Raw genomic sequence first — 57,671 nt, forward strand, 5'->3', positions numbered from 1 at the left:
ACCATTTTGGCGTAGGCTGTTTCCAGCTCATCCAAGGTGATCACACCATTGCCATCAAGATCAACATACGAGAAATGACGGGCGACTTGCGGCAGGCACATGGTGGCCTCTTCACGGTCGAGTGAGTCATCATTATCGCGGTTACACTCATTGAAACGCTGCGCGATGCTGTCATGCATGGCCTTGCGTTTTTGTTGCATCAACTGGTGATCGGGGTCGGTATTACGGGCATAATCAGACAGCGCCTTGCGCAGACGGGCACGGTCCTCAGGGCTAAAATTATGCTCCAGGGTCTTGGAGAGGCCTGTATCATCATTATCTGCCAGACGGTTTTCTGTCAGGCGTACCGGCAATTTAAGATCAGCCAATACAGGGAATGCCAGCAACATGGTGGTTGTCAGCAACACAATTCGTTTCAAATGTTTAATCGCTCTACACATCCAAACGCAATACCTTTATTCCTGTTCCATTGAAAGCACTTGTATTTAAGCTATTGTGAGTGCTTTCAAGCATGACTCTCATGGCAAACGAGGGACTGATTTTAAAATCAGGTCGATCACATTAACGCAATTGCAACTTTAGCAGCAACTTATTTAACAAAAAATAGCGTTTTTACCTGCCTCGTGCCAACAGCAGACGGTCATCATGCAACACGATTGTAACTGCAATATTTCATTGCTCACGCTATTTGTAACCAAGTTGTAACTGGTGCACTTCATGCCTACAATGGCTTGGAGTATAATTATGGCGGATAAGTTTTTGGCCTTGCCGTTTTATCTTCCTGCGGTCATCCTGATCGCAACAAAATGCGTTAAGCAAATACTTGCTTCAAATAACAAAGGTCCGTATGTCAGAACAGTTAAAAAAAATCTTGATGGTCGATGATGATTTACGTATGCGCGAACTTTTACAGCGCTACCTGACTGAACAAGGTTTTAACATCAAGTCCGTGTCGGATGGCAAGGAAATGGACAAAACCCTGGCCAATGAACATTTTGACCTGCTGATTCTGGACCTGATGCTACCGGGCGAGGATGGCCTGGCCATTTGCCGCCGACTGCGCGGTGCCAACCACATGACCCCCATCATTATGCTGACGGCACGTGGTGATGAAGTGGACCGTATTGTCGGCCTGGAAATGGGGGCCGATGACTACTTGCCTAAACCCTTCAACCCACGTGAACTGCTGGCCAGAATCAATGCGGTACTGCGCCGTCACGAGATTTCGCCTAAACAGACCGCTGAAGAAAAATCTGCCGCGTTCCAATTTGGTGAGTTTGTGTTTGATACCAGTACCCGCAGTTTGAGTAAAAACGGAGTGCCCATCACCATTACCAGTGGTGAATTCACCTTGCTCAAAGTATTCACCGAGCACCCGCGCCAACCGCTGTCACGTGACCGCCTGATGCAACTGGCCCGCGGCCGTGAGCTGGATGTATTTGATCGCAGCATAGACGTGCAGGTTTCCCGCCTGCGCCGCATTATCGAACCGGACCCAGCGCATCCACGCTACCTGCAAACCATGTGGGGCTTTGGCTATGTATTTATTCCAGATGGTGAAGCACCGCAATAATCAGGCCATGCTCTAATCCCCGTGCGCTTACTGCCCCGCCGACTGCTGTCCCGCATCATGTTGCTGATCGCCATTTTACTGGCGGTCAGCATCTATGCATCGCTCAAGATTTTTGATTATTTTGACCGCGAACCCCGGGCGACCGCCGCTGCACTGCAGGCCGTCACCATCGTCAACTACACCCGTGCCTCACTGATCGCCTCGCATGAAAACCGCCGCCTGGCCTTGTTATCTGAATTATCAGGCCGTGAAGGCGTACGCGTTTATGCGGCGGATTTTCTGGAAGATATCGAGCCCTTACCAGCCGACCCTTTCATTAACCTGGTGGCGCTCAAAATCCGCGAACGGCTGGGTGAAGAAACCATTATCACCGTCAACCATTACGATATCCCAGGCTTGTGGATCAGCTTTAATGTCGGCCAGGATGACTTTTGGGTGGTCATTCCCAAAATCCAGGTAGACCGCCCCTTTCCCTGGCACTGGCTAGGTTGGGCGGCCGTGGTCGGCTTGCTTTCACTGGTGGGTGGCTATTTACTGACGGCCCGCATCAACCGGCCGCTGACCATGCTGGTGCATGCCGCAGAACGGCTGCGTAATGGCGAGCCGGCGCCCAAGCTGCCGGTGGATAGCGTGGAAGAGCTGCGCGAAGTGACGCAAACCTTTAACGAGATGGCGGAATCGCTGGCACGCCTGGATGCAGAACGTACATTGCTGCTGGCAGGCGTATCACACGACATCCGTACGCCGCTGGCGCGCTTGCGGCTGGCGGTAGAAATGCTGCCGCAAGAGGCCGACTACATGAAACAGGGCATGATTGAAGATATTTCCGATATGGACAATATCATCCACCAGTTTCTGGACTTTGTGCGCGGGGTGGAAGGCGAACCGACACGCATGATGGACATTAACGACTTACTCAATGCCCTGGCAGAACGCCAACGCCGCGCCGGACGTGAGCTGAAAATCTCACTGGGACCCAAATACTTTATCCCGATCCGCCCGCTGGCCATGCAACGCCTGCTCGACAACCTGGTTGGCAACGCTTACAACTACGGTAAAGGCAAGGTAGAGGTACGTAGTCAGGTGATGGCCGACAAGATCGTCATCAGTGTGCTGGATAATGGCCCTGGCATCCCGCCCGAACATGCGGACCGCTTGCTGCGCCCATTTGAACGCATGGATAGTGCCCGCAATAAATACGAAGGTGGTAGCGGCCTGGGCCTGGCGATTTGTAACCGGATTGCGGCCCTGCATAGCGGTCAACTGACGCTGCTTAACCGTCCTGAAGGTGGCTTGGAAGCCAGGCTCTCTCTGCCCATTTTGCCAAATACTTAATTCATTTCCTCTGGCGGCGTAAACCAGTTCAAACGCGAGCGCAGCTTGACCACTTCGCCAATAATGGTCAGGCTAGGCGGCTTCAACCCGGCGGCGGCCACATCGGCCGCCAGATGCTGCAACGTAGATTCCACCACCCGCTGCTTCTGCGTCGTGCCCTGCTGGATCACTGCCGCCGGCATCTCTGGCGACACACCTTGTGCAATGAGCTTGCTGCAAATCTGCTCCAGGCCAACCAGCCCCATATAAATCACCACAGTTTGCTTTGGCCGCGCCATGGCTTGCCAATCCAGGTCTATGGTGCCCTCTTTAAGATGGCCGGTAATAAACAAACAGGCCTGGGCATAGTCCCGGTGCGTGAGCGGAATCCCCGCATAACTCGAAACGCCATTCGCCGCCGTGATGCCTGGCACCACCTGGAACGGCACACAATGCTGCATCAGCGTCTCAATCTCTTCGCCACCCCGGCCAAAAATAAACGGGTCGCCACCTTTTAAGCGCAACACCCGCTTGCCTTCCAGCGCCAGCTTGGCCAGTAAGGCATTAATCTCTTCTTGCGGCAAAGTGTGCTGGTCACGTGACTTGCCGACATACACCAGCTCCGCATCCCGCCGCACCAACTCCATCACCTCTTTGCTTACCAGCTTATCATACACGCACACATCGCATTGCTGCATAAGCCGCAAGGCTCTAAAGGTGAGTAAATCCGGGTCGCCGGGACCGCCGCCCACCAGGTACACCTCGCCGCGCGTCGGGGCATCCTGTTGCTGACTGAGCAACTCCGCCAACAATTCGCGCGCCGCCTGCTCCTGTCCAGACAACACGCGCTCCACCAGCGGACCATTCAACACATCCTCCCAGAATCGGCGCCGGGCGGGCAGATTGGAAAATTTGGCTTTCACCTGATCGCGGAACTCACCCGCAATGGCGGCAATGCGGCCATAAGCCGCGGGCAGCATGGTTTCGATTTTGCTGCGGATATGCCGCGCCAACACCGGCGCATTGCCTTCACTCGAAATCGCAATCACCACCGGGCTACGGTCGATCACCGAGCCCATGGTAAACGTACATAACGCAGGTGCATCGACGACGTTCACCGGGATATTCAGTCGTTTGGCCGCCACTGACACCGCTTCATTGACGGCTTCATCATCCGTGGCCGCAATCACCAAGCAAGCACTGGTCAGCTGTTCGGCATGAAACTCGGCGGGCACATAGTCAATCTCGCCCTGCGCATGCATCTCGCGTAACTCATCGCACAATTCGGGCGAGATCACGGTGACCTGCCCTTGCGCCTTGCGTAGCATGATCACCTTGCGCGTCGCGACATCGCCACCGCCGATGACGATACAAGGCCGTTGTGCAATATTGAAAAAAATCGGTAAAGCTTGCATGCAGAGGAGACTTCAACAAGAAAATCGTATTTTACCGTAGTCCCCAGTGTTAGCTGGGGTTTCCCCTGCAAATACGCTAAAATACTGTTTTTGTGAGAAATTTAGCGTTCAATGAAGCACGAAAGCGGAAAAAAGATATTCATTAAATCGTTTGGTTGCCAAATGAACGAATACGACGCGTCACGCATGATAGACCTGATGCGCGAGCATGAAGGCATGACGCAAACCGAGAACATGGAAGAAGCAGACGTGATCTTGCTCAACACCTGTTCAGTCCGTGAAAAAGCCGAAGAAAAAGTATTCAGCCACCTAGGCCGCATGATTCCGCTTAAAGAAAAAAATCCCAACCTGGTGATTGGTGTCGGCGGTTGTGTGGCCAGCCAGGAAGGCGAAGCCATCATCGCGCGAGCCCCTTATGTCGATGTGGTGTTCGGTCCGCAAACCCTGCACCGCCTACCCGAGCTGATCAAAGCCAAACAAGCGGCAGACAAGCCACAGGTAGACATTGCCTTCCCCGAGATTGAAAAGTTTGACCATTTGCCGCCCCCTCGCGTCGAAGGGGCCACCGCCTTCTTAAGCATTATGGAAGGCTGCAGCAAGTATTGCAGCTTCTGCGTGGTACCCTACACCCGCGGCGAAGAGTTCTCGCGCCCGTTTGAAGACATTATTACCGAGGCGATCCAGTTAGCCGAGCAAGGTGTGAAAGAAATTACGCTACTCGGCCAAAACGTGAATGCTTACCGCGTGCCCTATCAGGGCATAGAAGCCGACCTGGCGTTCTTGATTGAGACGATTGCAGAACTGCCGCAAATTGAGCGTATCCGCTACACCACCAGTCACCCGAATGAAATGAGCGAGCGTCTGATTGCCTGCCACGCCAATATCCCTAAACTGGCGAATCAATTGCACTTACCGGTGCAGGCAGGCAGCGACCGCATTTTGATGGCGATGAAACGCAACTACACCGCGCTGCAATACAAAGGCCTGATCCGCAAACTGAAAGCCGCCAATCCAGCCCTGACCATCACCAGTGACATCATTGTCGGCTTTCCGGGTGAAACAGAAAAAGACTTTCAGGCTACGCTCAAACTCATGCGCGATGTAGGTTTTGATTACAGCTTTAGCTTTTTATATAGCCCACGCCCCGGCACGCCAGCTAGTTACTTACCGGATGAAACCCCGCAAGCAGACAAAGCTGCCTGGCTCAAGCAATTGCAAACCGAAAACGAAGCCAACGGCGATGCGATCAGCCGCGCTATGCTTGGGACCGTACAACGCGTGCTGATTGATGGTCCCTCCTGGAAAGATCCTAACTTGCTAGCGGGCAAAACCGATAACGGCCGCGTGGTGGATATCGTTGCCGACGCAAGTTATATCCACCAGATGGTGCAAGTCAAAATTACCGACGTCTACAACCCCAAACGCCTGGTCGGCGAAATTGTGAATTAAGCATGGAAATTACCCTCAGCCCCGAAGACAACCTGATGCTGGCCAACCTGTGTGGCCCGCTTGATGAAAATATCCGTCAACTGGCCAATGGCCTCGATATCGACATCAACCGCCGTGGCAGCACGTTTTACTTGAGCGGCAGCCAGACCAATATGCGTCTGGGTGCACAAATGCTGGAAAACTTCTATGCGCGCTCAAAAAAACCGATTGATCTCGAAGACATTCAACTCGGCCTGGTAGAAATCGACAAGCTCAAACCAGAAGAAGTTAGCAGCAGCGCCATGCCTACGCTAATGACGCGTCGCGGTGACTTGCACGGCCGTACCCCGCGCCAGGTCAGTTATTTACAACAGATACAAGACCACGACATCACCTTTGGCATCGGCCCGGCGGGTACCGGTAAAACCTACCTGGCGGTTGCCAGTGCAGTGGATGCCATGACACGTGACCGCGTCAAACGCATCGTATTGGTTCGCCCGGCGGTTGAAGCAGGTGAACGCCTAGGCTTCTTGCCAGGCGATTTAAATCAAAAGGTTGACCCTTACCTGCGCCCCTTGTATGACGCCTTGTACGACTTAGCCGGTTACGACACCGTCAATAAAATGTTTGAACGTGGCGCCATCGAAGTCGCCCCGCTCGCCTATATGCGTGGCCGCACGCTCAACCAGAGTTTTATTATTCTGGACGAAGCACAAAACACCACGCCCGAGCAAATGAAAATGTTCTTAACACGCATCGGCTTTGGCACCAAAGCCGTGATTACCGGCGACGTCACACAGATTGACCTACAACGTCACCAGAAGAGTGGCTTAGTCGAAGCGCAAAAGATTCTCAAAGAAGTGAAAGGTATTGCCTTTACCCAGTTTATGTCTCAAGACGTGGTACGGCATCCACTGGTACAGAAGATTATTAATGCGTATGAAAAGTTTGAGCAGAATACAGCTAAAGATGAATGACAATCTCAACCAAAGTTAAAGCGTAGATAAACCCTCACCCCGGCCTCTAACGATAAATGGATAACAAGAGCGACTAATCGGCATTGAAAATCTATCGAAACCTATCCCATAGATTTGCGTTCGCAGTTTCAGCAAAATAACCGTTCACAAAAAATTATTTATAATCTCGACTTTTCAAAAAACAACAATGTCGCTAGAAGACTATTCAGAATCTCGGCAGCAAGTTGACTTGTTTGAATATTAAGATCAGCATCCTTGTAAGCATGATGCGCAAAGTAGTTTCGTGCTGTAATAAATTTCAATATCGCTCGCAAAAAGAAAAGCTTTTGTTTTGACCAATTTCTGGGGGCCAAGTTATCAATTTCTTTAAATAACTGATCTGGTCTATTATTTAATTTTGTTCTTGTCTTAATTTCACTACAGCATGTTTCCAAAACCGTTTTTTCAAAGCAATCTAACTCTGGTTTTAGCTTCTTTAAAAAATCGACAATCGGCTCATCACTTTGACCTTGCAATTTGGGCCTAAACATTTCACGCAGCACAACTTCCGTCCTCACAGACATGACAATCAGCATATCAACAATCCGGTTTTGCTTGAAAGTAGCCGATTGCGTATCTGTGTTATTAAGTGATTGATGCAAATCGTGAAAAGATCTAATCCAGGCATCAAAACCCTTTACTTGATACAGCTTGTCATAAATATCTTCGGAACAATCATAGCCCCAGCATTTAATTTCAGCACAATAAAAGTTACCGTAAGAAACAAATGATTGCTTGAAGCTGTAGTATTCAACATTAAGCAACTCATGCAATGGCGTTAAGCTAGGGCTTCCAACATTATATTCAGGGTTTTCAAATATAGATTTCGCTGGCCTGTCAAACAAGCGCAGTTGTTCGTAAATAAGATAAATATCTTTGGTCAGATTATTACGCGCCTTTTGCAGAACTACGCAACCATCCTTGCTAATTTGGTTCGCCCATTCTGCATCTAATTCAAGTAAGCACTTCAAATCTCGCTCTAACAACTCGACATTCACTCCAGAGAACCTTTGTACAAGGCTAAAAATTTCACCATGTGTAAAGTTTATTGTGCTGAAATGCCAGCCTGATACAACAGTTTTATACCAAGAAAGGCGCTCAAATGCCTTTTCATAACGCTCACAAAACCTTACAGCTTTTTTCCTTAAATTCTCCAATATTTTATTTCTTGCTTCCTTAGATGAGAAAAGTGAGGCTGTATGTCGATACAAATAGAAACTATCCGCTAATAAATAAGTATGCCAATAAGGGAGATAAGCCTCTGCCGCTATGAAATTACGGCCATTATTATGAATGTGCTTTACAAAATCACTTGGAACTTCAGCATGATGGTTTTCTACAAAGCTTTGTTTAAGTCCCCCATCGTATGGATGAATAACATCAGATAGTTCTTTGAATGTTTGCGGGACAATTTCCAAATGATACATACCGACTTCATTATCAAAATTGTCAGAACTTATCTCTGGAAGCTCTGGAAAGTTTTGCCATAACTCAAAATAAGATTGTGGTAATTCAACATAAAGAGCAGGCTTAAGTATGCCGCTAGAGACTAACTCAGCGGCTGTTATTCCGAATGGGTAACTTACTATTCCAATATTTTTAAGCTCAGCACCAAATCGACCACTATTAGTTGTACTTGATGCAGAAAGTGGCAGATTAATATTTAGATAACGACAATCTAACTCCGTGGTGCTGTATTTAACTTTCCTTGCCTCTAAAAACGCTGCCATATAATTATCAGAATATAGAAATTGATGGGCAGTATCTATTGACTTCCAAATCACCATAGCTACCAAAACCATTCCACATATCATCTTGCATGAAAGATTCAAGCGATGTTTGATATTTTGAAAAGATAATTGACGAGAGCACTTGCTCGCCCCATTAAATCATTCCAGCTTTTTGTCAATCCCAACTTGATTAAACAAGCCGATTTTTCAGCCTCTGCAAAACATCCATTCGTTCATGCAATATTGCCAAAATAATGGCGGGCGAATTGTGTTGTGGCAAGCAAAATATGAAGTGTTTGCCAGATAGCGCTACGCGCAAATTAGGGAGGAGTGTGTGCATTTCTTTAAAATGTCCGCGCCCATTAGCAACAGCCTCAGCATTGCGCTCAATCTCTGCAATGTAGTTGCGGCATTGCGTTACGCCAAATTGCGCTTTTGTGTAGGCAATAATTTCTTTAAGGTCAGCTTCTGCGCTGTTGGTGAGAACGTATGCGCGACTCACGCCACGCCACCATTTTGGATGGCTTCCTCTGCAATCTCAGAAATACTTCTTGTGGAAACTTCACCACGGCTTGCCTCTGCTACACGTGCAGTCAGCAGTTCTTGGAGCGCGATCATCGCCTGCTCTTCCTTGTCTGTGTTGGGGTCAATATTGGGAAAGAGGCGCTCAACAGCATACTGTTTGATCGATTTTCCTTGAAGCGCAGCCATTGCTTTCAGGGTTTGATGTTGCTGATCTGTAATGTCTATCGTGAGCCTACTCATTTTAAATCCTCATGTGAATACAAACCCACATTACCACAAATGTGGGTTTGTGGTAATCCACCGATGAATCGTCTTGGGTATCAGAATTTTGTGTGGTGGTGACCATAGAAATCACTTTCTATAGAAACTATAACGCAATACTATTTCATCAGAAATATTTACTGCGTATAAGTCGGAAACTTTTGCATCACTTCTGCAAATAGCGGGCTTTGCAACCACCCTTCTAACCAGACACGCAATTTTGGGTATGCGCTGCTGGCAAACCACTCCGCATCAACCGCTGCAAACTGGCGGATAAACGGGAAAATGGCGACATCAGCCATGCTATGTTTGTCCCCAAGCAAATAGTCATGTTGCTCTAATGCAGCTTCCAGCCTCTGTAAAAATTGCTCACCTTGTTCACGGTAAACCTGCTGCGCATGCTCGGGGTAGCGGTCAGGGTATTTATAGCGGTCCAGCGCTTTTTTAAAGTCACCGTCGTTGATCGTAATCAGCGCGTTGACTGCTTCAGGGTCTGCATTCAGCCAGCCTTGCGGATCGCTCTGGGCCAGTGCCCACTGCATGATATCCAGGCTTTGCTCCAGCACGGTGCCGTCTTGGAGTTGTAATACCGGCACGGTACCTTTGGGGGAAATCTGCAATAAATGTGCAGGTTTTTCGCGCAACGAAATCTCGCGCACTTCTACCTGAATATTTGCCACCCAGATCGCCATACGAGCACGCATGGCGTAGGGGCAGCGGCGGTATGAGTAAAGGATAGGCAATGCCATTAGAGCAAGGCTTGGCGGCAGTCTTTAATCAACTGCGGCCCTTTATAGATGAGTCCGCTATAAAGCTGAACCAGGCTGGCACCGGCCGCCATTTTCTCTTTGGCATCGTCGCCATTGAGAATACCGCCCACCCCGATAATCGGCAGGCTGCCTTGCAAGCTGGCCGCCAGGGTTTGAATGACACGTGTAGAACCTGCTTTCACCGGTGCGCCAGACAATCCGCCAGCTTCTTCTGCATGCGGCAATCCAGCCACGGTATCGCGTGACAAGGTGGTGTTAGTGGCAATCACGCCGTCCATGCGGTGCTGCATCAGCAGTTCAGCGATTTCTTGTACTTGCTCGGTGGTTAAATCGGGGGCGATTTTGAGCACGACGGGCACATATTTACCATGCAGCTGCGAGAGGATTTTTTGCTCGGCTTTGAGTGTCGCCAGGAGCTGTCCCAGCGCTTCTTTTTCTTGCAGCGCACGCAGGTTTTTGGTGTTGGGTGAGGAGATATTCACCGTGATATAACTGGCATAGTTATATACTTTGCGCATGCAGGTCAGGTAGTCTTCAGCGGCGCGGTCGTTAGGGGTGTCAAAATTTTTACCGATATTGATACCCAAGATGCCTTTGAATTTAGCTGCTTTCACATTCTGGATCAGCTGATCAACACCGAGGTTATTAAACCCAAAACGGTTAATAATGGCCTGTGCCTGAGGCAGGCGAAACAAACGCGGTTGCGGGTTGCCCGGCTGCGGACGCGGGGTGACGGTACCGACTTCAATAAAGCCGAAGCCGAGTGCTGCCATGCCATCGATCACGGCAGCGTTTTTATCCAGCCCGGCGGCCAGGCCTACCGGGTTGGGAAAGGTGAGGCCCATGACTTGCGTCGGTTGAGCGGGTAAGCGGCAAGCGGCAAGTTTAAGCAGTCCGAGCTTTTCTGCGCGCTTGAGCGATTGCAAAGTGATATCGTGTGCCTGCTCTGCATCCAGTTGAAACAGCAGAGGTTTAAGCAGCGAGTAGACATTCATCCGTTTTATTCCTGAATTTTTTATTCCAAAACAATCGCGTCGTATTTTGCCAGCAGCGACAAGTCGATGATACGGCCATCAAGTGTCGCTCACATGACTTTTGCGTTACATCAAAAACCATGTTGCTATTAGGGTTCAAAATCCTCTTCAGATTCATTGCGTGCAACATCATTCGCTTACCGGAGGAAACCCATGAAAATTTTGATTGATTTGTTATCGACTGACTATGGTTTAATGAGTTTTATCGTGATTGCTGTGATTTTAGTGGTCATGGTCTGGGCGGGGATTTATGTCTATGTCAAAGCGCGACAGCCATAAATCGACCGGGCAGACACGATACATATCCCACTTGAACAAACCCCGCTTGCGCGGGGTTTGTGTCTTTACAGCAGTACTTTTTCGATGCCGCCGTTATTGGCTTTCTCGATGTAATTTTCCATCCAGTTTTCACCCAGCACGTGTTTGGCCATTTCCACCACAATGTAGTCAGCTTCAATGCCGGTGTCATCACCATACCGTGACAAACCTTGCAGGCAGCTTGGGCAAGAGGTGAGGATTTTCACCGGCTGCTCAGGCGCACCCACGGTCAGGCCCATCTTGGCCATGCCTTTTTCCAGTTCTTCCTGCTTGCGGAATTTGACCTGGGTGGCAATGTCAGGACGCGCTGCGGCAAACGTACCGGACTCACCGCAGCAACGGTCATTGAGCGCGACATCGGTGCCCATCAGCTTGTTGGTGACTTCCAGCGGTTTGTAAGTCTTCATTGGCGTATGGCAAGGGTCATGGTACATATAGCGCGTACCAGTAACGCCTTGCAGGCGCATGTCTTTTTCCATCAGGTATTCGTGGATATCGAGCAGGCGGCAGCCTGGGAAAATCTTCTCAAACTCGTATTTCTGCAACTGATCCATACACGTACCGCAAGAGACGATCACGGTCTTGATGTCCAGGTAATTCAACGTATTAGCCACGCGGTGGAACAACACTCGGTTATCCGCCGTGATTTCCTGGCCTTTGTCATGATTACCGGCGGCCGTTTGCGGATAGCCGCAGCACAGGTAGCCAGGCGGCAAGACGGTAATCGCACCGACTTCGTACAGCATGGCTTGTGTCGCCAGGCCTACGTTAGAGAACAGGCGCTCGGAACCACACCCTGGGAAGTAGAACACGGCTTCGGAATCTTCGTTCACCTTTTGCGGGTTACGGATGACCGGAATCATGGTGTCATCTTCCAGACCCATCATGGCACGCGAAGTTTTAGATTGCATTTTCTTCGGCATAGGCCTGTTAATGAAGTGAATCACCTGTGCCTTGATTTCTGCCCTGCCCACCGTCGCTGGCGGTGCTTTTTTATCCTTGAGTAGGCCAAACTTCTTGGCCAGGCTATTGGCGATATTAATGGCTTTGTAGCCCATTTGTATCATGGTGCCACGCAGCAGTTTGATGGTCGCCGGGTCTTTGACATTGAGGAACATCATGCCCGCTGCGGTGCCAGGATTGAATTTCTTCTTGCCTTGCTCGCGCAGGAAGTTACGCATCTTGACCGATACGTCACCAAAGTCGATATTCACCGGGCAGGGTTTTTCGCAACGGTGGCAGACCGTACAATGGTCAGCGACGTCGTTAAACTCATCAAAATGTTTGAGTGAGATCCCGCGGCGCGTCTGCTCTTCGTACAAGAAGGCTTCAATCAGCAATGAGGTGCCCAGAATCTTGTTACGGGGCGAGTAAAGCAGGTTGGCGCGTGGCACGTGGGTAGAACACACAGGCTTACATTTGCCGCAGCGCAAGCAGTCAGAAATATCATCGGCGATTTCGCCAATGGCTGACTGTTCCATGATGATGGACTCTTGCTCCAACAGGCCAAAGCTTGGAGTGTAGGCATTTTCAAGGCCTGAGCCAGCCAGCAGCTTACCCTTGTTAAAACGGCCTTCTGGGTCAACCTTGTTCTTGTAGGCAGCAAAGGTATCAATGGTCGCCTGGTCCAGGAACTCCATTTTGGTAATGCCGATACCGTGTTCACCCGAGATTACCCCATTGAGGCCGCGCGCCAGATCCATCACGCGCGCCACGGCGGCGTGTGCATCCTGCATCATGCCGTAGTCATCGGAGTTGACTGGGATATTGGTGTGCACGTTACCGTCACCGGCGTGCATGTGCAGCGCAATAAACACGCGGCTCTTCAACACGGTTTTCTGGATTTCGTCCAGCTTGTCGAGAATCTTCTGGTATTCGCGGCCAGCAAAAATATCAGCCATCGGGCGCTTGAGCTCGCGCTTCCAGGACACGCGTAAATCATACGACTGCACGGCGCGGAACACATTGTCATACTGTGCGAATGGTTTACCCATTTCACCCAGTACAGACACGGGTTCATCCAGCGTATTGAGGATCAGACGCCATCTGGCGCGCACATCGCGCAACAACTGCAAGGCAATGTTCTGTTTGGACTTGACGCCTTCAGGATCAGCATTGCCATCTTCATCTGGTTGCAAAGGCAAATCGCCAGAGACAAAGGCTTCCAGCTCGTCTACCAGGCGAAGTTTATTGTTGATAGACAGCTCAATATTAATACGCTCAATGCCGTCTGAGTATTCACCCAGACGCGGCAGCGGAATCACCACATCTTCGTTAATTTTAAAGGCGTTGGTATGACGGGCAATCGCGGCCGTGCGTGAACGGTCCAGCCAGAATTTTTTACGCGCCTCAGCCGAGACGGCAATAAAGCCTTCGCCATTGCGGGCATTACACATACGCACCACGGCAGAAGCCACTTCGCCGACGGCATTTTCGTCATCAGACGCGATATCACACAACAACACCATTTTTGGGCGTTGCTGGCGTGCAGCCTTGGTGGCGTAACCCACCGCTTTCACATAGCGTTCGTCCATGTGCTCAAGGCCGGCCATAATCACGGCTGGGTCGTTTTTAGCTGTGGCGTCCAGATAGTCTTTAATCTCGACAATGGCGGGCACCGCGTGCGACACATTGCCAAAGAACTCCAGCGCAATGGTGCGCACATGCTTGGGCATGCGGTGCAAAATAAAGGTCGCAGAGGTAATCAGGCCATCGCAACCTTCTTTCTGCACCCCGGGCAGACCAGACAGGAACTTGTCGGTCACGTCTTTACCCAGGCCGACCTTACGGAAGCTAGGGCCTGGAATTTCAAGAATCTCAGGCTCGGACAGCAGGTTTTTATGGTCGATGTCGTAGCGGCTGATTTTAAAGCGCGCCATGTCAATATCGTGGATCTTGCCGAGGTTATGATCCAGGCGTTCCACTTCCAACCAAGTCGCATCTGGTGTCACCATGCGCCAAGAGGCCAGGTTATCTAGCGCAGTGCCCCACAGCACCGCTTTTTTACCCCCAGCGTTCATGGCGACGTTACCACCGATACAGCAGGCATCAGCAGAGGTCGGGTCGCAGGCAAACTCCAGCCCTGCCGCAGTGGCCGCATCCATCGCACGGCGCGTCACTACACCCGCGCCACACTCAATCGTCGCCACCTGGCGGGAAACGCCAGGCAAGGTGCGCATTTGTACGCCAGTGTGTTGATCCAGTTTTTCGGTGTTGATGACGGCAGATAAGGGCGTCAACGGCACGGCGCCACCAGTATAACCGGTACCACCGCCGCGCGGGATAATGGTCAAACCAAGCTCAATACAAGCACGGACCAGGTAAGAAATTTCAGCTTCGGTATCCGGGTTGATCACCACAAACGGATACTCAACGCGCCAGTCGGTCGCGTCGGTCACATGTGACACACGCGCCAAGCCATCGAACTGTACATTATCCTTGCGCGTGTACTTGGTGAGTTTGGCTAAAGCCTTTTTACGCAAGTCAGCGGTTTGCTTGAAATCATCAGCAAATTTTTCTACCGCCTTCGTGGCAGCAGAGACCAGTTTTTGTACTTTATCATTGCCACCGCTGCGCTCCTGGATAGCAGAAATACGGTGATACAGTGCCTCAATCAAGGCTTTGCGGCGCTTGGGGTTTTCCAGTAAGTCATCTTGCAGATAAGGGTTGCGTGACACCACCCACAAATCGCCCAACACCTCAAACAGCATGCGTGCGCTGCGGCCCGTTTTGCGCTCAGCGCGCAACACATTGAGGATTTCCCAAATTTCTTCGCCGAGAAACCGGATGACGATTTCGCGGTCAGAGAAGGAGGTATAGTTGTACGGAATTTCGCGTAATCGTGCGAGAGGGGTAGAATTGCGCTTTAACAAATCTGCGTTGACAGGTGCGTTCATTGATAATTTATCAAAAACAAAAGTCAATTATACCATGTCGTATACAGCACAAACACGTTACACGGCCTATGGTTTTTAGCGTGGATTTTGAGTCATCCGTTTTTTTAAGAGGCTAAGTTGAAATCAATATTCAGAACATGGGGCGTAGCAATCGTTGCATTGGCGCTCATCGCAGGCCTGGTCTTTGCCGTCATGCAAAAACCACAGGCACCACAAGTCACTTTTACCACACTGGATGGCCAAAAAATCAATATGCAAGACCTGCGCGGAAAAACGGTGCTGGTCAACTTCTGGGCGACAGATTGCCCTGGCTGCATCAAGGAAATGCCTGACCTCATCCACACTTACCAGCAATACAAAGACAAAAACCTGGTAGTGATTGCGGTAGCCATGCCCTATGACCCGCCTGCACAAGTGCTCAACTACACCAAGGAGAAAGCGCTGCCGTTTGCCGTCATGCATGATGGCTACGGCGAGATGGTGAAGGCGTTTGGCAATGTTAACCTCACGCCAACCACATTTGTTTTTGATGGCAATGGCAACCGCATCCAGAAAACCATCGGCGAACTTAACTTTGCCGAATTACGCAAACTCCTGAACCAGAAAGCCAGCTAAATGTTGTGGGTTAAAGCATTTCATATTATTTTTGTCACCAGCTGGTTTGCCGGCTTGTTTTATCTACCACGCATTTACGTGAATCTGGCGATGGAAACCGAACCCCACGCCTATGCCCGCTTGCTGCTGATGGCGCAAAAACTTTATCGCTTTATGCAGCCGCTTATGTTGCTGGCGCTGGCGCTAGGCCTGTGGTTATGGCTGGGCTATGGCGTCACTGGCGGCTGGATGCATGCCAAACTGACGCTGGTGATTTTGCTGATTGGTTACCACCACTACTGCGGCAAACTGCTCAAACAGTTTAATGCCCAGCAAAACAAGCGTAGTCATATGTGGTTTCGCTGGTTCAATGAAATTCCGGTACTGCTTCTGTTTGCCGTGGTGATTTTGGTGGTCGTGAAGCCGTTTTAAATTGGCATGCTGCAGGCGTTACTTCAATCTGACTGGCTGATCAGCATGCTGGATAAATCCGGCAAGCAAGCCTCACACAAACTGCTTGGGTTGTTTAACATCCTCGACGATTTGCTTTCCAGCCCGCTAGCCGATACGCAGCCCACCCGTCCGTCAGCACCGCCACAACCAGAACGGCTGCAACGCTACCTGACCCAGCAAGCACAATTGGCCGGCGCACGGTTGCCTGACATGCTGGCCAACCAACTCTACTTTATGGCGCTCAGTGCCTGCCAGGAAAAATTGGCACATAAACAATCCAGTGCGCTGCAACATGCCAAACAAGCGGCGCAAGCGCTTATCGACGAGCAAACCAAGTTGCAAATTAACTGGCTGGCGATCCGCAATTATGGCGTAGTCATGGTCGCGCTGGTGACGGGTGTCATGGGCGGTTTTTACTGGCACATGCAGTTCGAAACACATCTCCCAGCACAAGTTGTAGACGCACATCACCCCCCTCCTCATCCATTATCGCTTGAGGCCAGCCCCACTGAGACCGCGGCTATTTACAGCCGCCTGGAAACCATGAAGCACGGTGACTGCCGCCTGATCGAGGCGATACAACTGCCGGAGCGGCTGAAAAGCGTTTATATTGAAAATATTATCAACGGTCGTGTCAGCACCAACCGTGATGAGCAGGTGCTAGTCAACCAATTGCTAGATCAAGTGCAGTGTAACTACACCCCCAAACTCATGGCCAACTCCAAACAATAAGCGCCCCCCAGGCCAGACCTGCAAGCGTTTCACCCATAAAAAAGCCGCCACTGACAGTGACGGCTTTGTGCTTTTTTAAAGCAGAACTTCGTTATTGAAACAGCGTTTTAAGCTGATTCAAACCACCATCGTAAACACCTTTGATGGTATCTGAGGCTGCTTTTTCATCCGCAGGCGCTTTGGGCAAGAAGTGGCTCTCCCAAACGACCACAGACTTGCCATCGCCGTTACTGTGCACACTCACAATGGAGGAATAGTCATTAACGGGCAAGACGCCGTCAGTAATTTTATAGGTATAGCTTTTTTGCTTTGGATTGTAAGCGGTCAAAGTTTCATTCACTTTGCCGCCATCTTTCAGTGTCAGCACCCGCTTGGCGCCTACGCTGTTGTTTTTACCCGCGACGATCTCGGTTTTAGCCACGGCAGGATGCCAAGCACCCAAATCCCCAAAGTCAGAGACTTTTTTCCAGACCACTTCTGCAGGCTGATTTAACTCTACCGATTTAACCACATACAATGGCTCGGCCGCGAATGCGGAACCTGCAACGGCGAACAGGGTTGCTAATAATAATTGACGCATGATTTTCTCCTTGTTGTAAATTGAACGGCCACAAAAATATACTATACTGTATAGTATATTTAACATGATAAGCAAAGTCAAACAATAGGATTAATTCCCTCACTGAAAGTTCCAGGGGTATACAAACTTGTATAGAGTGTTATAATTTTAGGCATGAATGCGCTTAAGCAAAAAATTTTGCAGGTATCGACCGACCTGTTTCAGACCCGCGGAATCAACTCCACGGGTGTGGATACGATTGTGGCGGTCGCCGGTACTACAAAAATGACGCTTTATAAGTATTTTGAAAACAAGGAAGAACTGATCCTTGCCGTGCTGCAAAAAAGCCATCAGGACTTTCAAGACTGGATGAATGAAAAACTGGGCGGCCTAGGCGGCAGCCCTAACGAGAAGATCCAGAAACTATTTGAGTTTATTGAGGAATGGGTCACTTCGCCGTCGTTTACCGGCATTGCGTTTATTAAAGCCTCGGCCGAATTCCCCAATGAAGAAAACCGTATCCACCAACTCTCCTCACAGCAGTCGCGCGAGTTTCGTCAGTTTATTACCAAGCTGGCACTAGATGCCAACATCAAAGATGCGGAAGGCTTGGCACTGCAATTGTCTATCCTGTTTGAAGGCGCCGTGCAGGCCGAGCAAATCAAACGCGGGTCAGGAGCCATCAAGTCGGCAAAAAAAGCCGCTAAAACCCTGATCGACTTGGCGATCAAGCAGTCTTAAGCTACTTAATACCCGCATACCACTTGCCACTGTGCTGGCACACGGCAATAATAGCCGTACTTTTATTCATCCCTAATTATTATTCATGAAAATTCTTATTTGCGGCTCTTTAGCCTATGACACCATCATGGTGTTCCCCGACCAGTTCAAAAACCACATCTTGGCTGACAAAATACACAAACTGAGTGTGGCGTTTCTGGTCCCGGAAATGCGCCGCGAATTTGGCGGCACTGCTGGTAATATTGCCTACAACCTGCAGTTGCTGGAAGGCCAGCCGCAGATTATGGCTACCACAGGCGATGACTTTAGCCCCTACGAAAGCTGGCTAAACCAGCATCATATTGATACACAGCATATCAAGACCATTGCCGGCACCTATACCGCACAGGCATTTATCACCACGGACATGGATGATAACCAGATTACGGCCTTTCACCCTGGCGCCATGCAATATGCGCACGCGAACAGCGTGAATGATGCCAAAGACATTGCCTTAGCCATTATTGCCCCAGATGGCCGCGATGCCATGTTCCAACATGCAAAAGAGTGCCATGAAGCGGGCATCCCTTTCATGTTTGACCCTGGCCAGGGCTTACCTATGTTTAATGGTGAAGAGCTCATGCATTTTATTGAAATGGCCGACTATCTGGCAGTGAACGATTATGAGTCGCAAGTCATCCAAGACAAGACAGGACTCAGCCTGGAGCAACTGGCCGCCAAGGTGAAAGCCTTGATTGTGACCCTGGGCAGTGAAGGTTCACATATCTATGCCGATGGTCAACGCCATGACATTCCATGCGTTAGAGCAGATAATGTGGTAGACCCCACCGGTTGCGGTGATGCCTACCGCGCAGGCCTGCTCTATGGCATTGTGCGTGGCTGGGACTGGAAAGCCTGTGGCCGGTTAGCCTCAACCATGGGTGCGATTAAAATCGCCAGCCGGGGGGGGCAAAACCATCATCCGACCCGTGCGGAGATTGAAAATATTTACAGTCACGCCCTGGTTCAGGATGCGCTGAAAGAAGACCCTAGCTTAGGGCAACCGACGCATTAAAAAGAAGCTTGTTCAATATTGGAGAAAAAAATGAACACACGTGTATTGCAATGGCTCGCTGTCGCTTTGGTGACAAGCATGCTGGCGGCTTGCGCCAGCTCAAACTCAGGCAATGTGTATTCCCGCGATGAAGCGCGCAGGGCACAAACAGTCAAAACCGGCGTGGTGGAAAGCGTGCGTGCCGTGAAACTGGAAGGGACTAAATCCCCGGTCGGCACCATTGCTGGCGGTGCAGTGGGTGGGATTGCAGGTAGCTCTATCGGTGGCGGCAGAGGCAGTATGATTGGGGCCGTGCTGGGTGCAGTGGCGGGTGGCTTGGCGGGTTCAGCTGCCGAGGAAGCCATTACGCGCAAGAATGCCCTGGAAATCACGGTTAAACTAGATGGCGGTGGCTTGGTTGCCATTGTGCAGGAAGCCGATGAACAGTTTAATGCGGGCGACCGTGTGCGCATCGTTGAAAACGGCGGCACCTCTCGCGTTTCACACTAACCCACTGCAGACGCCTGGATCAAAAGCGGCCAATGGCCGCTTTTTTATTGCCCCTAGGAAGACGTCACATAAGTGTCACGCCAACGTCACCAATCATTCATGTGACACTTTTACTATCTCGCTAACCCTCAATCAAGGAGTCGCGAGATGTTAGAACGTCATTTACAGGAACATGGCCTATATCAAGCCGAGATTCAACCAACGGCCGATGCCAACCGTAAACCAAGTTCAACCCTGAGTGTCGCATTGGCAACCACTGCCGAAGAAATTATGGAAGCACAACGCTTGCGCTATCAAGTGTTTGCCGAAGAAATGGGCGCACAGATCAAAAGCCAGAACGGCTTGGACGTAGATGGCTTTGATGCCTATTGCGACCACCTGCTGGTGCGGGATGATGCCACGCAGCAAGTCGTGGGCACCTACCGCATCCTGAACCCGATGCAGGCCATGCTGGCAGGCGGTTATTATTCCGCCGGAGAGTTTGATTTAAGCCGTTTGGCACCGCTGTCTGACCGTACGGTAGAAGTGGGCCGTGCCTGTGTGCATGCCGATTACCGCACCGGCGGCACCATCACCATGCTCTGGGCTGGGCTGGCCAAATACATGATGGCCCGCCAGTATGAATACATGATTGGTTGCGCCAGCATCTCTATGCATGACGGTGGCCACACTGCAGCATCGTTGTTTAACAGCCTGCGCGAAGACTATTTGTCCCCTGCGGAATACCGTGTATTTCCGCACCATCCATTGCCGATTGAAGCACTGGACCAGTCACTCGAAGTCACTTGCCCGCCTTTGGTGAAAGGCTATTTGCGCCTGGGGGCTTATATTTGCGGCGAACCGGCCTGGGATCCAGCTTTTAATACTGCCGATATGCTGGTATTGTTACCGTTATCCAGAATCAATCCCAGATATGCTGCGCATTTCTTGAAATAATTTGCCAAAAACACACTTTCTTACCCGCTATTGGCGCATCGCCCGCATTTTCCTCCACACACTGACCGGACTCACATTGGCAACACTCGTGTTGCCTGTGTGCGGCCGTGGTCGCCGCGAGCAAATCATCCGCTGGTGGTGTGCAAAACTGTTGCGCTGCTTTAACTTACAATTATCGGTGAGTGGTCAACGCCCGTCACCGCAAACACAGCATGTGCTGTTTGTGGCCAACCATATTTCCTGGTCAGATATCCATGCCCTGAACAGCCTGATTCCAGTGCGTTTTGTGGCAAAACTTGAAATCAAGGATTGGCCGGTGTTTGGCTATCTAGTGAAAAAATCAGGGACTATTTTTATCAACCGGACACGTCAACGCGATGCGGCGCGTGTGCTTAAAGTCGTCACGCAGGCGATGAAACTGGGGGACAATTTGTGCGTGTTTCCCGAAGGGACGACCACAGATGGGCAGCAAGTATTGCCTTTTAAAAGCAGCCTCATCCAGGCCTCTATTGACGCAGAGGCGACGGTGATCCCGATTGCAATCCACTACCCGTTGCCGGACGGCAGCCCTAACCTGGCGGCCGCTTATGCCGGGGAAACAACCATGATCGAGTCCATGCTGTCTTTTTTAAACATGCAGTCTCCCCGTGTACATTTACATTTTTGTGCGCCAATTGAGGCGCGCCTGCTGGATAGGCAAGCGCTGGCCAGCCAGGCAAGAAGTGAAATTATTGCGCACTTACCCTGGGCGTCGGCCTCCGAGGTCGTCAGCCAGCCATCACACCAAAGACAACAAGCGTAAGCGTGATTGACGAAATTACTTTTAGAAATCAGCCCGCTGCTAGAAATAAGCCTGCCAGGCCGTTTTAACCAGCAAGAGCATTACCACCGCAACAAATACCTGGCGCACCAGCGTTGCCCCATGCCTGAGGGCCAACGCACTCCCCACTAGGCTCCCCATAATATTGGCGGCAGCCATTGCCAAGCCTAGTTGCCACCAGACGGCCCCGTTCCAGCCCAACACAACCAAGGTCGCCAGATTAGTGCTGGCATTTAACAGCTTGGCGGAGGCAGAAGCATGCAAGAAATCCTGCCCAAGAAAACGCACCAGCATAAAAATAAAAAAAATGCCGGTACCTGGGCCAAAAAAACCGTCATACCAACCAATGCAGCCCCCAATGGCCAGCGCAAGCAGCAAGCGCCGCCGCAGGCTGTAGCCACGGGCCAGGGGCACGAGCCCAAACTGTGGGGATTTGAGGGTATAAACCAACACCAGCAATAACACCGCAGGCAGCAGCTTGCGCAAAAAATCTGGCGCCACGCAGGTTAAAGTCCATGCCCCCAGACTGGCGCCCGAAAAAGCCGCCAACATTGCAGGGAAGAGCCAGCCCCAATCCAAACGCACATGCCGGCTGTAGCGCCAGGCAGCGACACTGGTGCCAAATACACTGGAACACTTATTGGTGCCGAGCAACAGCACAGGGGAGGTGTTCGGATAGCTGGTCAGCAAGGCCGGAACAGTGACCAAGCCCCCACCACCGACCATGGCATCGACCACGCCTGCCCCAAAGGCGGCCACCATGACCCACCAGAGTTCCATCGCCAGCCCCGGTACTAATCCCCACCCAGGCCAGGCGGTTGGTCACGCACATCCAGCGCCACTTGTGTCACCTCGCCCGTGTCCAGAGAATAAGCAGTCAGTTGCCGTCCCCATAAACAGCCGGTATCGAGGGCGATCACCCCATGTGCTTGATACAGGCCCAATGCCGACCAGTGGCCGCATAAAATCCGCTGTTTAGCCTGGGCGGACTGGCGCCCAGCGGCCTGGAACCATGGCAAATAGCCCGCCGGCAACTCAGATAGCTCGCCTTTAAAAGAAAACTCCATCGCTCCGGCTTCATCAACGACACGCATGCGGGTCAGCGCATTCGTGATCGCACGCAGGCGCTCCACCCCCGCCAGATCAGCTTGCCAGGCTGCGGGCTGATTACCATACATCTGTTGTAAAAAGCTCAGATAATCGGGCGATTGCAAAACCGCCTCGACCTCGGCCGCCAGCATTCGCGCTTGTGGCAATGACCATTGCGGATACAGCCCGGCATGCAGCATGGCAAAATCCTCTTCCAACACCATTAAGGGTTGATGGCGCAACCAATGCAATAATGCTTCACCATCTTCGGCCGCCAACAAGTCGTGCAAGGTATCAAAGCGATGCGGTGGCCGCACGGCGTGCGCCACGGCAATCGCATGTAAATCGTGGTTACCCAGCACCACCTTGATTGCGTGACGATGTTCGTATAGCCAGCGCAATACCGGCAAGGACCCGGTGCCCCGGTTAATTAAATCGCCAACCAGCCATAATTGGTCGCGGCCGGGCTCAAAGTTGACCCTGGCCAGCAACCGCATAAAAGAATGATAGCAACCTTGCAGGTCACCAATTGCGTATCTCGCCATGGCTATGCGCCTATCTGAAATAGATTCACCAATAAAAAAGCCGCTTGAGAATCAAGCGGCTGATCGCGATATTGCGGTTTATTTTTTCAAGCTAGCAGGATCAAATTTAGCGCCTGCCTGGTTTGCCATGTAAGCCACGGCATCTGCCACTTCGTGGTCGCTCAACTCGGCGTTACCACCACGGGCTGGCATGCTACGGATGCCTTCAATCGCATGTTTCACCAGGGTTTCATAACCCTGTGCAATACGAGGACCCCAGTCACCGGCATTACCGATTTTTGGCGCGCCCAATGCCCCCACACCATGGCAAGCGATACACACACCTTTGACGATCTCTTCGCCGCTCTTCTCAACGTGCGCACCAGCTGCCTCTGCCACTTCAACCGTCGCCACCGGCGCAATATTGGCAACTACTTTTTGTTCTGCTGCTTCAGCTGCTTCTTTGCTAGGGGTGGCTTTTTCAGCACCAAACACGCCAAAAAGATACGCCAGTACCGAAACCAGCAATGTGAAAGCAATAATGGCGCCTGGAATGGCAATAATTAATTCTTTAATGCTTGAACCCTGATTGTTACCCGACATATCTGCATCCCGTTGCGTTAGAAAAAATAACCACGCGATTATAGCGCAGAACGCGCAGACAGGAAACGCACGGGAATGCTTTTAAGCGTATTGTAAGCAAGCGCTCCCTACGCCTTAACATGATGGATCAAAGCCGCGCATAAGCGTAGTTTTGCGGGTACACCACTTTTTCCCGTGCATCGGTCCAGATAATGTCGCAGCTATCATCATCCATATGTACCATGCGGCCATTACGGTCTACGCAATACTCGCCGCAGACAATGCGCTCAACAATTTCATAACCCTGCGCAATACGGGTGTAATCAAATAAAATCGACCGGATGACGGTACTGTCGCGCTGGATATGGCAACCCGAGTTAATCCAGGTCGGGCCAACAATGCGGGTATTTTTATCAATGCGCGAGCCCGAGCCGATATACACCGGCCCTTCAATCTGCGTGTGCTCCCAGTCAATATGCACATTCAACCCCACCCACACCCCAGGCTTTACCTGCTTGCCCGGAATCGGCATCGACGGGAAGAAGCCTTGCATCATCTGCTGCATGACCAGCCAGTAATCGGTCACCACGCCGATATCAATCCAGTTAAACGGATGCTGGATCGCGTAAAACGGCAAGCCTTTTTGCACCAATAAAGGAAACAAGTCCGAACCAATATCAAACTCACTGCCAGAAGGGATCAAGTCCAGCACTTCCGGCTCAAAAATATAAATGCCGGTGCTCGCCCAGTTAGAGCGCGCCTCCAATTGGCTGGGCTTCTCCTGAAACGAGATAATGCGCCCTTCATTGTTGGTCACCACCACGCCATAGCCTGAGACCTTGTCCATGGGCACCTGCATGGTCACCAGGCTCGCCAGCGCGCCTTTTTCCTTGTGCTCTTTCACCGCACGGGTGATGTCCAGGTCAATAATCGCATCCCCGCACAGCACAATGGTTGTTTCATCAAAAAAGCCACTAAAGTCCTGAATCTTGCGCATGCCACCGGCAGAGCCCACCGCGTGTGGCACCACCTGTCCATCGACAATATCGCCCTCAAACGAGTAGCCGATATTCACGCCAAAGCGGTGACCATCTTCAAAATAATCCTGAATTTTTTTATGCAGATAACTGACATTGACCATAATATCGGCCACGCCATGCAAGGCCAGGTGCTCTACCAGATACGCCATCACCGGCTTACCCAGCACCGGAATCATCGGCTTAGGCAAGTCATAAGTCAGTGGCCGGACGCGAGTGCCTTTGCCCGCGGCTAAAATCATGGCTTTCATTGTGCAATATCCTCATATGGTTAGATTTATCAGCCAAGCATAGTCACGCTCTATGACACGATTATTGCAACCTTTAGTACCCTCACACAGTCACTCTCCAAGAGAATAGATTATCCTACAGCGTAAAATGCGTTTTTCTGTTTACATCCGCGCACAAAAAAACCACGCGTTTAGGGTAATGATTTGCGCGTTTTCACTGGCCACCATGGGCGTTAAAGCCACTTCCGCACACACATGATTTATTTAAGTATTTTCCTGATTGCGTTTATCGCGTTTGCATTAAGCATGGTATGTGGGGGTGGCGCAGGTTTGTTACTTATTCCGCTGTTAGGCCATGCGCTGCCAGCGGCACAAGTGCCCGCTGCACTCTCGGTAGGCACCTCAGTCAGCTCATTGACCAAGCTTTATTTGTTCTTCCAGCAAATCAACTGGCGTATCGTGAAACACTTTTTGCCGCTTGCTTTGCTGGGGGTATTGGCTGGCGCCTGGTTGCTCAGCTACCTGGCCCCTATGTATATCGAGTTGTGCATGGCCATCTTCCTGGTCTTCAACCTGCCCTACCTGTTCAAAAAAGTAGTCCCCAATACTGAAAAGCCCACGTTATCCGACCATTTCCTTAAACTCATCGGCTTTCTCGCAGGCTTTATCTCCGCCCTCACCGGCGCAGTCGGCGTCTTGTTCAACGGTGTTTACCTCAGATACGGGCTCAGTAAAGAAGAAATCGTCGCCACCCGCGCAGCCAACGAGATTTGCCTGCATATCGTCAAACTCGGCTTATATGCCTATTTCGGCTTATTTACGCTAAAAGCACTCACCATTGGCCTGCTTGTTGCCGTTGCCGCCGTCGCAGCCACCTACCTGATGAAATACGTGTTGCCTAAAATCTCGATTCACCTCTTCAGCAAAATTGGCTACGGCGCCATGGTCTTGTCCGGCGTCTTGTTGCTAAACAGCGCCATTCTCCGCATTCAAGAAGCTCACGACCCTAACGTACACATCGTCCGCGTCTCCAAGGGCTACGACGCCACCGTAAACTGGGATGATTTAATCTATACCATTGAGTTCAAATACGGCGAAGGCTTTGAATTTGAAAGGATTATTCCATTCACAGCGCTGGACGCACCAAGACAAGCTTATGTAAACGCGCAAAATATAGGGGCTGACAAAATTGTCATCGAAAAAGTCTATTCCCTCAAAGAAATCGCATACGAAGCCTATTACTACAGAGGCGAAAGCAACTTGATCAAAAAGATCCAGTTTAAATAGCAGTGAGCAACGCTTTGAATCAAACACCCCTAAAAATTGAGCGGCGACAAGCGAAGCCAGCCGCACTTAATTTGCTATAATGGCAGGATTGCGCCCGTAGCTCAGCTGGATAGAGTATTGGTTTCCGAAGCCAAGGGTCGTGGGTTCGACTCCCGCCGGGCGCACCATTCACGAACTAAGCCCTTCTCCTTTATGGGCTTATCAATAGATCCAAACACTTAGAACCTCAAACTTTAAAACATACCTATATCCCGCTACACTTTTATGCGTGGCCTGCGAGCAACTTAAGGGGATGCAATGAATAAATGGTATATACCTGTTCTAAAAAGATATTGGGACTTCGATGGAAGGGCGACGCGAAAAGAATTCTGGATGTTTGTTCTTATCAGTGGATTGGTTCAGATTTCAATTTATATTACAGTAAGAGTGATTTCTGGTAGTGCTGAAACCGCATCCTTATTCGAAAATCTTTATGTTTTAGCAGTACTACTGCCTGCAATTGGCCTAGCTATGCGAAGAATGCATGACATTGGTAGAAATGGAACTTGGGTTTTCTTCCCAATAGTAAACTTTATTTTCTACTGCTTAAAAGGTCAGCCGCATGACAATCAGTATCGCCCCAATCCTAAAGCATCAGCACTTTCTGAAACATTGTAAGGATAGGACCTTAAGAATAGTTTGAGATTGTCAGTAAATTCAGATATCACCGATTATTGACAATCTTTGAGAGGTGACTTGGTAGCTATCCAAGGTGTACCCTAAGTGGACACTCAGAAAAGTGCCATGTTTTGTATTACTTTATTTCAATTACCTTTACAATAAACTTGGAATTAAACTAATTCAGTTCTAATAATCAATGGAGAATACAATTGTCTTTTCAAGATGAAATGATACGCTGGCAAGATTATGCAAGGGAAAGCAGAACAGCGATTAATAACCATTTCATGGCTTATTCAGCAGCAATACTGGCTTTACAAACCACAATTCTTTCAGATAAAGATGTAACTAATATTCATAACTATTGGTTATTTTTAGTTGCCGGAGGATTTGCATTAATTTCTATATCCTGTGGTAGTGCCATTGTTTTAATGAGACTTTCTGATGCAAGATATATGGCGAAAGAAGCGAGATACAAAGATGAAGGTAAACCACCTAAAGAAATTAAGGAAATGAGGGATAGGGCTGATAAGTACAGTGAGCACGTGGAAAAGCTACTGAAATATCAAATTCCCACATTCACCATCTCGGCTGTTGTATTTGTCTTCTGGCTCTTACTCCAATTTAAAGACAAATTTCAATGATGCAGGTCTTGCCTAAAGCTACAGCTCGAAGGGTGGCACGGGGGAATTAATCTGAGCCTAAATCTATTAATGACCTCAAAGAAATTTGCTGTGAAATTTTTTATTGAATAGCTGCTTAGACTAGATATTTCCCAGTCTTCCTAAACTCAACTAACCGTGTCATTAGAATCTCTTTTACATGAGCATATTTAAGAGAGTTGGACGGGATACTTTCTACCATGAAGTATTGCTCAAAATGCTCATTGATTAACTTTTTTCTGTTGGCCTGCTTCAAAGTGCCTTTTATGTAGCCAAGACTCATTGGCTTGTTGTTTAAGGTTATCTGCTCAGCTTTCAGAATAGCATGCATATCTTGAACCCTTTTGCGGCATTGACTCTTCGTACAGTGGTGTTTTATGTAGGCAGTCACAATTTCAAGATACCAAGTATCTGCAAACTCAATAAACCAACTCCCATTTTGCAATCTCTCACTATGCAACGCTTTAACTGCCTCCAATACATTCAAGGTATCAAAAAGTTTGTTATAGAATGCGCGTAACCCTCGCAAAAGTTCATCAGGATATATTTCGTCATTTGAGGCTACCATTAATGCGAATGGTGCTGGAGAAAGTGCATCTACAGAGCTGATAAAATGTGCCCCAAAGCAAGCAGAGAAGACTGCTATTAAATTGAATTCTGTAGCCCTATTAAGTTGTGTCAGACTTTCCGATATGACTGCCCATGAAAGTATGCTGCCATCTGAGAAAACCAGACCATCAAACATGTCGCCATGACAGTCAACGTTGACCAAAGGCTTGAGGCCTTTCTCAGCCGCTTCGATAAGTTCACTAATAGCTTCTAAAAACTCATCCGCGTTGCTAACACGGCGTTCAATTATCATTAGTGATTTATTATTTGCATCAAGATGGCCTTGAATACTCTCTTGTAAAATTGCAGTAGTATCTGCTTCAGTATTCTCTAATGATTTAATCATCACTAGACTATCGAACGTCACACCAACTATTGGCTTATGTGCTTTCATTTCTTAACCCAACGCAGGGAGCGGATAGGACACCTTCTCCAAGGCCTCCCGCTTAATCACGTGCTTATGGACTACATCTTAGACTTTAAGTAATTAACAAAAGATGTGCAGGCCAATAAGAAATACTTTGCGTCCGCCGCTGATACATTCGGGTCATCCAACATACCATGACGAATCCCTCCTTCTTCGGATGTATATCCGTAGAGTTTAATAAAGCCCAAACTTAATGACTCATGCAGTTTGCCTTGCTTTGCTATCTCTTTGAGAGCATCTCCTAAAGTTGCTTTAGGTTTACCTGCAATGATTTTCGCCATGCTCTCGACAGCAGATATGGACTCCTTCATTGAATTCCGATAATCAGGTTTTTCCTTGTTAGAATATAGCGTTAATGCAGTTTCTATATGTTTATTAACCCCCGAAAACTGGGTGTCTTGTAATGCCTCTTTCAAAGCTTCTATTTCTTGTGGGCTAGTAATGTCGATAAGCTTACGTTCAATAAAGCGATACCCGCCCAGCTCTCGTTCAAACACCGCATTCAGGTCGTGATAAATTGACTCACCATAAAGATGAGCAATGTAGGCTGCTACAAACTCCGTGAAATCATAGACCTCATACCATACTGACTGAAATACATACTCTCTGACTACGGCTAATATTTTCGGAGGATAATCCGGTATGGTGTCAACTGGCCGTTTAAAGTAATCAGCCCAAAGTGCTTTAGAAAATGGATATATTGAAGGGATAGCTCCATAACGAATGGGCGTTATAAAGTTTGAACGCGACCACAAATGTTTATCAAAAGTATTCCAGATAGCTGCTAGAAGTTCATCACTTATTGCATCTGCCTGAATTACAGTTGGGACAGCCTTAAATCCCTTTCTTTCGCTGAAAGACATTCCCACCGAACACCCCTTCAAAAACTATTGCGTTGTAATAACAAATATTATATTTCCCGCAATTAAAACAGAATTTGAATTAAGGTCAAATTTTAACTTGTTGAATTGAGATATGTTCGCTAGACTGCAAGACTTAACTGTAACACGCAGTTAATCAACGAGGCCTATAACTCATTGATTTTATTGAGTGAAATTCCTGATGACCCGACTCCCGCCGGGCGCACCAAATCATAAATAGTTATACATCTTGTTGTTTATGTATAACCGCACTAAAGCTATTGCTTTAAAACAAACTCGGCGAGTGTTCTCAAATCATCCTCTGATAACGACTCAAATGCTGGCATTGGAATATTGCCCCATTTACCCACCCCTCCAGACCGAATATTTGCCATGACGGTATTGAGTGCCTGAGGACGATCACGATAACGCTCAGCAACATCATGATAAGCGGGCCCAACAATTTTTTGATTTAGGGCATGGCATGATAAGCAGGCATTATTGGCAAGAATTGTTCTTGCATCAGATTTATTTTGGCTGACCGGCGTTGTAGTCGTATGCGCGGATACTTCGCTCAATTTTGCGCTGCCATAGGTGGTGGCCAAATACTCACTAATTAACTTTATATCCTCCTCGTTGATGGGTGCTCCGTAGGCGTGTTGCATTTTGCCAACTTCAGCAGCCCATTGTTTAAGGCTCATTCCAGGGGGTTGCAGGTTGATGTAATCTGCAGAATGGCAAATAGAACATTTCTGCTGTGCCACTTTATATCCAGGTAGTGAAGAGGATTTAAAAATAGCCGTTTCAGCAGGTAAGGTGATGCTTTGAATCTTTAGAGGCTGCTGATGAGAGGGCTGATCCTGCGCAGCATGCAGAGGCGAACTCATGGTCAAAAGCATGAGCATATATGTAAATTTCCGCATTTTCATAACCCCTTTAAATCACATTCACCTGGAATGTTTCGACGACATTACGCGCATATCCACCCGGATTCCAAGTCGCAACCATGGGTTGCTGCTCTCCGCTATTGGCTGTGGCACGTACCATGAGTGAGAGCGCACCTGTCACTGATGGCTTCAATAAAATGCTCCACGCTCTAAATGAAAAACGGCCCAGGTCTTTCCCTAATTTGGCTTTTACCCAATGTTGACCGCCATCAGAAGAGACTTCCACTTCACGGATACCGCTTCCTCCATCAAAGGCGATACCTCTCAGGCTGAGCGTCTCATTTACCTTGATTTGCTGCTGATTGTTTAAATTAGTAATAAAAGAGCGTACTTTGAGTTTGCCAATGGGCCTGGTCTTATCTGCAGTCGTAGCAGGTTCTACACATGCGCAATCATTATCTGGCAAGCGGTAGGCCGTATTCATAAAAAAACTATCGTGGACATCAAATGCCTTATCGAGCAAAGTAATCTCACTTAAGTGTTTGACCCAGTAAGTACCAAAATACCCTGGCACTATCAACTTAATGGGATATCCATTTAAAAAAGGCAACTCTTCTCCATTCATTTCCCAAGCAATCAAAGGCTCCCCATTCAGCGCATGATCAATTTCCAGCGTCTTTACAAAATCCGGAGTAGAGGGAAGGACCGGTTTATCCAGGCCATTAAACGCGACCTGGACAGTCCCTGCTTTTACGCCTGCTTTTTCTAATACGGTTTTGACAGGAACACCGACCCAGCGCGCGTTACCCATGGAGCCATTGCCGAGCTGTGCCCCAAAGACTCGCGGAACACTATATCCACGACTATTGCCCGAGCATTGATTCACAGCGACGACTTCCTCTGTAGGCATCGCTTTTAAATCGGCCAGCGAGAGGGAAAGTGGTGTGTTCACGTTTCCTCCAACCTTCAGCTGGTAGGTCTCTGGATTGATGGATAAGGGAAAGTTAGCCAAGTGATAACGTACAAAAAAAGCATCATTGGGTGTAATCACGCCTTCGTCAAACACCTCAAATGGGGTTTCCAAATGTGGGGGGCGTGTTGTAATGCGCATGAGTTTGCGCTTTTGCGGATAGGCTATCAGTTCACGTTCCCCATTGCCAAAAGAAAGCGTCTCCATGGCAGCGGCCCAGCTTTTGCTTGACTGGCTCATCAAGCCGATTAAACCTGCCCCTGCCGCCTGCAGGAACAGCCGGCGACGCCTGATTATTTCTTCTTTGCTTTGTTTCATATGGATACTCCTTGATTAAATCCCTATTCAATTCCTCAAAAAAATAAGCCTAAGAGGGAGCAAGCTTATGCAAGTAAAGTCATTACGCAGTAGTTGATGACCGTGCCACCAACAATGAGCCAGGCAAATAAAAGCCCGCCGAGTAAAATAGGTTTGACACCCGCCTGTTTAAGTGCAGATAAATGTGTACACAACCCCAGCGCAGCCATCGCCATAGTTAGCAGCAATGTATCCAATTCATTCGCTTGCCTTACCCAGTCACTCGGCAAGAGGGCAAGCGAATTTAAGCCTGCAACCAAGATAAAAATGACTGCAAACCATGGAATGGTCACTTTAGTTTTTTTCTTATCCTGCTTTAATGGCTTATCTTGATTCGCACACTCGGTTTTTGTTGGTTGACGGTTGGCCAGGTAGACCGAAAGCAACATAAGAAAAGGCGCTAGCATCATGACGCGCACCATTTTCGTAATGACTGCGGTATCGGCAATTGTGTCTCCCAGCGTTTCTCCTGTTGCAACGACCTGCGCAACCTCATGTATGGTCGAGCCGGTAAATAACCCGAATGCTTGATGACTTGCGGGCAACCAATGCCACGTTTGGTTAAGGGTGTACAAGGCCGGATAAATGAACATTGCAAGCGTGCCAAAGATGAGGACCGTAGAGACGGCAACAGAGACGTGTTCAGCGCGTCCACGTACAATCGGTTCTGTCGCCATGACCGCAGCAGCACCGCAAATTGCACTTCCCGCACCAATTAAAACCACCGTATGGGAATTCAGTCTTAAAAGTTTATGTCCCGCAATCCACGCTAATGCGAAGGTGCTTGTCAGCACTAGCGCATCGATCAGCACTCCTTGCAATCCCACATTTGCAATGTCTGAAAAAGTCAGTCGAAAGCCGTACAGGATAATGCCTAACTGCAACAACCATTGCCGTGAAAACGTAACACCTGAGGCGCATACCTGGGCGATTTTTGGGTGAATCGTGTTACCCAAACCAATTCCAATCAAAATCGCCAGTGTCAGTGGGCTAAATACATGTAACTTCAACAAGCTTGTATCACTTAGCACCAATGCAACACTTGCAATGGCAAGGCTGAGTGCCACCCCAGGTAAAACAATCTGAAAGTTCAGCTTTTGGCCCATGTCAATCCTTAGTAGGGTATGAAGACGATGGGTAATTTACAAGAGAACGACTTACAATAAAAACAGATTATTTTTATAATATCTATCGATTAAACTGGTAATTTGAATTTGGGCTTCTTGATATGCGTATCACATTAAGACAATTGCAAATATTCATTTCAATTGCGAAGTGCGGCTCAACCACGGCTGCGGGAGAAGAAATAGCCCTCTCACAATCAGCCATTAGTGCCTCCATTGCCGAATTGGAGAAGATTGTGAATACGCAGTTGTTTGACCGGGTGGGAAGGCGCCTGCAGCTCAATGATCATGGCAGAGCCATGATGCCTCACGCGCTTGCTTTAGTAGACCGAGCCGAAAATCTCGAAAAGTTATATGCTAGCGACAATGCGCCTAGCACCTTAATTGTTGGAGCAAGCTTAACGATTGGCAACTATCTTTTGCCCCGCCTGCTTTCCGCCTATTGGCGGCAACAAGGCCTTAGCCTGAGCGATGCATTACCACCTTTACAGATAGCAGTTGCCAATACAGCTGACATTATCCATAAAGTTGCAAACTTTGAGGTGGATATAGGGTTAGTCGAAGGCGCTTGCCATCACCCTAATATCACTGTGAAACCGTGGTTAAAAGATGAGCTACTGTTGGTAGCTTCGTCTGATCATCCATTGGTACGCCAATACGATAACCGCATCATTCCAACAGAGCAGCTAGCCGATGCCAATTGGCTACTGCGCGAACCTGGATCAGGAACCCGTGAAGCCCTTGAACAGGCATTGTCACCAGATATTTCGCATATGAGGAGTACGTTAGAATTCAGTGATCATGAAGCTATCAAACATAGTGCTGCAGAAGGTTTAGGCATTGCCTGTCTCTCACGATTAGTGGTATCCGATATGCTCACCTCTGGAAAGCTTGCGCAGCTTAATACCAAGTTCAGCGGCTTACATCGAAGATTTAGCTTACTATTGCATCATCAAAAACAGGTGACCCCTGGGATGCAGCATTTTATTGAGCATGCATTGCGTGAAAATCGCCCCTCCTAATTAAGCTTGATGCTTGGCTTGCAAAGAGAAAACTCACACAAGCTCTACCTCTACCAGATTATCGCTAAACGTATTTGAGTGGCCCATGTCACCATACTCGGCAGAACTGATACAGTTCACCGTCCCTTTGTTGAGTTGGCGCCAATAGCCCAAGGTGGCGACGACGATGCCAGGATTCACATCAGTAGTGACACGGGCGACCGCTTCAAAAGCGCCTCTTTCGTTATAGGTTTTGACCATCATGCCATCCTGCACATCGCGTGCGAGTGCATCTACCGGGTTAATCATGAGGTATTGCTCGCCTTGCACACGAATTTTGGATTCCATATTCGCGTAAGAGGAATTGATAAAGCCATGGCTTTTTGGGGAGATGATGTTTAATGGAAACCTGGCCGCCAGCGCTGCGTTGGTATCAGGCGCTTCCCGACTGGGCACATAGGCCGGCAATGGGTCTAAATCTTCGTCCGGTTGAAAACCGTCATACATCTGCCTGAAAGGGCCGGCGACAAAATTCTTGGCGCCTTCAACCATGAACATACATTTACCGGTCGGGGTGGGGAAATTGCCCTCACGATGCGGGGCGCGGTCGTCTTTTGTACCGACATTCAGTCTTGCAAACCCGTGCTCACGCATGTAGTTAAGGTCTATGCCTTTGCAAGCGGGTGAACTCCAGTCTACATAGTTTTCAAGACATTCGCTGTCACTCCATTTGAAATTATCTTCTTCGAAGCCCAAACGCTGGGCCAAGCGGCGGAATATTTCATTATTGGGTAAGGCTTCTCCAGGTGGGTCTATACATTTGGTGTTGTAGGTGAGGTATAAATGGCCCCAGGATAAGATCATGTCTTCCTGCTCTGCACCCATGGCGGCGGGCAAGACAATATCTGCATAAGAGGCGGTATCAGAGATGAAATGGTCAGCAACGATGGTAAACAGGTCTTCGCGCTTGAGGCCTTCGATGACCTTGTCAGTTTCAGGCGATTGGGTCACCGGGTTGGTATTCCACACCATGACAGATTGAATCGGCACTTCTAACGGCGTTTCGCCAAGCAGCGCCCGGCCTAATTGCAGGATGTTGACGACGGGCGTGCCTTCGGGAATGAGGTCCGGCCTGCAAATCACATCAAACTTGTAAGGATGCTCCCAGACCGGGAATTGCAGCGCACCGCCGCCGACATGACGCCAGGCACCAATGAGGGCGGGTAAAGAGGTCACGGCGCGAATGGCCTGACTGCCGCCATAACTGCGTTCCAGCGCGACGCCAATGCGGATGGCGGCTGGCGGCGTGGTCGCATATTCGCGGGCAAACAACCGAATCTGGTCGGCGGGGATGCCTGTGATGTCAGCCGCCCATTCCGGCGTGCAGGGTTTAGCTCTTTCCGCCAGCTCGGCATAACCGACGGTATATTTCTCAACATAGTCATGGTCGACCAAGTCTTCTGCAATGATCACGTGCATCATCGCCATCGCCAGCGCGCCATCGGTGCCAGGTTTGGGGGCAATATGCCAATCGGCTTCTTTTGCGGTTTTGGAGGCGAACGAATCCACCACCACGACTTTGGCCCCTCTTTTTTGGGCGTCTTTAATAATGTGCCAGTGATGCAGATTGGTGGAGACAGAGTTACAGGCCCAGATGACGATAAAATTGGCATGGATAAAACTTTCTGGGTCCACACCTGCGGTCGGCCCGACCGTGAGTAACCAGGCCGTGCAAGACCCTTCACCACAAAAGGTTCTTTCACAAACGGTGGCGCCCAGCCGGTTGAAAAAGGCATCACCGCCGTTGAGGCCATGCACCAATCCCTGATTACCTAAATAACTCACAGGCAATATGGCGCGTGGACCATCTTCTTTAATCAATGCTTGCCATCGATCCACAATGGTATCCAGGGCTTCATCCCAGGTGATGCGCTCAAACTGGTTGGTTCCTTTGGGCCCTACCCGCTTCATGGGATACAGCAAACGGTTGGGGTGATAATGGCGCTTTTCGTAATCTTTTAATTTGACGCATAACCCGCCTCGCGTCATCGGATGATCAGGGTTTCCTGATACCGAAACCAGCTCGCCGTTTTTGACATGAAACTGCATGGCGCAAGTATCGGGACAATCATGCGGACAACCGCCATGAAAGGTTTGGACTACATCTGCAACATCATTCATATTTCACTCCAAGCGCACGATTACATACTGTCATGTTTAAAAAAGAATCAATGCAAGACAGGTCTGTCTATTCCGAATACTATACCCCTTACCTGAGAAATACAATGCTACTGGATAGGCTTTATTTTTCTTGTTATATTCATTGTTTCATCTACGGTAAAAAGCATGTGGAAATCAGTTATCGCCATCAGCATGGGGGCATCGCTAGGGGCGTTACTCCGCTGGCAGCTCGGCCTTAAACTCAACAGTCTGTTACCGGACTTGCCGCTGGGCACGCTGTCGGCCAATTTGATCGGCGCGTATATTATTGGCTTTGCGATGGCGTATTTTTCGCAGGTCCCTCAAGTTTCGCCAGAAGCCCGTTTATTGATCATCACCGGTTTTTGTGGCGGGCTGACGACCTTCTCCACATTTTCGGCCGAGGTGTTCACCCACCTGCAAAACAGCCAGATGCTCTGGGCGTTAAGAACCACATTGATCCATACGCTGGGATCGGTATCACTGACTTTCCTCGGCTTTATTTCCTTTCAGTTATCACGGTCTTAAGGAGCAATTATGAGAGGTTTTCAAATCACTTTTTTTACTCGGCTCGACAAGAAACATGGCAACACCATGTTAAGTGAATGGTTAATGCTGGCGGCGCGAGAGTTGGGAATACGCGGGGCAACCATCTTTGCCGCCAGTGAGGGTTTTGGCAGGGATAAGAAAATTCATGCCGGGCATTTTTTTGAACTGGGCGACCAACCGCAGGAAATCGTCATCACAGCCACGGAAGAAGAAACCACAAAACTGTTTGCTCTGATTGAGTCTGAGAATATCACCCTCTCATACATTAAAACGCCGGTGGAGTTTGGCACCACCGGTCAAGCTTGAGCCAAGCTAATCATGCCCGTGCTGAGGCCAACAGCATGACCCCATCAACCGCTTAAGCGGCAGAATGCGGGTTGTGGACTGAATAGGCCCAAAACAACTCCCCATCAATCGCCGCTATTTTTGAATCCCCTGATTAGCCATGCAAACTTCCAGTTTGCGTCAATTGACGCAGCACTTTAGCCAACCTGGGCGACTAGAAGCCATTTACCTGCGTCCTGACCGTGGCCATCCTTGCTTGTCAGCAGATCAAACCCTGGCGATTGCCAGCCGCGGATTGCAAGGGGATAGAGCCAGCTTGCGCGCGTCATCACAAGCCAATGGCAGCAAACGGCAAGTAACCTTGCTGCAAGCCGAGCATTTACCGGTGATTGCGGCACTCAGCGGTCGGGCGCAGGTAGACCCGGCAGTGCTGAGGCGTAACCTGATTGTCTCCGGGCTCAACCTGCTGGCGGCTAAATCGCTGTTTAAAGATCAGCCCATGCATCTATTGATCGGCGAAGTGCTGCTGGAGGTGACCGGCCCTTGTGAGCCCTGCTCCCGGATGGAGCAGGTACTCGGCACAGGTGGGTACAACGCCATGCGTGGTCATGGCGGGGTCACGGCCCGCATTCTGCGCGGTGGGATGTTACATATAGGCGAAACTGTACAGGTAGTGGCAGGCGCTGCCCCTGGTCACCCGCTACAGTCTTCTCTCCCTTTGTAAAAAAGTTCGCGTAGGGCGGACTCGCTTGCAGCCCGCCGAACGAAAGAGTATTCAATACGGCGTGCCTTAAATGGGCACGCCCTACACAAACGCCATCGAAGAGTGACTTACCGCAAAGACTTGGTTCTCAACAGCAAATAGGCCGCAGGCAACACAAACAGTGACAGTAACGGCGCAGTCAGCATGCCACCTATCATGGGGGCAGCAATGCGGCTCATGGCCTCAGAGCCAGTCCCACCGCCAATCAAGATGGGGATCAGGCCCGCCAGGATCACGGCCACGGTCATCGCCTTGGGACGGACCCGCAAGGCAGCCCCTTCAATGATGGCATCCTGCCAGTCTTGCGCAGTATTCAGTCTGCCTTGTTGCCGGTAACGCGCCACCGCTTCGTCCAGGTAGACAATCATGATGATGCCAAACTCGGCAGCCAGGCCCGCCAACGCAATCATGCCGACGCCGGTGGCAATCGAGAAATGGTAGCCGAGCAGATAGAGAAACCAGATGGCCCCCACCAGCGCAAAGGGCAGACTGGTTAAAATCAGCAAAGCCGGTCCCATGCGTTTAAATGCCATAAACAGCAAGATAAAGATAATGCCTATGGTCATGGGCACCACATAGCTCAGGCGTTTGGCGGCACGTTCAAAGTACTCAAACTGCCCGGACCAGTTGAGCGAGTAGCCCGCCGGTAGTTGTAGCTGTTTATCCAGCGTGGCCTTGGCTTCATTGACAAACCCACCGAGGTCTCTATTCTGCAGATCGACATAGACCCAGACATTGGGACGGGCATTTTCGCTTTTGATCATGGGCGGGCCATTGGTATAGGTCACTTCGGCAATGGCCCCCAGCGGCACCGTGGCCCCTGACTCCGTCACCATCGGCAGTGCCTTGAGCTTCTCGGCAGAGTCGCGTAACTCTCTCGGGAACCGCAGGTTGATGGGGAAGCGCGCCAAACCCTCAATCTTCTCGCCTATATTATCGCCACCAATGGCGCTGGAAACCAAGCGGTTCACATCGTCTATATTCAGGCCATAGCGCGCCGCTTTCAGCCGGTCTATGCGCACATCCAGGTAGCGTCCGCCAGTCGCGCGTTCGGCAATCACCGAGCCAACACCGGGGACAGTTTTCATGATGCGCTCGACCTCCTGGCCCAATTTTTCCAGGGTCGCCAGGTCGGGGCCGCTGATTTTGATGCCAACCGGACTTTTAATCCCGGTGGATAACATGTCGATACGGTTGCGTATTGGCTGTACCCAGACGTTGGCCATGCCGGGGATTTTCAGCCGGCTATCCAGCTCCTTTATCAGCTTATCTGTGGTCATACCTGGCCGCCATTCTGAGCGCGGCTTGAACTGTATGGTGGTTTCCAGCATCTCCAGCGGCGCCGGGTCGGTGGCGGTTTCTGCCCGGCCAGATTTGCCAAATACCGATTTCACCTCAGGCACGGCTTTGATCAGGCGGTCGGTGAGTTGCAGAATCTCGGCGGCCTTGGCAGCAGACAATCCTGGCAAGGCGGTGGGCATGTAAAGCAGGTCGCCTTCATCCAGAGGCGGCATGAATTCGCTGCCCAATTTGCCAAGCGGGATCAGCGTCATGACGATAACTATCACAGCGACGCCGAGCACCAGCACAGGATACTTGAGGACTCGTGCAAGCAGGGGCCTATAAATTGCGATCAGCCAGCGGTTCAATGGATTGTCGGCTTCTGCCCGGATGTGGCCGCGAATGAAAAATGTCATTAACACCGGGATCAGCGTCACCGAGAGTCCAGCCGCTGCCGCCATGGCATAGGTTTTGGTATAGGCCAGCGGCGCGAATAGTTTGCCTTCCTGGGCCTCCAGCGTAAACACTGGAATAAAGGACAGGGTAATGATCAGCAATGAGAAAAACAAGGCAGGGCCCACTTCGCAAGCCGCTGCAATAATGACTTCTGCGCGTTGCCGCGGATCTGGCTCACCTTGTTCCTGTCTAAACGCTTCCAGTTTACGGTGGGCGTTTTCTATCATCACAATGGCCGCATCCACCATCGCCCCAATGGCAATGGCAATGCCCCCCAGCGACATGATGTTGGCATTGATGCCTTGATAATCCATGACAATAAAACTGATCAGGATACCGAGTGGCAGCGCCACGATAGCCACCATGGCTGAGCGCAAATGCCATAAAAACACCAGGCAGACCAGTGTCACCACCGCAAATTCTTCAATCAGTTTATGGCTGAGGTTGTCCACCGCCCGTTTGATCAACTGTGACCGGTCGTAAGTAGTGACCACTTCCACCCCGGCAGGCAGGCTCTTTTTCAGCGCTTCCAGTTTCAGCTTCACGGCATCGATGACCTGTAGCGCATTTTGACCAGCGCGTACTACGATGACTCCGCCAGTGACTTCCCCCTCTCCATTCAACTCGGCAATCCCACGGCGCAACTCCGGGCCTAGCTGCACACGCGCAATGTCTGCCAGCAAAATAGGCGTGCCGGTGGGCGAGACACTGATAGGAATCGCTTTAAAGTCTTGCAGCGTTTCCAGGTAACCGTGCGCACGTATCATGTATTCCGCCTCGCCCAGTTCTATCACGGCACCGCCCGCATCCTGATTGGCTTTTTGAATGGCGGCAGTGACGTTTGCGAGCGGGATGCGGTAATTGCGTAATTTGTCTGGGTCCACCTGTATCTGATACTGCCGCACCTGGCCACCCAAGGTCGCCACCTCGGCCACACCGGGGATGGTCTTTAATTCAAATTTGAGGAACCAGTCCTGCAAGGCGCGTAGCTCCCCCAGGTCGTGCTGGCCGCTTTTATCGACCAGGGCGTATTCATACACCCAGCCGACGCCAGTGGCATCTGGCCCCAGACTGGGCGCAGCCCCCTTGGGCAACCGCGCGGAAATCTGGCTCAGGTACTCCAGTACGCGTGACCTCGCCCAATATTGGTCGGTGCCATCATTAAACAGGATGTAGACAAAAGAATCGCCAAAAAAAGAATAGCCACGGACCGTTTTAACCCCAGGGACAGAAAGCATGGTGGTCGTCAGCGGATAAGTGATCTGGTTTTCGACAATCTGCGGCGCCTGGCCGGGCCAAGGGGTGCGGATAATCACTTGTGTGTCAGACAGGTCAGGAATGGCATCCAGCGGTGTGCGCAACATGGCAAAAATTCCCCATGCCGCCACCATCAGCGTGAGCAGGAGGACCATGAGCGGATTGGCAGCTGAGGCTTGAATCAGCCGGGCAATCAGCCCTTGGTTTAAAGGGAGATGTGGAGAGGAATGCATGGCTACACCTTGCCTTTCACCGCACGAGGCTGCTTGTGGATTTCCACGATCTCATAGGCCTCGGTTGCCGGGTTTGACCGTAAGTCGAAACTGACTTCGTCGCCCGGTTTGAGCCTATCCAGCTGCTTCGACTCTTTGACCTCGAATGCCATGGTCATCGCTGGCCAGCCGAGGTCTGCAATCGGTTCATGTGCCAAGGTGACCTGCCCGTTTTTGCGATCAATCGCGGTGACTTTGCCGCGCCCTTGCGGCATTTTTTCGGCAGACATGGCCTTGTGCCCCGCCGTCTCGACCGTCATTTGGGTTTCGTCTGGCAGCGCGCTCTGCGAGAGCTTAGCCAACACGCCAGAAAGCGAAGCTTCTGAGTCGATCAGGAATTGGCCAGAAGCGACTACCTGTTCTCCTTCAGTCAGGCCGGACAGTATCTCGGTGTTCCCTGCATGCTCTTCGCCAGTGGTGACTTCTACCGGTTTAAAGCCGCCAGGCAGTTTGACGATGACCACTTTACGGACCCCTGTGACGATGACAGCCTCACTGGGGACGGCGATGGCCGCATGCTGGGCACCGGCCAGCAGGACATTGGCAAACATCCCCGGGCGCAGATTGCCAGCTTTGTTCGGCAATTCAATGCGGACCTGCATCGTGCGCGAAGTACTCTCCAGCACTGGATAAACATAGCTTACTTTGCCAGTGAGGCGCTCACCCGGCAGGCTTTGCAGCTGTATGTCGGCCTCACTCCCCAACTGTATGCGTCCCGCATCGCGTTCAGGGATTTCTGCCATGAGCCAAACATTGGAAAAATCGGTAATTTGCATCAGGCTGTTACCTGGCATGAGTTGCGCACCTTCGCGCAACCCCAGCTCTGTCACCATGCCGGACGCCGGGGCGTAAATGCTGAAGCGTGCACTGGCGCGGCCGACCTGCGTGATCGCGGCAATCTCGCCCTCACTCATCCCTAGCAGTTTCAAGCGGTGACGGGCCGCTTGTGCCAGGTCGCGCGTATTAAAGGCATGCTCGCCGCCCAGGGGACTATCAGCCGCGGGCTGGTCGCCCAGCAAGGCCAGGTACTCCTGTTGCGCAGCCAATAACTCAGGGGCATAGACCTCGGCCAGTTTCTGTCCTTTAGCCACTTTGTCACCCACGGCCCGCACGCTTAAACGCTCAACAAAACCAGGCACACGGGTTTGCACAACATAGTAGCCACGCTGGTTAGGCTCTATCCGGCCCACCGCCGACAAGGCTTCCCCAAATGGCATGCGGCTGGCAGTGGCCAAGCGTATGCCCAGGTTTTGCTGGATTTGTGCGGGAATCGCGACACTATTTTCCCTCAGCCCGGCCTCTCCCGCATCCGCTTCCACGTATTTCGGTTCCAGTTGCATATCCATAAAGGGCGATTTGCCTGGCTTGTTAAATTTTTGCGTGGGTACCATCGGGTCGTACCAGTAAGCCACCGTTTTACCGCTATCGTCCTGTACGACACCGTTGATGACGTGTTCAGCGTGTTCCGCCCCTGAAGTCGGCGTAGCAGCGTGCGTCTGCCACCACCATAGCCAGGCGGCGATATTGGCCAATCCAAATAACAGGATGAGTGAGATCACATGTGCGCGTTTCATGGCCGGCTCCCGGTAGCAGATTGTGCCGTAAAAAAATGTTCATCATTGAGCAGGAAGGCAATATTGATTGCTGCACGCTGGCGCTCAACCAGAATGTTCAGGTGCTCAATCTGTACTTCCAGCACATCGCGTTTTGCCTGCCATACTTCTGCCAGGTTGGGTCTGCCCGCTCGGTAAGCCGCCTCCAGCAGTTTGAGCCTCGCATCCGCGGCGGGAATCAGCCGTTGCTGATGCTCTTGTTCCCGCGCCTCGGCAATCTCCCACTCAGCCCGCGCCGCTTCCAGGGCGGCGGAAAGCTCACGGTGGCGGTCTTCAGTCAGCTTGCGTGCCCGTTCGAGCAATAATTGTTTTTCTGCCGTGCGCTGATCCTGGCGATGCGCCCTATCCGTCTGCAAATCAAACGCCACTTGAAACGTCACCATATCGCTCTGGCCGGCAAACCGTTTGCCATAGCCTACCTCCCAGCTCCAGTTAGAAAGCCTGCCCAATTGCGCGCGGTCCAGGTCTGAGACCGCCACCGCCTCTTGCTGGCGTGCATTCATCAACTGCGGGTTGTCTTCGAGTTCCGCGCGCGGACTGACTGCGGCCCATGCTCGGCGTTGGGGGGTGTATAGCTGCATCTCATCACTGAGTGGCCGTTTGGCGTCTTCGCCCAGCCAGCGGGCCAATCCGGCGCGGGCTTTTCTTTCTTCCAGTTGCGCCATGAGGGATTTGTCCCTGGCAGCAGCGAGTTGTGCATCCAGTTTTAAAACGTCACTCAACGGGTTGCCACCGGCACTGGCAGCGCCAAGCGCGACCTTGCGCTCTGCCTGCATGGTGTCGATGATTTGCTGGTAAAGCGCAGATTTACGCTGGGCGGCGTAGGTCTCCAGCCAGGCGATCGCGACCGCTTTTTGTATGCTGCGCTGGCTCACCAACTGCTCGGTTTCATATTGCCTGGCCTCGGCATTCAAGTAGTGCGCGGCGGCTTCACGCTTGGCCTGCGGCACCATTTCCTGTTCCAGGCCGATACTGGTCATGGTCATCGGTTCCCGGTCAACATGAAACGCGTCCTGTCTGGTTGCCGGCAGGTTAATAATGCCAAGCTTGACTTTGGGGTCCGGCAACTGGGCTTCTGCAATGGCAGCACTCCGTGATGCCTTTGCGGCCTCGTCCAGTGACTGCAGTAAAGGCTGCCTTTGAATCGATAGCTCAATCGCCTCAGCCAAAGAAAGGCGATTGGTGGCAAAGCTGCCTGCCTGCATCAGATGCTCGGCATGTAAGGGATAGGCAAAAAAGAGCAGCCAGCTGCAAAGCAGGCGCACGCCTAGCGGTAGGATTTTCATAAAACACTCCTGAAATACTCAAAATGACAAACGAGGGGCGTGACTAGCCCCCTGAATCTCAAATCAGGCCGGAGGTTTTATCGGTGGAGGGAGGGCTGCGGAACGGGCAAAAGAACTGAAATGCAAAGGCTGCTGATCGGGCCCATTGACCATAAAGTATGGATTGCCCAACACAGTGGTGGCCGCCGTTGAAAAATGACAGCCCGCCAGGGAACAATGGTTGTGCTGCGCAGGCTGCTCATCCTGGCTGGAATCATGCTTGGTTTGTGAGGAATGCATGTGTTCGCAATGACCCGCATCCATGGATGCCATCGCCATTTGCGCTTGCTGCGCCGCGCGCGAATGATTCATGGCGCAAGCCACAGAGCAAGCCGAGGCCAGCACTGGCGTCGTGGCCAGTATCAGGATCAACAGCATGATCATTAAGCGCATGAATTTCATAGTTTCGACTATAGCAGTGTAGGGATATTCCAACAAGGGTTAGCCGTGTCTATTCAGGATGCCCAGCCCCCGCCTTAAATAAGCATTGATAGAACTGTGCAAAGGTAATACTGCTATTTCGTCTTGTATCTATGTTTTCCTAAGTCGTTTTCTTAAGTCTGTTTTGAGGCCTAAGCGAGGATGCGGTCAAGATTGAGCTTGGCTGTTGATACATTTCGTGACAAAAACTTTTGCACAATCATCGCACCTATTGTTAGATTAACTGCCTAGCCAATGCAGCATTCAATGCGGTGATACTGGGCAGGCCCGGTAGATAGCGCTCAGGCTTGGGCCCACCTCCATCAAAAACACTTCCCGTTTGTGATTTGGAATTTTCTTTTTCTGGAAACCCAGAATCAGACGACGGGCGCGATAAAATGCAAGTCGCGGGGGGATGATGGACCGCATGGGCAGAGGGTTGTATTTTCACAAAGATTTGTCTTTTTAACATTGAGCAAACATATTGAGTCGGGTATGTCTAATAAAAAAGCGCTACTGAACACTGCAATAGGACTGATAGTCGTGGGGTTGGCAATCTGGTTCTGGAAACATCCGCGCGCAGACCAGGCGGCTGCAACGCCCCAGGCCGAGGCGCCAGCGGGCGGGCGGCATGGACATGGCCACCATGGCCCGGGCGGAGATAAACCCACACCGGTGACCGCGGCGACGGTGACCGTTGCCGATATTCCGGTCACCCATACGGCATTGGGCACGGTGATTCCATCTGCGGTGGTGACGGTGACCAGCCGCGTGGCCGGCCAATTGATTCAGGTCGCTTTCCAGGAAGGTCAGTTAGTCAAGCAGGGGCAGTTATTGGCCAAGATTGACCCGCGCCCGTTTGAAACTGCGCTAGGACAAATTCAGGGACAGGCAGCCCGTGACCAGGCCTTGCTGAAAAATAGCCAGATTGATTTGGAACGCTATAAAACCCTGCAAGCGCAAGACTCGATTGCCTCGCAGCAGGTGGATTCGCAAGCCTCGCTGGTGCAGCAATACCAGGGCACAGTGCAAGGCGACAAAGCATCGGTAGAAAATGCCAAACTACAATTGAGCTTTACCAACATCACGGCGCCGATTAGTGGCCGCATTGGTTTACGCCAGGTGGATAGCGGCAACAACATAGACACCACCACCCCGATTGCGGTCATCAATGCAATTCATCCCATTCATGTGGTGTTTACCTTGCCGGAAGACCGGATTACACGCGTAGTTGCCCAAAGCCAGTCAAACGCAGGCTTGCACAAGCTCAAGGTGGAGGCCTGGGATAAGGGCAATACGCGCCGCTTGGCGACTGGCGTGCTGGAGAGCATTGATAACCAGATTGATACCACCTCGGGCACCCTCAAGTTGAAGGCGGCCTTCACCAATGAAGATGACCACCTGTTTCCTAACCAGTTTGTAAATGTGAAATTGTTTAGCGAGACGATTCCACATGCCAGTGTGATTCCGCTGAACGCCTTGCAGCAAGGGCCGGAGGGCGCTTTCGTGTATAAAATTGTGGCCGATAGCAAAGGTGAAAAAGTGGTGTTGCAAGCGGTAACCGTGGGCCATAGCGATGCAGAAATTGCCGCCATTACCAAGGGCTTGCAGCCGGGTGACCGCGTCGTGAGCAGCGGCATTGATAAGCTCAAACAAGATGCCAAAGTACGGGTCAAGGACCCTAACCATGCGGTTGACCCGGCTGAGCAGGCGGGCGACAGCGGGGCTGGGGATCATACAAACGGTGATGCAAATGGCCAGGCGGACGGGCAAGGCCGCAAACACAGACGCAGCGCAGCAGCTGGGGCATAAACTGCACGTGCGATCATGATGAACCCTTCAAGGCTGTTTATTTTAAGACCGGTGGCGACCTCGTTATTGATGGCCGCCATTCTGCTGGCGGGCCTGCTGGCGTATACCTTGTTGCCCAAGTCGGCCTTGCCGCAAGTGGATTACCCGGTGATCCAGGTGGTCACGCTTTACCCCGGTGCCAGCGCCGAGGTGATGGCGATGAATGTGACCTCACCGCTGGAGCGCCAGTTTGGCTCCATGGCAGGCCTGGCGCATATGTCTTCCGCCAGTTCGGGCGGCGTATCCGTCATCACCTTGCAGTTCAGCCTAAAAAACAGCCTTGATGTCGCCGTCCAGTCTGTGCAAGCGGCCATGAATGCAGCCAGTACTTTTTTGCCCGCAGATTTACCTTCTCCCCCTATCTATAACAAGGTCAATCCGGCCGATGCCCCGGTGCTGACGCTGGCGGTGACTTCGCACAGCCTGCCATTGCCCAAATTACGCGACCTGGTAGACACCCGCATGGCGCAAAAAATTGCGCAGGTGAATGGCGTGGGCCTGGTCAGTGTGGATGGCGGGCAAAAACCGGCGATCCGCATTCAGGTGAACCAGGCCGTCCTGGCGGCTTACGGGCTGGGCATGAATACGCTACGCACCGTGATAGACAGCGCCAACTCTAACCAGGCCAAGGGCAATATTGACGGTCCCTTGCTGGCCTATGAACTGGATGCGAACAGCCAGTTGCGGTCAGCAGAGGAGTACCGCAACCTGATTATCTCCAACACCGCTGACCGGCCCGTGCGCTTACGCGATGTGGCTGAGGTGAAAGAAGCACCAGAAGACTTGTACGTCTCTGCCTGGGCCAACCAAACGCCGGCCATTCTGGTGAATATCCGCCGTCAGCCCGGTGCGAATGTGATTGAAGTGGTCGAGCAGATTCGTGAGCGCCTGCCCGGCTTGACCGCTGGCCTGCCCGCCGATGTGCAGGTCAGTGAACTGACCAACCGTACGCATACCATCCGCAGTGCGCTTGAGGATGTGCAATTTGAGTTGATGCTGGCGATTGCACTGGTGGTGATGGTGATTTTCCTGTTTTTGCGCACGGCCGCCGGGACCGTCATCCCCAGCCTGACCGTCCCCCTGTCGCTGGTGGGGACGTTTAGCATCATGTATGCGGCAGGCTTTAGCATCAACAACCTCACCTTGATGGCGCTGACCATTGCCACCGGCTTTGTGGTCGATGATGCCATCGTCATGATTGAAAATATCGCCCGCCACATCGAAGAAGGCGAGACCCCGATGAATGCCGCCATCAAGGGCGCCCGCCAGATCGGTTTTACCATTATCTCGCTGACCTTTTCGCTAATTGCGGTGCTGATCCCTTTGCTGTTTATGGGTGACGTGATTGGCCGCTTGTTCCGCGAGTTTGCCGTCACGCTGGCGGTCGCCATCCTGATCTCGGCGGTGGTTTCACTGACACTGACGCCCATGCTGTGCGCGCGCTTGCTCAAACCGGTCAAAACGCCAACCGCCTCCCGCAGCGGCTTCATAGATCGCATCATCGCCCACTATGGCAACGGCCTGCGGGTTGCCTTGCACCACCAGCCGCTAGTATTGCTGATTGCGGCGGCCTCTGTGGTGGTGACGGTGACGCTGGTCATCACGATCCCCAAAGGCTTGTTCCCAACACAGGATACCGGCTTTATCCAGGTGATTACCGAAGCAAACGGGTCAGATGCCTTCAGTGTCATCAGCCGCAAGCAGCAAGCTGTAGTAGATGCGATTTTGCAGGATGCCGATGTAGAAAGTATTTCTTCGGTGGTGGGGGTGGATGGGGTCAACACCACGCACAACAGCGGCCGCTTGCTGATCAATCTAAAGCCCTACCCGCAACGCCAGGCCACCGCCAGTGAGGTCATTCTGCGCTTGCAATCTCGCTTAGATAGCGCCCCGCTCAAGCTGTTTATGCAGCCGGTGCAAGACCTGACGCTGTCTGACCGCGTCAGCCAAACCCAATATCAATACCTGTTAACCAGTACCGACCCGCAAACCTTGCAATCGGTGTTGCCGGGTTTTGTGCAAGCGCTACGCAAGCTGCCGCAACTGACCACCGTCAACCATAACCTGCACAGCGACGGCCTGCGGGCCGCCGTGATGGTAGACCGCGACAGTGCCGGGCGGCTGGGGATCACCATGGCGGATGTGGATAATGCACTGTATAGCGCCTTTGGCCAGCGCATGATTAGCACTATTTTTACCCAGGCCAACCAGTACCGGGTGATTCTTGAATCACAACCGTCATCGCAATCGGGCTTGCAAGCGCTGGATCAGGTCTACATCACCAGCAACACCGGGCGCCAGGTGCCACTGGCCAGCATTGCCCGCATCAGCGAGCAACCAGCCGCGCTGGTCGTCAACCGGGAAGACCAGCTGCCCTCAGTGGCCATTGGCTTTAACCTCGCAGACGGCTATGCGCTGGGGGATGCGGTCACGGCCATTGAAGCAGTCAAACAGCGCATGCAGTTCCCGGCCACCATCATCAGCCGTTTTCAGGGCGCAGCCGCGGCGTTTAATGCCGCGCTCGGCAATGAGTTATTTTTAATGCTGGCCGCCATCCTCACCATGTATATCGTGCTGGGGATTTTGTATGAGAGCTATATCCATCCGCTGACCATTTTGTCTACCCTGCCTTCCGCAGGCGTCGGTGCCTTGCTGGCGCTGATGCTGACTGGGCACCCGCTGAGCGTGATTGCCATCATTGGTATTATCCTGCTGATCGGCATTGTGCAGAAAAACGCCATCATGATGATTGATTTTGCGCTGGAGGCCGAGCGCCACCATGGCAAGTCGGCAGAAGAGGCGATTTATGAAGCCTGCCTGCTCAGGTTCCGGCCTATCCTGATGACCACGCTGGCTGCCCTGCTCAGCGCGGTGCCACTGGTGACGGGCGACGGCCCTGGCTCTGAGTTGCGGGCGCCGCTTGGCATTGCCATGATAGGCGGCTTGCTGTTCAGCCAGTTGCTCACCCTGTTTACCACGCCAGTCATCTACCTGATGTTTGACCGCCTGGCCCAGGCGGGTCATCGCACCAGCGGCCTCCCTACCGAGGCGACTCAATGAGCTTGCTCACCCTGTTTTTGCGCCGCCCCGTGGCCACCACTTTGCTGGCACTGGCCATTGCCTTACCCGGCATTGCGGCTTACGTGGCGCTGCCGATTGCCTCGTTGCCACAAGTGGAAATGCCCAGCATAGATGTATTTGCCCGCCTGCCCGGTGCCAGCGCAGAGACCATGGCCTCTGCGGTCGCCTCACCCCTGGAGCGTTCGCTGGGCAACATTGCGGGCCTCAACGAGATGACCTCCAGCAGCACCAAGGGCCAAACCCGCGTCAGCCTGCAGTTTGACCTGGACCGCAATGCAGACAGTGCCGCCCGCGATGTGCAGGCCGCCATTAATGCCGCCATCCCCTTGCTGCCCGCAGGCATGCAAAGCAATCCGACCTGGCGCAAGAGTGGTCCGACCATGATCATGCATATTGCGCTGACCTCTGACCGCTACAGCCAGTCCGAGCTGTATGATGTCGCCTACAGCCTGGTCGGGCAGCGCATCTCGCAGGTGGATGGGGTGGGCCAGGTCAACGTCAATGGCAGCGCCTTGCGCGCGGTCAGGGTAGAGGTCAATCCGCTCACCGCGAATCAATATGGCGTCAGCCTCGACCAGATCCGCACGGCGATTGCCAATGCCAATGCGCATTTACCCAAAGGATTTATCGAGAGCGCCAGCAAACGCTGGCAGCTGGAGGTCAACGACAGTGACCGCCAGGCAGCCGACTTCCGTGACCTGATTGTGGCCTGGCGCAATGCGGCCCCGGTGCGGCTAAGCGACATCGCCGAGGTCAAAGATTCAGTACAGGAGCTGCGCAGTGCCGGTAGCGTCAACCAGCGGCCGGGTGTGGTCATCTCGGTGAATAACATTCCCGGGGCCAATATTGTCGCCACGGTCGACAACATCAAAGCGCTGTTACCCAGGTTGCAACCCTTGTTGCCACCAGGGATTAGCATGCAGGTGCTGCTGGACCGCAGCACCATCGTGCGCAAGTCGCTCGAAGAAGTGGAACACAGCCTGCTGATTTCGATCGGATTAGTGATCGTAGTGACATTTGTGTTTTTAAAAAGCGGGCGGGCCGCACTCATCCCCAGCATCGCCATTCCGGTGTCATTACTAGGCACGCTGGCGGTGATTTACCTGTGCGGGTTTAGCCTCAATAACCTGACCCTGATGGCGCTGATTATTGCCACCGGCTTTGTGGTGGATGATGCCATTGTGGTGGTAGAAAATACGGCTAGGCACATTGAGCATGGCCTGAGCCCTTTGCAGGCCGCACGCAAGGCGGTGCAGGAAGTCTCCTTTACCGTCATTGCCATGAGCCTGGCGCTGATTGCCGCCTTTATTCCCCTGCTGTTTATGGATGGCGTGGTCGGACGCATGTTCCGCGAGTTTTCGATCACGCTGGCCAGCGCGGTCATCATTTCACTGCTAGTATCCCTGACCTTAACACCGGTACTCTCATCCAAACTATTGCGGCCGCATGCCGCCAATGCGCCCAAGCGAGATACGCCGGAGAACGATGCCCCTGCCAGCCAGCATTCACCCGCGCTGTCCTGGCCAGCATCGGTTTATCAACGGGCGTTACGCGGGGGACTGCATCACCGCCGTCTGGTGTTATTGCTATTTTTGGTGGCAATCGGCAGCAATGCTTACCTGTATAGCATGGTGCCCAAAGGCTTTTTCCCGTTACAGGATACCGGCCGGCTGCAAGGTAACTTTGAAGGCGACCAAAACCTGTCTTTTTGGGCCATGCGCGACAAAGTCGCTCAATTCATGCAAATCATTGCGCGCGACCCAGATATTGAAGCCTATTACGAATATACGGGCGGCTTTGGCGGCGGCCAATCCAATACCGGCATGCTCAATGCACGCCTCAAGCCCAGGGCCGAGCGCCAGGCCTCCGCACAGGACATTGTGGACCGCTTGCGCCCGCAGTTGGACCGTGTTGCCGGCGCCTCATTACGCTTGCGGCCACAACAGGAATTCAATATTGGCCTGCGTCCAGGCTCAGCGGAATATCAATACACCCTGCTCTCCAGTAGCGTAGACGACTTGCGCCAGTTTGCGCCCAAACTCAAAGACGCCATGGCAAAATTACCACAACTCACCGATGTCTCCAGTGATGCGCAAGACAAAGGCCTGCAGATCAACCTGGTCGTAGACCGGGATGCCGCTACACGCCTGGGCATCACTCAGCAGCAAATTGACAGCGCCTTGAATGATGCCTTTGGCCAGCGGCTGGTCTCCACCATTTACGAGCCGCTTAATCAATATTATGTGGTGATGACGGTCGCCGCCCGCTTTGCACAGGGGCCAGAATCTTTGCAGAATATCTACCTCCCCAGCTTGAAAAACCAGCGCATTCCCTTAGCCAGTTTTGCCCACTGGCAGCCGGTCAACACCCCGCTAGCAGTGAATCATCAGGGGCAGTTTGCTGCGGCCACCGTCTCATTTAACCTGGCCCAGAGCTATGCGCTGGATGCCGCCAGCCAGGCGATTGAATCCAGCTTTGCTGCGCTGGACCCGCCGGAAAGCATCCATGGTACTTTTGCGGGGAAAGCAAAAGCCTTTCAAGACTCGATGAATAGCCAGCCCTGGCTGATTCTCACCGCCGTGATTGCCATCTATATTGTGCTGGGCATGCTGTATGAAAGCCTGATCCATCCGCTGACTATTCTGTCGACCTTGCCGTCCGCTGGCATCGGCGCCTTACTGGCCTTGCTCTGGTTTGGCAGTGAGTTGACCATCATCGCCATGATAGGCATTGTGCTGCTGGTCGGTATTGTCATGAAAAACGCCATCATTATGATTGATGCGGCGATTCATTTGCGGCGCGAACACGCCCTCTCTGCCGAGGAAGCCGTCAGCCAAGCCTGCCTGCAACGTTTGCGGCCGATTTTAATGACGACCCTGGCCGCCGTACTCGGGGCGGTGCCCTTGCTGCTCGGTGTAGGCGATGGTGCAGAAATCCGCCAGCCGCTGGGTATTTCTATCGTCGGTGGGCTACTGGTAGGACAACTGCTGACCCTATTTACTACCCCAGTGGTGTATCTTTACCTGGATGATGCCGGGCGTTGGCTAGGTCAGCGCTTCGGCATCGCCGTGAACTCAAATTCTTTAAATAATCAAACGGTATGAACTTAGTCAAAGTGTGCGGAGTGGCCGTGGTCGGCCTGATGATACAAGGATGCAGTGTCTGGCAAGACTATGTGCGCCCACGCATGGAATTGCCGGCGCAATTTAAAGAACCGCCACCTGCAGGCTGGAAAGTGGCTGAGCCCGGTTCACCGGAACTGTCTGCCGCCTGGTGGGAGCGTTACAATGACCCGCAACTGACGGCCTTGCTCGCGCAAGCCAATCAAGCTAACTACAGCATCCTGATTGCGGAAGCCAATTACCGGCAAGGCTTAGCACTGGCCCGCGCCAGCCACTCCCCCCAATTGCCTGCACTGAATGGGCAGGCAGGTGCCACCCGCGGGGAAACCACCAATACCACAGGCGTGCGCAGTGATTACAGCGTCGGCCTCAATGCCAGCTGGGAGATGGACTTGTGGGGCAGGATCCGCAACAGTGTGATTGCTGGGGAAACCAATGCTGAAGCCACCGCCGCCGACTTGGCTGCGGCAAAACTCTCTGTGCAGTCGACGCTGGCGCAAACTTATTTTCAGCTCAGGATTCTGGACTCACAAAAGCTGTTACTGGATAACACGGCTAAAAGCTTTCAGCGTTCGCTGCAGCTCACGACCAACCGCTATAACGTGGGCCTTGCCTCGCGTACGGAAATCAACCAGGCCGAAACGCAATTGCGCAACACGCTGGCCCAGTCCATTGATATCACCGCTTCGCGGGCACAGCTGGAACATGCCATTGCCGTGCTGATCGGCAAATCGCCCGCTGAGCTGTCCATTGCCCAACAACCTTATAAGGACGTGACCAATTTATCCCTGCCGGCGGCCAATACTGGCCTGCCTGCGAGCCTGCTGGAGCGCAGGCCAGACATCGCAGGTGCAGAACGCCGCGTCGCCTCTGCCAATGCGCAGATCGGGGTGGCACGGGCGGCGCTGTTCCCGACACTGACGCTAGGGGCGACGTTTGGCTATGGCAGCAATAGCTTGAGTAACCTGCTTTCGCTGCCTAACCGCCTATGGTCACTTGGCCCTGGGCTGGCTGGGCCAATCTTTGATAACCAGTTGCGCAAATCGAACACCAATGCCGCTATCGCCCGCTACGACGCCAGCGTGGCAACTTATAAACAAACTGTGATTAATGGCATGCGCGAGGTAGAAGATAACCTGGCCTTGTTGCGCATTCTGGAGGCGGAGGCCAAAGAACAGGAAACCGCCGTCAAGTTTGCGCGGGAAGCGGTCACCCAAACTGAAAACCAATATCGCGCGGGCATTAGCTCATACCAATACGTGGTAAACGTACAGTCCACCCTGTTGAGCGCAGAACGCAACTTGCTCACCATCACCGGGCGCAGGCTGAATGCCTCAGTGGCTTTGATGGTAGCACTGGGGGGCGCTTACGTGCAGCCCCAGTCTAACTATTAAGTCTAATTATTGACTCTGAACCGGCCACTGGATAGGCGCCACACCGTTGAGCATGGGTTTGGCAAATAAAAAGCCTTGAAACAAATCGACGCCGGCAGATTGTAACCAGCACCATTCCTCCATGGTCTCTACCCCTTCAGCCACAATGGTGATGCCCAAGGCATGGGCACACTCGACCATGGCCCGCACAATCGCCTGCTTGGGACCATCCTGATGGATATTTTCCACAATCAAGCGGTCCACTTTTAGCTTTTCAGGCTGGAACTTGGACAGCAAAGTCAACCCGGCAAACCCGGCGCCAAAATCATCAATGGATACGCTAATCCCTGCCGAACGTAACTCTTTGATCGCCGCCTGAAAGTCTTCAAAGTTGCTAATCGACTCTTGCTCGGTAATTTCGACAATGATTTGCTGCGGCTTGAAATCAAATTGTGCAATGTAGCCGAGGAGTTTTTCAACGGCATGGGGAACGCGGATCAAAGACATCGGTAACAGATTGAGCGCGAGCTTGACGGCACCCAGCTGCATCTGCGAGGCCAGCGCCAGCGCGTGCTGTTTGGATTCGAGGTCAAACGCATACAATGCTTCCGGGCTTAAGCCCTCAAAACAGGATTGCGGTGAACCGCCACTCGGGCTTCTGATCAGGGCTTCGATTGAAGAAATCAGGCCAGTGAGCGGTGAAATAATCGGTTGAAATGCAAATTGACAAGCTGCAGGGGGAATTAAATTCAGTTGAATCGGACGAAAAGGTGACGGACGCGACTCTAATTGCCATGACTGTACAGGCGGATGCAGGTCACTATCATTCCAGCGTGAACTGGCAAACGCGGTAATCAGCTTAATCACACGGTCGTGGCTGGGCAGGCTATTGGTGCTTTCAAACGTCGCGCCCTCGGCTAACAATTCATAAATATCTTGACCATACATCTGTTGTACATCAATACAATACATCGACCAGCCGCCAAAACGCCGCGTGGGAGAAAAGTCATCCATGAGTTTGACGACATTGCGGTGCCTGTCATCTAAGGTGATCAGCTGATACAACAGCTTGATCGCAACATCCGGACCTTCGAGATATTGCAGGAAGTAATCCCCGTCATAAAGTAACACACCAGAAATCGCATTTTCTTGATTCTTTTGTGCGGCAGCCTCCACCAACTCAGTGAGCTCATCACTAATCAACTGCTTGACTGAACGACTTTTATATACAATTACCGTAAACATATTTACTGCAAAATCTATTTTATACACATACAATATACAGCTAAAAATTTAACTTAGCATAAAAATATTATCTATATTTTGAAAATTATTTACAAATTCAAGAAATATCAATAAAGACGGTGGCAACAAAGGGAATACTTTTGTTGTAAACCTGCATAGGTCTCTGTTGCATGCACAGGGCAAATCATCTCAGAGAAGCATGAGTGGGCTGCGACCGCAAACGTTTGCAGGCTTTAGCTCAGGCTGGAAATAGTTGCGCCCAGGGTGATCAAACCGATCCCCATAATTTGCGCTATGCTCAGATGCTCGGCAAACAAACAGACTGAGACTAAGGGCACCGTGGCATAAGCAATGCCTGAGATCAGATGCGCCTTGGAGAGGTCAGTGCGCGACATCAGCAGCATCCAGCAGCAAAATGCCACCAGCAACAAAAGTACGCCCCCCACCAGCGCAGGCTGTACCAATAGTGAGGCTGCAAAGGCAAAAAAACTCTGCCAGCTTTCCAGCGAAGCCGCGCCCACCTCCAGCGAGGCCATTTTGAACAAGACCTGGCTAAAGGTATCGCAAAAAATAAGCAGTGCAAATAACCAGCCTACGCTGGGGCTAAACGTGCTGGTCAAAGTTTTCATAAGCAAGCAATTTTGCCAGGCAGGCCAGCGGTTGATTCAGGAAACGGTTGGTGTGTTTAAACAGCAAATAGGTGTCTTCAAGCTCGGCACCCAGTCTTTTCTTCACTTCATAGGAAGCCTGGCCACTTTGGAATTGAGTGATGCCATCGCGCAGGCACATCTCGATGTTATAAATCCAGCTTAAAAAGTAAATATTGTGCTCAGCGGCCACCGGTTGGTGCATGCCTATATATTTATCCATCAGGGTGTGGCCGTTATGCAGCAGCATGTTAAACGCAATCAGCTTACCGTCGAGGTAATACAGCACAAAGCGGGTATGCTCAGGCATCAGGCCTGCCACAAACTCAAAAAAGCTGCTGGTCAGTTTTTCGAACTTCAATTCGCTGCGCTCATAGGTTTCCAGATACAGCTGGTAGATTTCTTCCAGATTGGATGGCATCCCCTGCACTTCGCGGATTTCAATCTGCGAGCGTTTTTTCAGTTTTCTGCGCAGGTCTTTACGGGTGGCGTAACTCAAGCTGGCGAAATACGCCTCCATGGAGTCGAATGCAATCTGATTAACGGCGACCGGCATGTTTCTGAGTGTGCTGTAGCCCAGCGCATTGAGCGGTGCGCCTATTTTTTGCAGGTCACGTGCCAGCACGTCTTTAAACGCAATCACTGAAGCCCCTGCCTTGGCAGCGATTTTTTGCAACTGCGCATTCAGGGCTTGCATCATGGCTGGATCAAACGGATAGTCAGGATGCAAAGTCATTTTGCAGGCATCAGTGATCGGTGAGCCGACACACAGTAATTTGACGCGCATCAGGAACGGAATGCGCTCACGGATATTTTGCAACAAAGGCTTCAGGCGCCCTTGCACCGTCGTGTCCAGGTTGTAATCGGTGATAAAAAACGGCGCCAGGCAAACAATGACCTGGTTTTTCTTGACCGCCAGGTAACCGGTCTTGAAGCCCTGTACATTGGCGGAGTCAAACGCCAGATGCAAGCGATAGCCTTCCAGGTCGTCCTTGAGCAGCGTCTTCCAGGTTTCCTCGGGAAACTTAGCGGCACTGTAGCCCACTTCGACATCAAACACAGGCGTTTCGGCACTGAGGTTGGAATCCATATATAAGGCAGTTTGCATGATTAGATCTTTCTCAAAATAAGGACACCACTGGTGCCACCAAATGCAAATGAGTTACTCATGACAGTCTCAAGACGCGGGACGGTTTGCGCCTGGTTGGGCACATAATTCAAATCACATTCAGGATCAGGCTGGTTTAAATGCATGGTGGGTGGCAAGGTGTTTTCCTGCAACGCAACCAGTGAGGCGACCAGTTCCACCGCGGCGGCAGCGCCCATTAAATGACCATGCATGGATTTGGTGGAGCTGACCGGAATCTGCGCTGCGGCCTCGCCAAACACTTGCTTGATTGCACGGGTCTCGGTCACGTCATTGAGCTGGGTACCGGTACCGTGTGCGTTGATATAGCCAATCTGTGCCGGATTGAGGCCAGCATCTTGCAGCGCTTTTTGCATGGCCAATGCCTGCCCCTCGACCGAAGGCTGGGTCATATGGCTAAAGTCATTCGAGGTGCCAAAACCAACGATTTCGGCCAGGATATGCGCGCCGCGTGCGCGGGCATGCTCGTAAGTTTCGAGTACGACCACCGCAGCGCCCTCGCCAAGCACCAACCCGGTTCTGTCTGCAGAAAACGGTTTGCAGGAGGCTGAAGCGGTTTGCGGGTCTTCTTTCGCCAGCGTGCGTAATGCTTCCCAGGCCTTGATGGTGCCAAAGGTGAGCAAGGCCTCACTGCCGCCAGCCAGCGCGGCTTCACAGCGTCCAAAGGCAATCTGTTTGGCGGCTTCGCCGATGGCGATCGCCGCAGAAGAACACGCAGTAGAAATGGTTTGATTCGGGCCAGCCAGCTGGTATTTGGTCGCAATTTGCGAGGCCGCCGCACTGTTCATCGCCATGAGGACGGTAAATGGTTTAAGCCGGTTCAA

At 51.6% G+C, this 57,671-nt stretch carries 51 protein-coding genes and 1 tRNA gene (2 of these 52 cut by a window edge); 25 read left to right on the forward strand and 27 right to left on the reverse strand.

What is annotated here, in order from left to right; all coding sequences use genetic code 11:
- A protein-coding gene (locus ACIDF8_RS10740; RefSeq protein WP_412010610.1) for a hypothetical protein crosses the window boundary here: on the reverse strand, positions 1-440 show its 5' portion. 190 nt of this gene lie to the left of the window's left edge; only the first 440 of its 630 coding nucleotides appear in the window; the start codon lies at positions 438-440; its stop codon lies off the left edge, out of view.
- A 407-nt stretch (positions 441-847) separates the two neighbouring features.
- Here ACIDF8_RS10740 and ompR point away from each other — a divergent pair, with 407 nt between their 5' ends.
- Positions 848-1,573: a two-component system response regulator OmpR gene (gene ompR / locus ACIDF8_RS10745; protein ID WP_412010611.1), complete on the forward strand. Its 726-nt coding sequence runs from the start codon at positions 848-850 to the stop codon at positions 1,571-1,573.
- Between the two features lie 21 nt (positions 1,574-1,594).
- Positions 1,595-2,908, forward strand: coding sequence for a sensor histidine kinase (locus ACIDF8_RS10750; RefSeq protein ID WP_412010612.1), 1,314 nt, complete (start codon positions 1,595-1,597; stop codon positions 2,906-2,908).
- Here the strand turns inward: ACIDF8_RS10750 and cysG are convergent.
- Positions 2,905-4,302 carry a siroheme synthase CysG gene (cysG, locus tag ACIDF8_RS10755; protein ID WP_412010613.1) on the reverse strand — a complete coding sequence of 466 codons (1,398 nt, stop codon included), beginning with the start codon at positions 4,300-4,302 and terminating at the stop codon, positions 2,905-2,907. The genes ACIDF8_RS10750 and cysG overlap by 4 nt on opposite strands.
- Positions 4,303-4,413: 111 nt before the next feature.
- Here cysG and miaB point away from each other — a divergent pair, with 111 nt between their 5' ends.
- Both miaB and ACIDF8_RS10765 read left to right on the forward strand, forming a co-directional pair.
- Positions 4,414-5,751 (forward strand): tRNA (N6-isopentenyl adenosine(37)-C2)-methylthiotransferase MiaB, encoded by a 1,338-nt coding sequence (gene miaB / locus ACIDF8_RS10760; RefSeq protein WP_412010614.1) that lies wholly within the window; start codon positions 4,414-4,416, stop codon positions 5,749-5,751.
- A 2-nt stretch (positions 5,752-5,753) separates the two neighbouring features.
- The gene (locus tag ACIDF8_RS10765) at positions 5,754-6,707 is read left to right on the forward strand and encodes a PhoH family protein (RefSeq protein WP_412010615.1); all 954 of its coding nucleotides are present in this window, start codon (positions 5,754-5,756) and stop codon (positions 6,705-6,707) included.
- Between the two features lie 158 nt (positions 6,708-6,865).
- Here the strand turns inward: ACIDF8_RS10765 and ACIDF8_RS10770 are convergent, their stop codons facing one another.
- From ACIDF8_RS10770 to ACIDF8_RS10790, 5 genes are all read right to left on the reverse strand, one after another.
- The gene (locus ACIDF8_RS10770) at positions 6,866-8,548 is read right to left on the reverse strand and encodes a hypothetical protein (protein WP_412010616.1); all 1,683 of its coding nucleotides are present in this window, start codon (positions 8,546-8,548) and stop codon (positions 6,866-6,868) included.
- Between the two features lie 118 nt (positions 8,549-8,666).
- Positions 8,667-8,978 carry a type II toxin-antitoxin system RelE/ParE family toxin gene (locus tag ACIDF8_RS10775; protein ID WP_412010617.1) on the reverse strand — a complete coding sequence of 104 codons (312 nt, stop codon included), beginning with the start codon at positions 8,976-8,978 and terminating at the stop codon, positions 8,667-8,669.
- Positions 8,975-9,241 (reverse strand): antitoxin, encoded by a 267-nt coding sequence (locus ACIDF8_RS10780; protein WP_412010618.1) that lies wholly within the window; start codon positions 9,239-9,241, stop codon positions 8,975-8,977. The genes ACIDF8_RS10775 and ACIDF8_RS10780 overlap by 4 nt, the downstream gene beginning before the upstream one ends.
- A 158-nt stretch (positions 9,242-9,399) precedes the next feature.
- Complete coding sequence (locus ACIDF8_RS10785) at positions 9,400-10,011, reverse strand: glutathione S-transferase (RefSeq protein WP_412010619.1); 612 nt, start codon at positions 10,009-10,011, stop codon at positions 9,400-9,402.
- Positions 10,011-11,027 (reverse strand): quinone-dependent dihydroorotate dehydrogenase, encoded by a 1,017-nt coding sequence (locus tag ACIDF8_RS10790; protein ID WP_412010620.1) that lies wholly within the window; start codon positions 11,025-11,027, stop codon positions 10,011-10,013. The genes ACIDF8_RS10785 and ACIDF8_RS10790 overlap by 1 nt, the downstream gene beginning before the upstream one ends.
- A gap of 192 nt (positions 11,028-11,219) precedes the next feature.
- On the opposite strand from ACIDF8_RS10790, the gene ACIDF8_RS10795 reads away from it, so the two are divergent.
- Entirely contained in the window at positions 11,220-11,345 is a 126-nt protein-coding gene (locus ACIDF8_RS10795) for a DUF3149 domain-containing protein (protein WP_412010621.1), read from the forward strand.
- A gap of 65 nt (positions 11,346-11,410) precedes the next feature.
- Here the strand turns inward: ACIDF8_RS10795 and ACIDF8_RS10800 are convergent, their stop codons facing one another.
- The gene (locus ACIDF8_RS10800; RefSeq protein ID WP_412010622.1) at positions 11,411-15,280 is read right to left on the reverse strand and encodes a DUF3683 domain-containing protein; all 3,870 of its coding nucleotides are present in this window, start codon (positions 15,278-15,280) and stop codon (positions 11,411-11,413) included.
- A gap of 117 nt (positions 15,281-15,397) precedes the next feature.
- On the opposite strand from ACIDF8_RS10800, the gene ACIDF8_RS10805 reads away from it, so the two are divergent.
- From ACIDF8_RS10805 to ACIDF8_RS10815, 3 genes are read left to right on the forward strand one after another with little or no spacing between them, the layout of a single operon-like run.
- Positions 15,398-15,895 (forward strand): TlpA disulfide reductase family protein, encoded by a 498-nt coding sequence (locus tag ACIDF8_RS10805; RefSeq protein ID WP_412010623.1) that lies wholly within the window; start codon positions 15,398-15,400, stop codon positions 15,893-15,895.
- Entirely contained in the window at positions 15,896-16,306 is a 411-nt protein-coding gene (locus tag ACIDF8_RS10810) for a CopD family protein (RefSeq protein ID WP_412010624.1), read from the forward strand. It begins immediately after the preceding gene.
- Between the two features lie 6 nt (positions 16,307-16,312).
- Complete coding sequence (locus ACIDF8_RS10815; RefSeq protein ID WP_412010625.1) at positions 16,313-17,059, forward strand: hypothetical protein; 747 nt, start codon at positions 16,313-16,315, stop codon at positions 17,057-17,059.
- A gap of 91 nt (positions 17,060-17,150) precedes the next feature.
- On the opposite strand, the gene ACIDF8_RS10820 is transcribed toward ACIDF8_RS10815, so the two are convergent.
- The gene (locus ACIDF8_RS10820; RefSeq protein WP_412010626.1) at positions 17,151-17,639 is read right to left on the reverse strand and encodes an SRPBCC family protein; all 489 of its coding nucleotides are present in this window, start codon (positions 17,637-17,639) and stop codon (positions 17,151-17,153) included.
- A 153-nt stretch (positions 17,640-17,792) separates the two neighbouring features.
- Here ACIDF8_RS10820 and ACIDF8_RS10825 point away from each other — a divergent pair, with 153 nt between their 5' ends.
- The 5 genes from ACIDF8_RS10825 to ACIDF8_RS10845 all read left to right on the forward strand — a co-directional run bounded on the left by ACIDF8_RS10825 (position 17,793) and on the right by ACIDF8_RS10845 (position 21,640).
- A complete protein-coding gene (locus ACIDF8_RS10825) occupies positions 17,793-18,359 on the forward strand; it encodes a TetR/AcrR family transcriptional regulator (RefSeq protein ID WP_412010627.1) in 567 nt (188 codons plus the stop codon).
- Positions 18,360-18,444: 85 nt separating this feature from the next.
- Positions 18,445-19,413: a carbohydrate kinase family protein gene (locus ACIDF8_RS10830; RefSeq protein ID WP_412010628.1), complete on the forward strand. Its 969-nt coding sequence runs from the start codon at positions 18,445-18,447 to the stop codon at positions 19,411-19,413.
- Between the two features lie 30 nt (positions 19,414-19,443).
- Positions 19,444-19,902 carry a glycine zipper 2TM domain-containing protein gene (locus tag ACIDF8_RS10835; RefSeq protein ID WP_412010629.1) on the forward strand — a complete coding sequence of 153 codons (459 nt, stop codon included), beginning with the start codon at positions 19,444-19,446 and terminating at the stop codon, positions 19,900-19,902.
- 147 nt (positions 19,903-20,049) lie between these two features.
- Positions 20,050-20,838 carry a GNAT family N-acetyltransferase gene (locus ACIDF8_RS10840; RefSeq protein WP_412010630.1) on the forward strand — a complete coding sequence of 263 codons (789 nt, stop codon included), beginning with the start codon at positions 20,050-20,052 and terminating at the stop codon, positions 20,836-20,838.
- 1 nt (position 20,839) lies between these two features.
- Positions 20,840-21,640, forward strand: coding sequence for a lysophospholipid acyltransferase family protein (locus tag ACIDF8_RS10845; RefSeq protein WP_412010631.1), 801 nt, complete (start codon positions 20,840-20,842; stop codon positions 21,638-21,640).
- A gap of 39 nt (positions 21,641-21,679) precedes the next feature.
- Here ACIDF8_RS10845 and ACIDF8_RS10850 read toward each other — a convergent pair whose 3' ends face one another.
- The 4 genes from ACIDF8_RS10850 to ACIDF8_RS10865 form a co-directional block, all read right to left on the reverse strand.
- The gene (locus tag ACIDF8_RS10850; protein WP_412010632.1) at positions 21,680-22,438 is read right to left on the reverse strand and encodes a sulfite exporter TauE/SafE family protein; all 759 of its coding nucleotides are present in this window, start codon (positions 22,436-22,438) and stop codon (positions 21,680-21,682) included.
- 14 nt (positions 22,439-22,452) lie between these two features.
- A complete protein-coding gene (locus ACIDF8_RS10855) occupies positions 22,453-23,292 on the reverse strand; it encodes a symmetrical bis(5'-nucleosyl)-tetraphosphatase (protein WP_412010633.1) in 840 nt (279 codons plus the stop codon).
- Positions 23,293-23,370: 78 nt separating this feature from the next.
- A complete protein-coding gene (locus tag ACIDF8_RS10860) occupies positions 23,371-23,874 on the reverse strand; it encodes a c-type cytochrome (protein ID WP_412010634.1) in 504 nt (167 codons plus the stop codon).
- Between the two features lie 127 nt (positions 23,875-24,001).
- Positions 24,002-25,141: an NDP-sugar synthase gene (locus ACIDF8_RS10865; protein ID WP_338656683.1), complete on the reverse strand. Its 1,140-nt coding sequence runs from the start codon at positions 25,139-25,141 to the stop codon at positions 24,002-24,004.
- Positions 25,142-25,375: 234 nt separating this feature from the next.
- Between ACIDF8_RS10865 and ACIDF8_RS10870 the strand changes: the two genes are divergently transcribed.
- The 4 genes from ACIDF8_RS10870 to ACIDF8_RS10885 all read left to right on the forward strand — a co-directional run bounded on the left by ACIDF8_RS10870 (position 25,376) and on the right by ACIDF8_RS10885 (position 27,708).
- Positions 25,376-26,407: a sulfite exporter TauE/SafE family protein gene (locus ACIDF8_RS10870; RefSeq protein WP_412010635.1), complete on the forward strand. Its 1,032-nt coding sequence runs from the start codon at positions 25,376-25,378 to the stop codon at positions 26,405-26,407.
- Positions 26,408-26,497: 90 nt separating this feature from the next.
- Positions 26,498-26,574, forward strand: a tRNA-Arg gene (locus ACIDF8_RS10875).
- A gap of 130 nt (positions 26,575-26,704) precedes the next feature.
- Entirely contained in the window at positions 26,705-27,064 is a 360-nt protein-coding gene (locus tag ACIDF8_RS10880; RefSeq protein WP_412010636.1) for a DUF805 domain-containing protein, read from the forward strand.
- Positions 27,065-27,276: 212 nt separating this feature from the next.
- Positions 27,277-27,708, forward strand: a complete 432-nt coding sequence (locus ACIDF8_RS10885) for a hypothetical protein (RefSeq protein ID WP_412010637.1) — start codon at positions 27,277-27,279, stop codon at positions 27,706-27,708.
- A gap of 115 nt (positions 27,709-27,823) precedes the next feature.
- Here ACIDF8_RS10885 and ACIDF8_RS10890 read toward each other — a convergent pair whose 3' ends face one another.
- From ACIDF8_RS10890 to ACIDF8_RS10910, 5 genes are all read right to left on the reverse strand, one after another.
- Entirely contained in the window at positions 27,824-28,729 is a 906-nt protein-coding gene (locus tag ACIDF8_RS10890; protein ID WP_412010638.1) for a hypothetical protein, read from the reverse strand.
- 71 nt (positions 28,730-28,800) lie between these two features.
- Positions 28,801-29,625, reverse strand: coding sequence for an AbiJ-NTD4 domain-containing protein (locus tag ACIDF8_RS10895; protein WP_412010639.1), 825 nt, complete (start codon positions 29,623-29,625; stop codon positions 28,801-28,803).
- A 275-nt stretch (positions 29,626-29,900) separates the two neighbouring features.
- Positions 29,901-30,545, reverse strand: coding sequence for a c-type cytochrome (locus tag ACIDF8_RS10900; protein ID WP_412010640.1), 645 nt, complete (start codon positions 30,543-30,545; stop codon positions 29,901-29,903).
- Positions 30,546-30,558: 13 nt separating this feature from the next.
- Positions 30,559-31,797 (reverse strand): molybdopterin-dependent oxidoreductase, encoded by a 1,239-nt coding sequence (locus tag ACIDF8_RS10905; RefSeq protein WP_412010641.1) that lies wholly within the window; start codon positions 31,795-31,797, stop codon positions 30,559-30,561.
- A gap of 65 nt (positions 31,798-31,862) precedes the next feature.
- Positions 31,863-32,942, reverse strand: a complete 1,080-nt coding sequence (locus ACIDF8_RS10910) for a YeiH family protein (RefSeq protein ID WP_412010642.1) — start codon at positions 32,940-32,942, stop codon at positions 31,863-31,865.
- A 122-nt stretch (positions 32,943-33,064) separates the two neighbouring features.
- On the opposite strand from ACIDF8_RS10910, the gene ACIDF8_RS10915 reads away from it, so the two are divergent.
- Positions 33,065-33,982, forward strand: coding sequence for a LysR family transcriptional regulator (locus ACIDF8_RS10915; RefSeq protein ID WP_412010643.1), 918 nt, complete (start codon positions 33,065-33,067; stop codon positions 33,980-33,982).
- A gap of 33 nt (positions 33,983-34,015) precedes the next feature.
- Here the strand turns inward: ACIDF8_RS10915 and ACIDF8_RS10920 are convergent, their stop codons facing one another.
- Positions 34,016-36,142: a molybdopterin-containing oxidoreductase family protein gene (locus ACIDF8_RS10920; protein ID WP_412010644.1), complete on the reverse strand. Its 2,127-nt coding sequence runs from the start codon at positions 36,140-36,142 to the stop codon at positions 34,016-34,018.
- Between the two features lie 165 nt (positions 36,143-36,307).
- Between ACIDF8_RS10920 and crcB the strand changes: the two genes are divergently transcribed.
- From crcB to ACIDF8_RS10935, 3 genes are all read left to right on the forward strand, one after another.
- The gene (gene crcB / locus ACIDF8_RS10925; RefSeq protein ID WP_412010645.1) at positions 36,308-36,688 is read left to right on the forward strand and encodes a fluoride efflux transporter CrcB; all 381 of its coding nucleotides are present in this window, start codon (positions 36,308-36,310) and stop codon (positions 36,686-36,688) included.
- Positions 36,689-36,697: 9 nt separating this feature from the next.
- On the forward strand, positions 36,698-37,015 hold the full coding sequence (locus tag ACIDF8_RS10930) for a DUF190 domain-containing protein (RefSeq protein WP_412010646.1): 318 nt from the start codon (positions 36,698-36,700) through the stop codon (positions 37,013-37,015).
- A gap of 139 nt (positions 37,016-37,154) precedes the next feature.
- A complete protein-coding gene (locus tag ACIDF8_RS10935) occupies positions 37,155-37,718 on the forward strand; it encodes an MOSC domain-containing protein (RefSeq protein ID WP_412010647.1) in 564 nt (187 codons plus the stop codon).
- Positions 37,719-37,825: 107 nt separating this feature from the next.
- Here the strand turns inward: ACIDF8_RS10935 and ACIDF8_RS10940 are convergent, their stop codons facing one another.
- The 4 genes from ACIDF8_RS10940 to ACIDF8_RS10955 all read right to left on the reverse strand — a co-directional run bounded on the left by ACIDF8_RS10940 (position 37,826) and on the right by ACIDF8_RS10955 (position 44,354).
- Positions 37,826-40,948 (reverse strand): efflux RND transporter permease subunit, encoded by a 3,123-nt coding sequence (locus ACIDF8_RS10940; protein WP_412010727.1) that lies wholly within the window; start codon positions 40,946-40,948, stop codon positions 37,826-37,828.
- A gap of 38 nt (positions 40,949-40,986) precedes the next feature.
- Positions 40,987-42,597: an efflux RND transporter periplasmic adaptor subunit gene (locus tag ACIDF8_RS10945; protein ID WP_412010648.1), complete on the reverse strand. Its 1,611-nt coding sequence runs from the start codon at positions 42,595-42,597 to the stop codon at positions 40,987-40,989.
- Positions 42,594-43,922 carry a TolC family protein gene (locus ACIDF8_RS10950; RefSeq protein WP_412010649.1) on the reverse strand — a complete coding sequence of 443 codons (1,329 nt, stop codon included), beginning with the start codon at positions 43,920-43,922 and terminating at the stop codon, positions 42,594-42,596. Before ACIDF8_RS10950 ends, ACIDF8_RS10945 begins: the two co-directional genes overlap by 4 nt.
- Positions 43,923-43,985: 63 nt before the next feature.
- A complete protein-coding gene (locus ACIDF8_RS10955) occupies positions 43,986-44,354 on the reverse strand; it encodes a hypothetical protein (RefSeq protein ID WP_412010650.1) in 369 nt (122 codons plus the stop codon).
- A 522-nt stretch (positions 44,355-44,876) separates the two neighbouring features.
- Between ACIDF8_RS10955 and ACIDF8_RS10960 the strand changes: the two genes are divergently transcribed.
- Genes ACIDF8_RS10960 through ACIDF8_RS10975 form a run of 4 tightly spaced genes read left to right on the forward strand, consistent with a single transcriptional unit; the run spans position 44,877 to position 53,829 of the window.
- Positions 44,877-46,193 carry an MdtA/MuxA family multidrug efflux RND transporter periplasmic adaptor subunit gene (locus ACIDF8_RS10960; RefSeq protein WP_412010651.1) on the forward strand — a complete coding sequence of 439 codons (1,317 nt, stop codon included), beginning with the start codon at positions 44,877-44,879 and terminating at the stop codon, positions 46,191-46,193.
- Between the two features lie 15 nt (positions 46,194-46,208).
- Complete coding sequence (locus ACIDF8_RS10965) at positions 46,209-49,292, forward strand: efflux RND transporter permease subunit (RefSeq protein WP_412010652.1); 3,084 nt, start codon at positions 46,209-46,211, stop codon at positions 49,290-49,292.
- Positions 49,289-52,417, forward strand: a complete 3,129-nt coding sequence (locus ACIDF8_RS10970; protein ID WP_412010653.1) for an efflux RND transporter permease subunit — start codon at positions 49,289-49,291, stop codon at positions 52,415-52,417. Before ACIDF8_RS10965 ends, ACIDF8_RS10970 begins: the two co-directional genes overlap by 4 nt.
- Positions 52,414-53,829, forward strand: a complete 1,416-nt coding sequence (locus tag ACIDF8_RS10975; RefSeq protein ID WP_412010654.1) for an efflux transporter outer membrane subunit — start codon at positions 52,414-52,416, stop codon at positions 53,827-53,829. The genes ACIDF8_RS10970 and ACIDF8_RS10975 overlap by 4 nt, the downstream gene beginning before the upstream one ends.
- Before the next feature lie 6 nt (positions 53,830-53,835).
- Here the strand turns inward: ACIDF8_RS10975 and ACIDF8_RS10980 are convergent, their stop codons facing one another.
- The 4 genes from ACIDF8_RS10980 to ACIDF8_RS10995 form a co-directional block, all read right to left on the reverse strand.
- Positions 53,836-55,053 (reverse strand): diguanylate phosphodiesterase, encoded by a 1,218-nt coding sequence (locus tag ACIDF8_RS10980; protein ID WP_412010655.1) that lies wholly within the window; start codon positions 55,051-55,053, stop codon positions 53,836-53,838.
- 233 nt (positions 55,054-55,286) lie between these two features.
- The gene (locus ACIDF8_RS10985) at positions 55,287-55,682 is read right to left on the reverse strand and encodes a hypothetical protein (protein WP_412010656.1); all 396 of its coding nucleotides are present in this window, start codon (positions 55,680-55,682) and stop codon (positions 55,287-55,289) included.
- The gene (locus ACIDF8_RS10990; protein WP_412010657.1) at positions 55,657-56,808 is read right to left on the reverse strand and encodes a GNAT family N-acetyltransferase; all 1,152 of its coding nucleotides are present in this window, start codon (positions 56,806-56,808) and stop codon (positions 55,657-55,659) included. The genes ACIDF8_RS10985 and ACIDF8_RS10990 overlap by 26 nt, the downstream gene beginning before the upstream one ends.
- A gap of 2 nt (positions 56,809-56,810) precedes the next feature.
- Positions 56,811-57,671: the 3' portion of a beta-ketoacyl-[acyl-carrier-protein] synthase family protein gene (locus tag ACIDF8_RS10995; protein ID WP_412010658.1), read on the reverse strand. Its footprint extends 378 nt past the window's final position; the window shows 861 of its 1,239 coding nt (coding positions 379-1,239); the start codon falls outside the window, past its right edge; its stop codon occupies positions 56,811-56,813.

Source organism: Methylophilus sp. 3sh_L (assembly GCF_046766015.1).
Classification (GTDB): Bacteria; Pseudomonadota; Gammaproteobacteria; order Burkholderiales; family Methylophilaceae; genus Methylophilus.

What these genes read in the sequence shown, in the direction of transcription:
- ACIDF8_RS10985 (WP_412010656.1), bottom strand. Translation starts at nt 55,682, where the DNA reads ATGAAAACTTTGACCAGCACGTTTAGCCCCAGCGTAGGCTGGTTATTT.
- ACIDF8_RS10835 (WP_412010629.1), top strand. Translation starts at nt 19,444, where the DNA reads ATGAACACACGTGTATTGCAATGGCTCGCTGTCGCTTTGGTGACAAGC.
- ACIDF8_RS10895 (WP_412010639.1), bottom strand. Translation starts at nt 29,625, where the DNA reads ATGTCTTTCAGCGAAAGAAAGGGATTTAAGGCTGTCCCAACTGTAATT.
- ACIDF8_RS10790 (WP_412010620.1), bottom strand. Translation starts at nt 11,027, where the DNA reads ATGAATGTCTACTCGCTGCTTAAACCTCTGCTGTTTCAACTGGATGCA.
- ACIDF8_RS10975 (WP_412010654.1), top strand. Translation starts at nt 52,414, where the DNA reads ATGAACTTAGTCAAAGTGTGCGGAGTGGCCGTGGTCGGCCTGATGATA.
- ACIDF8_RS10830 (WP_412010628.1), top strand. Translation starts at nt 18,445, where the DNA reads ATGAAAATTCTTATTTGCGGCTCTTTAGCCTATGACACCATCATGGTG.
- ACIDF8_RS10880 (WP_412010636.1), top strand. Translation starts at nt 26,705, where the DNA reads ATGAATAAATGGTATATACCTGTTCTAAAAAGATATTGGGACTTCGAT.
- ACIDF8_RS10850 (WP_412010632.1), bottom strand. Translation starts at nt 22,438, where the DNA reads ATGGAACTCTGGTGGGTCATGGTGGCCGCCTTTGGGGCAGGCGTGGTC.
- crcB (WP_412010645.1), top strand. Translation starts at nt 36,308, where the DNA reads ATGTGGAAATCAGTTATCGCCATCAGCATGGGGGCATCGCTAGGGGCG.
- ACIDF8_RS10780 (WP_412010618.1), bottom strand. Translation starts at nt 9,241, where the DNA reads ATGAGTAGGCTCACGATAGACATTACAGATCAGCAACATCAAACCCTG.
- ACIDF8_RS10765 (WP_412010615.1), top strand. Translation starts at nt 5,754, where the DNA reads ATGGAAATTACCCTCAGCCCCGAAGACAACCTGATGCTGGCCAACCTG.
- ACIDF8_RS10870 (WP_412010635.1), top strand. Translation starts at nt 25,376, where the DNA reads ATGATTTATTTAAGTATTTTCCTGATTGCGTTTATCGCGTTTGCATTA.
- ACIDF8_RS10900 (WP_412010640.1), bottom strand. Translation starts at nt 30,545, where the DNA reads ATGCGGAAATTTACATATATGCTCATGCTTTTGACCATGAGTTCGCCT.
- ACIDF8_RS10965 (WP_412010652.1), top strand. Translation starts at nt 46,209, where the DNA reads ATGATGAACCCTTCAAGGCTGTTTATTTTAAGACCGGTGGCGACCTCG.
- ACIDF8_RS10915 (WP_412010643.1), top strand. Translation starts at nt 33,065, where the DNA reads ATGCGTATCACATTAAGACAATTGCAAATATTCATTTCAATTGCGAAG.
- ACIDF8_RS10930 (WP_412010646.1), top strand. Translation starts at nt 36,698, where the DNA reads ATGAGAGGTTTTCAAATCACTTTTTTTACTCGGCTCGACAAGAAACAT.
- ACIDF8_RS10955 (WP_412010650.1), bottom strand. Translation starts at nt 44,354, where the DNA reads ATGCGCTTAATGATCATGCTGTTGATCCTGATACTGGCCACGACGCCA.
- ACIDF8_RS10990 (WP_412010657.1), bottom strand. Translation starts at nt 56,808, where the DNA reads ATGCAAACTGCCTTATATATGGATTCCAACCTCAGTGCCGAAACGCCT.
- ACIDF8_RS10785 (WP_412010619.1), bottom strand. Translation starts at nt 10,011, where the DNA reads ATGGCATTGCCTATCCTTTACTCATACCGCCGCTGCCCCTACGCCATG.
- ACIDF8_RS10920 (WP_412010644.1), bottom strand. Translation starts at nt 36,142, where the DNA reads ATGAATGATGTTGCAGATGTAGTCCAAACCTTTCATGGCGGTTGTCCG.
- cysG (WP_412010613.1), bottom strand. Translation starts at nt 4,302, where the DNA reads ATGCAAGCTTTACCGATTTTTTTCAATATTGCACAACGGCCTTGTATC.
- ACIDF8_RS10800 (WP_412010622.1), bottom strand. Translation starts at nt 15,280, where the DNA reads ATGAACGCACCTGTCAACGCAGATTTGTTAAAGCGCAATTCTACCCCT.
- ACIDF8_RS10910 (WP_412010642.1), bottom strand. Translation starts at nt 32,942, where the DNA reads ATGGGCCAAAAGCTGAACTTTCAGATTGTTTTACCTGGGGTGGCACTC.
- ACIDF8_RS10890 (WP_412010638.1), bottom strand. Translation starts at nt 28,729, where the DNA reads ATGAAAGCACATAAGCCAATAGTTGGTGTGACGTTCGATAGTCTAGTG.
- miaB (WP_412010614.1), top strand. Translation starts at nt 4,414, where the DNA reads ATGAAGCACGAAAGCGGAAAAAAGATATTCATTAAATCGTTTGGTTGC.
- ompR (WP_412010611.1), top strand. Translation starts at nt 848, where the DNA reads ATGTCAGAACAGTTAAAAAAAATCTTGATGGTCGATGATGATTTACGT.
- ACIDF8_RS10825 (WP_412010627.1), top strand. Translation starts at nt 17,793, where the DNA reads ATGAATGCGCTTAAGCAAAAAATTTTGCAGGTATCGACCGACCTGTTT.
- ACIDF8_RS10810 (WP_412010624.1), top strand. Translation starts at nt 15,896, where the DNA reads ATGTTGTGGGTTAAAGCATTTCATATTATTTTTGTCACCAGCTGGTTT.
- ACIDF8_RS10905 (WP_412010641.1), bottom strand. Translation starts at nt 31,797, where the DNA reads ATGAAACAAAGCAAAGAAGAAATAATCAGGCGTCGCCGGCTGTTCCTG.
- ACIDF8_RS10820 (WP_412010626.1), bottom strand. Translation starts at nt 17,639, where the DNA reads ATGCGTCAATTATTATTAGCAACCCTGTTCGCCGTTGCAGGTTCCGCA.
- ACIDF8_RS10950 (WP_412010649.1), bottom strand. Translation starts at nt 43,922, where the DNA reads ATGAAAATCCTACCGCTAGGCGTGCGCCTGCTTTGCAGCTGGCTGCTC.
- ACIDF8_RS10980 (WP_412010655.1), bottom strand. Translation starts at nt 55,053, where the DNA reads ATGTTTACGGTAATTGTATATAAAAGTCGTTCAGTCAAGCAGTTGATT.
- ACIDF8_RS10945 (WP_412010648.1), bottom strand. Translation starts at nt 42,597, where the DNA reads ATGAAACGCGCACATGTGATCTCACTCATCCTGTTATTTGGATTGGCC.
- ACIDF8_RS10795 (WP_412010621.1), top strand. Translation starts at nt 11,220, where the DNA reads ATGAAAATTTTGATTGATTTGTTATCGACTGACTATGGTTTAATGAGT.
- ACIDF8_RS10860 (WP_412010634.1), bottom strand. Translation starts at nt 23,874, where the DNA reads ATGTCGGGTAACAATCAGGGTTCAAGCATTAAAGAATTAATTATTGCC.
- ACIDF8_RS10865 (WP_338656683.1), bottom strand. Translation starts at nt 25,141, where the DNA reads ATGAAAGCCATGATTTTAGCCGCGGGCAAAGGCACTCGCGTCCGGCCA.
- ACIDF8_RS10770 (WP_412010616.1), bottom strand. Translation starts at nt 8,548, where the DNA reads ATGGTTTTGGTAGCTATGGTGATTTGGAAGTCAATAGATACTGCCCAT.
- ACIDF8_RS10855 (WP_412010633.1), bottom strand. Translation starts at nt 23,292, where the DNA reads ATGGCGAGATACGCAATTGGTGACCTGCAAGGTTGCTATCATTCTTTT.
- ACIDF8_RS10970 (WP_412010653.1), top strand. Translation starts at nt 49,289, where the DNA reads ATGAGCTTGCTCACCCTGTTTTTGCGCCGCCCCGTGGCCACCACTTTG.
- ACIDF8_RS10840 (WP_412010630.1), top strand. Translation starts at nt 20,050, where the DNA reads ATGTTAGAACGTCATTTACAGGAACATGGCCTATATCAAGCCGAGATT.
- ACIDF8_RS10960 (WP_412010651.1), top strand. Translation starts at nt 44,877, where the DNA reads ATGTCTAATAAAAAAGCGCTACTGAACACTGCAATAGGACTGATAGTC.
- ACIDF8_RS10815 (WP_412010625.1), top strand. Translation starts at nt 16,313, where the DNA reads ATGCTGCAGGCGTTACTTCAATCTGACTGGCTGATCAGCATGCTGGAT.
- ACIDF8_RS10935 (WP_412010647.1), top strand. Translation starts at nt 37,155, where the DNA reads ATGCAAACTTCCAGTTTGCGTCAATTGACGCAGCACTTTAGCCAACCT.